The sequence below is a fragment of the Streptomyces sp. NPDC041940 genome (assembly GCF_055589465.1).
In genome coordinates, this window is record NZ_JBVJBP010000005.1 from 57,672 (window position 1) to 115,342 (window position 57,671).

Here is a 57,671-nt window from a genome sequence, read left to right on the forward strand (position 1 = left end):
GCTGCACGAACGCCTCCACGATCCCGCTCAGTGCCGTCACGCCCGTCACGTCGAGTCCGAGATGGGCCAGCACCACCCGGCGGATGGCCTTGGCGTCGGGCTTGGGCATGGTGAACCGGATACACCGGCGCAGAAACGCGGCGGGGAAGTCACGATCGCCATTGCTGGTCATGACAATGAAGGGGAATTCCGTGCACTGTACCCGGCCCCGGACCACTCGATGAGTGTCCTCGCCGCCCCAGATGCGGACCTCGACATCCTTGCGCTTGTAACGGGCGAGTTCGGGAATCTCGAACTCACCGCGTTCCAGTACCTGGAGCAGGTCACTGGGCAGGTCGAGATCGCTCTTGTCCAGCTCGTCAATCAGCAGCGCCCGCGGTCGTACGGAGGGCAGGAGCGCGGTTCCGAGCGGCCCGAGCTGAAGAAAGGGAGCGATGTCGTCCGCCGAGCCGCTGCCTTGCGACAGTTGCTGCTCGTGGATGCGGCCGAGAACGTCGTACCGGTACAGCGCGTCGCCCAGTTCGCTGCGAGAAGTGATATGCCAGCGCAGGACGGGCCCCAACCCCAACTCTTCTGTGACGGATTCGATGACGGTCGACTTGCCGGAGCCGGGAGTTCCCGTGATGAGCAGCGGCCGACGGAGGGAGAGCGCCGCGTTCACCGCCCCCGCGAGCCCCTCGGGCGGTTCGAAGGGGACACTCGCGGACCGGCGGGGGAACTGGCGCCAGGGTGGCGGAGCGTCCAGCGCGACCTCGCGCCGAATGCCGTCGCCCCTGTAGTAGGAACCCCACGTCATTGCGTACCCCCTGGTGGATTGTGTGAACGCACTCCGCGACCCGTGCAGAACCGCAGCCATTCGTCGTCGTCCCAGATCGAGCGGAGATCGGCGAGGGGATCGCTCTGGTCCCCTTTCCACCGTTCCCTGTAGGCGACCAGAAAGGCGGCAGGGAGGTCGTCCCAGCGGGCCTCCACCTGCGTACAGTGTTCGGCTCGTCCGTCCGGGCCCGCCGGCCAGATGAGGATCGGCGTGAACGCGAGCAGGAGGTCCATCAGTTCCGGATCCTCCCGTGGGCGCCTCATCAGGCCGATCGGCGTGGTCAGCCGACCGTCCCGCAGGTCGCCCATCAAACGGTCCCTCTGCCGTGTCCGGTGTTCGAGCAGCCAGGTCGTCGCGTAGTCCGTGTCCTGCGCGGCGACGGCCGACAGACGTGATTGAGCGAGTTTGTTGATCCACCTCATTCCGGCCGGCGGGTCTAGTCGGACGCTCCAGCGTGGATGCACCTCGTACTGCTCGCCCAGGCGCGTGCCGTTGAGCACTTCCTCGGGGGCCCAACGCAGCATGATGGTGCTCGGCACGGCGACGTCGATGTGCCGCAGGTCCAGCCCCAACTCAACGGCCTCGGACTCGGCCCATTCGACCGCCTCCAAGAGCTTCGCCTCGGCGCCGTCCTGGCTCGGCGCGCACTCGGCGAAGACGGCGCGCAGATGGACGTCGCCGTCGAGCAACAGCCAGGCGCTCAGGGTCTCCGGCCAGTCGCCCGCCGGCGAGTCCAGTCTCACCACCAGCCTCAGCCGGCGCTGTCTACTGGTCTCCCGTGTGGCGAGGACCACGTCGTTGTATGGGAGCAACGCGCCGACCTCCACCGCCCATGCGCGCATCTCGGCGGCGTCCAAGTCGTACGCGGCGTCGGTGGCCAGCGCGACCATGAATCGTGCCATCGCCGGTCGACAAGACCCCTCCTTCATGGGGTGGTTGAGGGCCACGAACTCGACAGCGTCCCTCTCATCCGCCAAAGGGCCACGCCAGTGCGCACCGATGGCCTTCAGTGCACGTCGCAGTGCTGGCGTGCTGAGCTGCCTGGGCATGAAGGACCGCAGAAAGGCGACGGTGCGTTCCGCGACGATCAGGCTGTCCAGCACTCGTTCCACGCGGATTCGCCGGGGTGTCACTGGCAGCGCCGCGACCTCTCGTTGCAGGTCGCGCAGCACGCTCGTCGTCCACTCCGCAGGCAGTTGCCTCTCGGGTAACAGGGTGAGCAGACCGGCTGTCAAGTCGCTGGTCCCGCGAGGGCCGACCGCGGCCGTAGAGCCGTGAGCCGCCTGCCGGTTCCGGGCAATCCACAAGCCAGCGGCCTTGGAGTCACCGTCGTAGGACAACGTGACGACCCTGCGGGTGGCGTCCGCGACACGCAGGTGTCGTCTGAGGACGCCCAGTCCGATGTGCGTCTCACCGGTCGCGACGCCGGTCGTCAGCAGTCGGGTGAGCGCCTTGGAGAGGTCGAGGTCGTAGGCGTTCTGCTGCACGGGGGAGGCCATCAGGAGATGGAGGCTGGTCCGCCCGCCGCGGGCACCCGTGGTGAGGGCCTCGACCGAGGGCAGGGCGGCGGCTGCATTGCAGGTGTCCACAATGCCCACGACGCCCCGCACCCCCAGGTGGTCGACCGCCTGCCCCAGCAAGTCTTTGATGTTGACGGCGGAGGATGCCCGGCCGTCGACGGACTTCCATCCCAGGAGGTACAGGGTGGGGTGTTCGCCGGAGACCATTCCGTGGCCGAGGAAGGCCATGACCAGCGTGGCGCCTCTGTGTGCGGCGTGACCGACCGCCGTCCGCGCCGCGGCCCAGATCTCGTCCGCTCCGAGACGGCCCGAGAGCAGCGACCGGCCGTCCGGCAGGCCAGGGGAACAGGCGCCGATTCCGGGGTCGGTGAGCACCGCGACGAGGGAGCGCGCGATGGTGTCCAGATCCTCCAGGTCGGGCATCGCTTCGCACTGTGTGGCGATCACCAGCACGTGCCTGCGGTCCTCCTCCGTCATGAGGCCGCAGCAGCGGCTTGCAGCGCCTCGATCACCGGGCCGGCGACCTCGCCCTGCGCCAGGTACTTGGTGGCCGAGTGCACCCACAGGCCGTCGGAGTCGACACGGGTGCCGTGCGGCTGTACACCCGCGGTGTTGGCCATGATGTCCGCGTCACCCAGCGGGCGTGCGCAGATCACGTCGTCGCGGTCCCAGAAGTCGAGCCACGACGCGACGCCCGGTGGAGTGCAGCAGGGCCGGGGCCGCAGGTGCGGCCACACCACTGCGCGCATCGCCAGCGGTGAGCCCAGGGTCACCAGCAACGGCACTGTGGAGGTGAACTCGTGCAGGACCTCGTACGCCACCACGGAGCCGAGGGAGTGGGCCACGACGACCGAGGGCCCGGCGCCCACGAAGTCGGCCACGACGCTGCGGACGAGCAGGTCGAGGCTGTCCCGGCCCCGCGCCAAGTAGCGGGCCACCTGCCCGACGTCACGTATCAGGAGCTTGCCCCCGGCCCACTGCCCGCTCCGGCGCCACGGGCCCGCATCGAGGAGACTGGTGCCGGCGTTTACGCAGGCGCGCACGACATTGCCCACCCCCTGTGCCGCGGTGCCGTCGGGATGCAGGTCGGCCAAGGCCTGACGGAGATCCGCCTGCTCCTGGTGGTCCGAGGCCAGAGCCAGCCGCCTCTCCAGGACTTCCGACATGAGGCCGGATAAGATCGCGGCTTCCAGGTCAGAGAACTGGGCGTCGGCGCCGCCCTGAGCTCCTGGAGAGTGGAACAGGTCGCCATAGTAGGCGAAGGAGACCTCGGCCAGCTTGCCGTTCTCGAGATCCTCGGCCGCTCGGGAATGTCCCGCAGCCCGCGCCCCTCGCGCCAGCGCCTCGATCCATCGATCCTGTTCCAACGCGACACGCCGTGGGCCGCCGATCCCGTGAACGAAGACGAGCCGTAACGCCACGAGACCTCCATGGGTGACGACAGAAGATGCCCTGGTGAGGGGCGAGCGTAGCCGAGTTCAAGTACCGCCATCGTCCGAATCGGGCATCTGGTGTGACCGGTTCGGCACCGGCACGATTCCGCCCCTCGGCAGCCTGGCACGATGGCATCAGGGATTCCGCACAGAGCCTCCGAGCCCTGCTCTGCTGGGATCACAATCCCGAGCCACCAGGAGGCCCCACCGTTGTGTCCCAACTGCCGAGAGATCGCGAACAGGACTCTATGGGCGCGACGCTGACAGGTCCTCGCACCGATGCCCCACCCGGGTTGCGCCCGGCGGCCGATATCACGCTGCCGGTGCGGCGGGGGTTCACCCTGGCCGGACGACATCGATGAGGAGGCCATCGGACTCACCCCGACCTGACACTTGGGTCCTCTTCGCTGACGAGGCGGGCGGCCTCACCGGCGCGCCTAGCCCTGCGGGGGGCCTGGTGGGAACCTGGCCGCAGTCTCGGTCCTCCAGTCACGGGGTGTGGGCGGCGATGCCGCGTCCGCTGGACACGTACTGACTTCCTGGACTGCGAGCCAGGTGAGGGTGGCCCGACGTGTCGCACTGAGGCTGACGGCATGCTCTGGTATGCAAAGCGACCAGTGACGGCTCACGGGTCAACCGCGCCCTCAGCCAGTTCAGCGGGTCGTCAACGAACGCGCCGTCCTGCGGTACCGAGAGATCCACACGTGCCCCGATGGCGGCCGGGGTCGCCCATGCCGCTCAGCCAGCTGCACAAGATCCAGCCCTTCGACCACCCCGGCGACAAGCTGCTCGTCCTCCGCCTCGTTCCAGCCCCGGCCGCGCCGTGACTCGGGCGCTTGTTTTGGCACGTCTCTCCCTCACCGCTCGGACCGCCGCTCGGACAGAATCCACGCAAGGCAGGTTCACACACCGGCTGCCGCGCATCCCAAGTGATCAACTCTGCCCCCGCCCGCTCCCGTCTTGTCCACAGCGGACCCACCCACTACAAGGACGCCGGCGTCGAGCCCGTCGGCGAGAATCGACTTAGGGCTTGCTGGGAAACAACTTGCGTGTTCTGGCTCTTGACACCCCAGCGAAGCCAGGGTGTTCGAGAGCAAGTTGTCTTCCAGCAAGCCCTTACAGGTCGTTTCACAATTGAGGTCCGTGAGGCACGAGATGCTGGGACGCTCAGGTTCGTCCGTAGGATCACTCCATGCCTGCTGACGAACGCGTAGCCCGGTCCACGTTCTCCGGTCGTATCCAGCCGATATCAGCTCCTCAGCCGATGCCGGAGCTGCCTCAGCGAATCTGGTCAGATGACGACTGGAAGCGGATCCAGCTCGGCTACGCGTCGCGGGACATGGATGAAAAGTGGGACGTCTTCACAGAGGGCGAGGTCGTTTTCCTGCACCGAAGCTGGACAGGTAACGGAACCTTCGCAGCGACCTTCGCGCCCGTTGACGGCGGTGGATGGCGGATCGACAGTGCCGTAGTCGAACGTGACGCCGAACGCTATCGAGGAACGGACGATGCCTACGACTGCGTCATGCTTGAGTTGGTGATCAGCGCCATCGTGCTTGGTGAGTCGGCGACAGACCTCCGTACGAAGTTGGTCGAGTTGACGCGTCGGAAGCCGGGTTCCGATGCTCCGGCCAGGCTGATTCAGCACAGCGCCCTGGGGCTGCGCTCGGACTCCTAGCCGATCACTACGGGACCGCTGGATAGACGTCGGATGCAGATCAGGCTGCAGGCCAGTTCGAGCAAGCCCTGGTGGAGATCGGCGCGTCGTTCGTAGCGGGTGCGGAGCCGCCTGAACTGGTGCAGCCAGGCGACGGTACGCTCGACCACCCAGCGCACCTTGCCCAGCCCGGAGCCGTGGGCGACGCCGCGTCGAGCGATCAGGGGCTTGATACCGCGCTCCCAGAGCAGGCGGCGGTACTTGTCGAAGTCGTAGCCCCGGTCGGCTTCGTGCATCCCCAGGAACAGCAGATGTGGACGGATTCGGGAGGCGGTTGGTGATCTTTCGTCGCCTGGATGTCGACGAGTGATGACGGCACCCACTGTGGTGGACGCTGGCTCACGTCCCTGACAGGAGCCCGGCTCCCTGAGGGGGCACTGCTGGCGAAACGGACGTGACAGCCGATGCCTGCTGCGGAAGACTCGCGTCGTGCGTGATGGTGTAGATGCTTCTTCTGGCCTGGTGTTGCGAAGATGGAAGACCGAGGATGCCTGGGCGGTGATGACCGCGTTCGCGGATCCGCTCATGCGTGGACAGTCCATCGAGCCGGTTGATTCTGACCAGGCTGCCGAGCGGTGGATAACGGCTCGTGGTGACCAATGGGCTGCCGATTCTGCCTATTCCTTCGCCGTCGTCGATGGCGGTGGCCTCGTTCTCGGCCAGGTATGTGTCGGCTCGGTGGATCGGCGTCATGCCGTTGGATGGGTGTCCTACTGGACGACGGCAACGGCTCGTGGCCAGGGCATAGCTTCCCGTGCCTGCCGCGCTGTGGCCCGCTGGGCTTTCGACGATGCGGAACTCTTCCGGCTGGAGCTTGGGCACCGGGTGAACAATCCCGCCTCATGCGGTGTGGCTCGTGCTGCCGGCTTCGCGGTGGAAGGACAGCAACGACAGAAGCTCGAATACGACGGTGTCCGCTTCGACGTCGAACTCCATGCCCGTCTGGCAACGGATACGGAGCCCGTGTCGTTGTGAGAGGGCGGTGCGGGACGGCCCGCTGCCCGTGAGAGTCAACGGGCCGTCGGATGAGCGCCTGTATCAGCTGACCTTGGCGGGTTCTTCAACTCGGGCTCGGATGCTGGCGAGGCGATAGGAGTCCGTCCCGGTCTCGATGATGGTGCCGTTGAAGGTCAGGCGGTCGACGATGGCCACGCAGAGACGTGGGTCTGTGAACGTCTTGGTCCAGCCTCCGAACGACTCGTTGGAGGCGGTGGCGACGCTGTTCTTCTCCTCGCGCTCGGTCAGAACCTGGACCAGCAGTTCGGCGCCGTGGCGGTCGAGTTCCATGTAACCGAGTTCGTCGATGCAGAGAAGGTCAACGCGGCGGCCTCGGTGCCCAGCGCGATGAGCATTTGGGACTTGCCGGTGCCGGAGTCGCCGATCAAGCAGAGCGGCTGACTCTTCTTGATCCACTCGCAGCTGGCCAGGGTGTGGATGGTGGCCGGGTCGATGTTGGGGTTGGCGTCGAAGTCGAAGGCCCGCAGCGACTTCTCCCGCGGGAAGCCCGCCGCCTTGATCCGCCGCTCCGAGCGGCGGCGGGCCCGGTCGTCACACTCGGCCATCAGCAGCTCGGCGAGGAAGCCACGGTAGGTCATCTGGTCCTTCATCGCCCGGTCGCGATCTCGTTGAACTCGTTGCGGATCGACGGCAGCCTCAGCACGCGGCAGGCGGTGTCGATGGCGGCGTGGGCTGCCTGCTCGGTCAAGCCGCGCTGGCGGGGCAGGGTCACTGTGCTTCTCCCTCTCGGTGGTCACCGCCGCTGGCGCGACGACGTCGGAGCAACTGGCCATAGGGGGTCACCGAGGGCAGTGCAGGGACGTCACGTTCGCCGACGGCTTGCCGGACAACGGTCGGCCTGACGGGGCGGGTTCGGTCTCGGCCTGGGCAGCCTTGCGTGCCTCTAGCGCGACCGCGTCAGCGGTCATCGCCCCGGCCCGCAGGGCCGCGGCCAGGCCGGCGACGATGTGTTCGTGCGGCAGGTGCCGGCCCAGCAGGACCTCGATCAGGGCCCGGGTGCCGTCTCGCTCACCGTGGACCTTCTGGGACCTCGCGGCCTGAGCCCACCACGCATCGTGGACCGGGGTGAACCTGCCCGCCGAGCGGGCCTGTTCGAGGGCGGTCGAGCCGGGAAACGCGCCGGGCTTGCGGACCAGGACCTCCAGGTAATGGTCCAGGTCCAGGCGGACGGCCCCCTTGGCAATCAGGCGTTCGTGCCGGGCCACTTCCACGTTCTGCCGGATCGGCACCGAGTAGCGGTTGGTGCGGACCGGGATCTGGCCGTAGCGGTCGACCCGCAGGGTGAACAGCCGGCCCGTCTCGAACGGCTCCTCGGGCAGGGGCATCAGCAGCGGCCGCTCGAGCGCGAAGCACTCGGCGACGGTCTTGGACCGGGCACCGATGCGGCGTGCGTCGTCCTGCCGGTCCCACTGCTCGACCATCCCGTTCAGCTCGGCGAGCGAGGAGACCTCCGGGACGGGAACGAAGTGGTTGCGGCGGAAGTAGCCGATCTGCCCCGCGACACCACCCTTCTCGTGGGCGCCCTCGATGCCCGGCCGACAGTAGAAGCTCTCGACGCCGTAGTGCGACTTGAAGGCGATCCACCGGTCGGCCTCCACCCGCGCCCGGCTCAGCCCGAGCACCCGGGCGACGGCGGCCTTGAGGTTGTCGTAGCGCACCTTGCTCCGCGAGACACCTCTAATATGCGGGTCTCGATGTCAAGCCCACTGGTCACGCTGAGGACCAGGGCAGGTACCCCGTCTCACGCAATCTCCCTCCTTCCGATCTCGCGCGCTTCGCGAGTCTGCAGCCCGATTCGAGCGGTTGGGCGACTCGGACGAGCTTCCGGCACAATCAGAGGTTGTGGCCAACCACCCTGATCCGATCGTTCTGTATCCCGACGTCGCTGCCCGAGGCAGCCTCGGCGCCGCGTTGCAAGCAGTAGCGGGAGAGGGCGGTTTCTCCCTCCCTGTCACGTCCTCGGCTTCCAGCCCGTTGAGCCACGCCACCGTCGCGAGCTCGCAGCCGCATCGCGAGGCTCTGCTCGTCACCTCGTGGGCGGCCAAACGGCGCTGGTCGATCCGCGGTGAGGAGTCGTTCCAAGGCATGGCAATCATCGACGGTGACACCGATAGTCTGGAGCAGATCGCCAGGGCCGCGCAGGCGTGGGACCACAGGGTCACTCTGAGCGACATCCGAAAGGCTGCTCCGTTCGTGCACCTGACCGGCCGCTTCGAGGTGCCCGATCACGATCCGGTGCGGCTGACCGAATCGGAGTGGCAGCATCTCCGCACCGAGGCAAGGGAATTGGAGCGACCTGGGGACGCCTATCACGCGCTGGTCGAGGCGGCATATGCCGAGCCGGCACTACGGGGTCTCTATCCGTTTACCAGCCACTGGACGCTGCGATTCTCGACGACAACGCGCCCGCACTTGACCATCTTCGGGCCGTGTCTGCTCGCGCATGACGTCGACCAGTACACGGTCAGCACGAAGTTCACGGGTGCGGATGCCCTCGCCCAAACCACCACGGCGCGGGAGGCAGTGGCGGTTGCCGTGCGTCATCTTCCTTACAGCCCTGGCCCTGTCACGTCCGGAGCGGTCCGCGCCGACAGTCGGTGAGAGATCGGCCATCAGCTATGTGATCAGTTTCTGCCCTGGTCACATAGCTGATGTCCTGGCCTCATCACCGGAACGCGTATCCGCCCGGGGTGGCGACGGCGCCGCTCGGGAGCAGACGGCAGAAGCGGAGCTACCCGCTTCCACAGGTCGTCAGGGACAAGATCAGCACGCACCCGAGACATCCTGACGACCAAGATCGTCGAGCACAAGACACGCAACCCATTCTGAAACGATCAGTTAGTAGTCAGAGGCGAAGTCCACCGTGCAAGCGGCTTCTTGGCCGGTGCTACGGACGATCGACCGCACTTTGATCTCCGTCTCGCCGAGTTCAGACGCACATCGACCTGGCGGTCTTCCAAGTGGAGGTCCATCACGTAGGGCAGGTCGACCTTGATGGTTCCGGCCCGCCGGCACCCGCCGGACACGGCCTAGCGGATCGCCAAAGTTGGACTGTCTGCTGCCCAGGATCTTCCGGCGGGGCTGATGGTCGCCCTCACACAAAGCCCGCCAGTGCAGCCTCCCGTGCGGCGTGCACACCCTGACATCTGTCAGGGATGCGACGTCACTGGGGCGGTCTACGGTTTGAGGTGCTGACTCGGCGACAGCTCTGGGCTGTTTCTGCCGCACGTCGTCCGTTCCACAACGATTGAGGGGGCATGCATGACGCGTACGCCGATCCGGAGAAGGGTCGCAGCGGTAGCCGCAACCGCGTTGTTGGCGCTCGGTACGGGAGCACTGTCGGCGTCGCCGGCCTCGGCGGCCCCCGCTGGCTGTCCGTCCGGCGCCGCGTGCATCTACGGGGGACCCAACAGCAGCGGTGGCGTGACCAACCAGTACTGGTCCCGAGGGGTTCACAAGCTCTACAACCAGGTTGGCGTCCACACCGTGTTCAACAACCAGACGGACGACTGGAAGTTCCTGCTGTGCCGGGGCTCGAACGGCGAAGACTGCGACTGGACCTTCTATGAAGGTTCCTGGACGGACGTCGACCTCACCCCGTTCAACTCCGTCATCGTCACCCCGTAAGGTGTCGCGGCAGTCCCGGGAGAGAGCAGCACTCCCGGGACTCACGTGTGTTCACGCGCCGAAAGCCCACCTCGCCCGCTCGTGCTCCGCCGGACACGGCCTCGTGGCGCTATAGCTCGCTCCACTCGCGGAGCGCGGCGATGAGCGCCGTCCCGTCCGCACGTGCTGGGCCGAGGCCCATCCGGATCCGGGTGCTCTGCCGCATCATGAAGGCTCGCTGGTCGTCGGGGAGGTGGTCCAGCACCGTGCGCCGAGGGCTGCGGCGGTTCCGCTGAGGCAGCCGGCCGAGCACGGGCGTCCCGTGCCGGGCCAGTTCGGCGTCGACCATGTCGTCGAAGGAGTCTGAGCTGTTTTCTTCGGGTCGCCCTTCGAGCATCAGGCCGGTCATGGGTACGTCGGCGTAGGGAAGCCTCCACAGCCGGCTGTGCAACCAGGCCACTGCGGACTCGGCAGTGGCCGCGCTCGGGGTCAAGACCCCCTCGCTGTACAAGCACGTCACCGGCCAGACCGACCTCGCCCACCGGATCGCCATCCTGGCCATGAACCAGTGCGCCGACGCGATCCGCGACGCCATCCAGGGCCGGTCCGGCACCGAAGCCCTGGTCCGCGGCGCACAGGCGATGCGAACGTTCGTCAAGGACCACCACGGCCGATACGCCGCAGCCAACGCCGCCCGCCCGACCGGACCCGACGACCCCCTCATCGACGCCCTCAACCGGGTGGTCGACTCCTGGGCGGCCATGCTGCACGGCTACCGGATCGACCCCGACCAGCAGATCCACGCGCTGCGGATGCTGCGCACCGTCCTGCACGGATACGCATCCCTGGAAGCAGCCGGCGGGTTCCAGTTCGCCACCGACATCGACGACAGCTTCACCTGGATGATCGACTTCATCGACCGCGGCCTGCGGGAGACCACGGCCGCCAGCACCAGTAGCGCCCCCTCCCACAGGGCCGCGCCGGGCGTGACGCTCTGAGCGCCGTGGACCGCGCTCCACGCCAGTCCCCGGCCCCACCGAGCACCGGTAGACCAACCGCTCGCCCCCCGCCCTTCCCTCCCGCACGAGCCAGAAGTGGAAACCACCATGAAGCCGGTCCTCACCGCCGTGATTGACATCGACGCCACCCCGCAAGCGGTGTGGGACGTCCTCACCGACTTCACCGCCTAATCAATGACGGCCGGTGTGCTCGACCTCCACCCCGAGACCTGCCCCGACCCTGACCGAAGAAGGGAGCGGCAAACCACTCCTCCTCCTGCACGACGGCATGGCCCCGTCAGCATGGGTCGCCGCGGAGATCGCCGTCCGCGACCGCGGCGGCCACCCCCGCCGGCATGAGTGCCCCCCTTCCGAAAACGAGAAGCCATCGAGCACCCCGGTCGGGATCTCGTAGCCTCAACCTCGAGGAGCTGTGGTCAGGCTGTTTGCGTCTGCCAGTTGCTGCAATGGTCCAGCCCAGTGCCCTTCTCACGGCACACCCTCCAGGTCAGCTGATAGCCTTCCTTGAAGTCCTTGTTCTTGTAACGGCCTTCACCGCTCCCCAAATTCATCGTGATCTGGCCTCCCCTCACGAGCGTGCCACTCGAGTTCTTGAGCCGCCAATCAACGAGAGCGCCGTGCCCGTCTGTCCTATTGTCTGCGACGTAGAACCAGTCGCCGTGCTCGCCATACGCTCCACCCACGTCGTCGGTGGTGCGCCATGTCCACGGCCCGTTGGAGGATGAGTTGGACGCAGTGGCGTGGTCATACTCCCACGTGATGGCGGACGCCTGAGAGGAAAGGAGGGCCAAGGACCCCACCGTGGCCGCCATAACCGTGACTATGCGCTTCTTGAGCATGTAGACCTCCCTTACATAAGAGCGCCCTGGCGTCGTTCCAATTGACCAGCGCGCGTTCCAATTTGCTTGGAGCAGATGGATTTCCGGTTCATGGCGCGCTCCCAAGGCAGGTTCCGCACCTCAGCGTGCGAGCGCGCTGCACATGCGGGTGCGGAACCGCCTACTTCGAACTCGACCGCAGTCAGGCGGAGCCCGCACCCACTGACCCCAGCACTGTCGTGGCGGCCGAAGCGCAGCTTGTCGCCGAGGCTGGCGAGTGCCCCGGCGAGGTCCTGGTCTTCGCGCAAGGCGGCTACCTGTCGTGGCTGGAAGTGTGTTCATGGAGCGACGACGTCAAGGTGTCCCTGGCCGCCGCGCGCCGTTGGCTGCAGACACCCGCTTGATCTCGAACGGCTAGAGTCCAGCGGTCGCCGCGACACCCCCGACATCACGAGTTCAAGTTCAGCAGCCGCTCCAGCAGGCCAGGGAACTCCGGCGATGCGGTCTCGGGGTGCTCCCATAGTTGGTCAAGATGCGTCGGCAGGCACGATCTTCCACTCGCATCACGAGGGCGTAGAGAACTTCATGAATCTTGGAAGCTCGTGCCTGCACTGCTTTCCCGGGCAGAGCCGAGACGGCACCACGAACCGGACGTCAGACGACTGGGCCGAAGCCCAGCCTCAGCATGGGGGGTGTTTTCCGGGAACAAGTACACCCGCGGCAGTGTCCGTAACTCCCAAGAGCGCGGCCATATAGAGCGCGAGAGCGCCAGCCGCCGCAGAAGGTTTCGTCCTTATTCCCGTCCCCCTTTGTCGGGTCAGGCGGCCCAGCGTCCGTTTGAGGTAGCGGAAGAGCGGAAGTCGAACCAGAAGCGGACGCCGTTGGGAATGTCGAATTCCAGAATGGTCCAATTCCCGCGGGAGGCGTACCTGTACGTGCTTGCGCAAGTCCCAGTGCTCCCCCAGCACACCCGAACGTAGCGGTTAGTCTTGGGCTTGATGCTGATGTTCGCACAGCTGCTCGTGGTCTTGAGGTACCGGCCCTCGGGGTAGGCGCCGTCGCCACTCGGCTTCGAGTAAGCGCGCGAATCCCCGTAGCAATCCTGGGCCGTCTCAGGTGCCGCATTCGCAACAGAGGCCCCGCCCGTGAGTCCGGCCATCGCCAGCAGGAGCACACTGTGAGCCACAATGAGGCTTTTAACGCTCTTTCGCATTCCCTCTCCGATCTGCGTGTAACCGATTTAGCAGAGCGAGAACTGTTGCGAATCGCACCTCTCGCTCAACGGCGTACGCATTTCAAGGTAGGTGGCCCCATCGCGGATGTCGTTAGCACCGAGTGACCACCTGCTTGGCACTGCGTCTACTCCACGACGCGCTGGACCTGGTGCCGGTACTCCCCGGGCGGGAGCCCGTATGCCGTGCGGAAAGCACGGGTGAAGTCAGATGCGCGTGAGAAGTCACAGTAGGAGCCGATGTCGTGGATAGGCATGGCGCGCATCGCAGGGTCGGCGAGCGTACGTGCGTGGGGTCAGTTGCGGGTCGTGCAAGTGTTGCTGGACGAAGGCGCGGATACACAGGACGAGCGCCTGTCGGCGGGTTTCCGGTGGCAGCGAGCTGTCCGAATCGAGGGCATGGGCGATGAGTGCGGACAGCAGGTCGACGGCGGATTTTCGAGCTTCCCAGCGCGTGCTGGACCTCGGTGCCGTATCGGTGTGGCCAACCACTTTCCAGCCGGCCTTGGCGATTGACGTCATTCGATTCGGGCTCAGACATCTCGATCCACAGCCCGAGGGCCTCGCTCGTTGCGCTTCACGACAGCCCCTATGAGCGGGGTGGTGGCTGTGGCTGTTTGACCAGGTGGAAGACCTCTCGGGACGCGTAGCGTTTGAGGCAACGGATGATTTCGCGACGGGTCTTGCCCTCCTTGATCCGTCGCTCGTAGTAGTCCTGAGTGCGCGAGTCGACCCGCAGGCGGGTGAACACGATGCGATGGAGCACGGCGTTGGCCTGCCGGTCGCCGCCGCGGTTGAGACGACGGACCTGCCGACGTCCCGAGGAGCGCTCGACAGGGCTGACCCCGCACAAAGCGGCGAAGGACGCTTCACTGGCCAGCCGTTCCGGGTTGTCCCCCATCGTGATCAGCAACGTGACCGCCGTGTCCGGGCCCCCCGGACCGTCAGCTGCTGCACCATGCGGCGGCCGGTCTTTCCGGTGGCGCCGGTCACCAGAATCGTCTCGTCGCTCATGCCCTCCAGCCAACCCGTCAAGCACGCGCCCCGGCCATTCCAGGATCCGCAACTCTATTAACAGTAAGGGCAGTTCTTTAGCAGCGGATTGGTAAATCCGCAGCATCGTCAGCAATGACTACGAGCAGTAACGGTCGGTTGTGCGGCACTTCCGTCAGCTTGCGGGTCGCCGGTTCGACACGATGGGTTCGGCGGTGGCAGCGAGCAGGGCGGTGTCGTCGTCGACCCGGTCGGGGGTGTTCAGCAGCTCCAGGGCCCGTTCGATGATCCGCTGGGGGTCGGTGCGGGCGGCGACGGGGAGCGCGCCGCAGGTCTGGCACAGGGACGCCAGGCAGTCGTCCAGGGACAGCGCCCGGCTTTCCACCAGGCCGTCGGTGTACAGCAGCAGGCTGGTGCCGGGCGGGAACGCCACCTCGCGGTCGACTGGGGTGCTGCCCAGTCCCAGCGGCAGCGCCGGGGGCAGCTCCAGGTAGGCGGTCTCGGCGGCTACCAGCAGGGGCGGCAGGTGCCCGCCGGCGGCGTAGCGCAGGCTGTGGCGGTGCGGGTCGTAGACCGCGTACAGGCAGGTGGCGAAGCGTTCGGCGGCGAGCGACTGCAGGTAGGCGTCCAGCCTGGCCAGCACCTGGGCCGGGCCGGCGCCCTCCATCGCGAGGCTGTGCAGGGCGGAGCGCAGTTGGCCCATCACGATGGCGGCTTCCACGTCGTGGCCCATGACGTCGCCGATGGCCAGCCCCACGGCACCGTCGGGCAGTGCGAGCACGTCGTACCAGTCGCCGCCGACCTCAGCGCCGCGGTTGCTGGCCCGGTAGTGGGTGGCCAGGCGCACACCGGGCACCTCGGGCAGGCGGTGGGGCAGCAGGGCGCGCTGCAGGGTCAGGGCGAGGCGGCGCTCGTTGTGGTACCGGGTGGCGTTGTCGTAGGCCAGGGCCAGGCGGTGGGCGAGGTTCTCCAGATACTTGTGTTCGACCGCGGAGTAGTCGGTGTGCCGGACCAGTACCAGGGCCCCCAGTGTCTGGTCGTGGGCGTGCAGCGGCAGGGCCAGCACGGCGGCGGGCGGCGGGTGCGGGCCGGCTGGGGCTGGGGCGGTGCCGTTGATCGCGTGGGTGGCGGCGCTGGCCAGGGCCTCGCGGGCAAGAAGGGGTGCGCCGGCGATGTATGCCGGGGGCGACTGGGCCGGGGCGGGTGCCGCTGCGATGAGGTGGATGCTGATCTGGTCGGCGAAGTCGGGCAGCAGGATCTGTCCGGCGGTCTGCAGTATGTGGTCCGGGTCGAGGGTGGCGGACAGCCGCAGGCCCGCGTCGGCCAGGGTGGCCAGCACGGCCAGCTGGTCGCGGGTCTCGGTCAGGACCTGTTCACGCAGCCAGGACAGCTCCAACCCGGTGCGGACGCGCGCCAGCAGCTGGCGCGCGGAGAAGGGTTTGGCCAGGTAGTCGTCGGCGCCGGCCTGCCGGCCCTGCACGGATTCCTCCTCGCCGGCGCGGGCGGTGAGCAGGACGATCGGCAAACGGGCGGTGCGTGGGTCGGCGCGCAGCGCCCGGACCAGCTCGAAGCCGTCCATGTGGGGCATCATTACGTCGCTGAGCACCAGCTCCACCGGCTGCGCCAGGGCCGTCTCCAGGGCCGCCCGGCCGTCGGCGGCGAGCAGCACGTCGTAGTCGGGGTCCAGGAGCTGGGTGAGATAGGCGCGCATGTCGGCGTTGTCGTCGACGACCAGCAGGCGGGCCCGGCGGGGGCGGTCGGTTTCGTGCGGGCCAGGGCCGTCGGTCGCGGGGGCGGGGGCGGGGGCGGGGGCGGGCGGGGCATCGTGGGTCGCTGGGGCGGGCGGAGTGTGTGCCGAGGGGCTCGGCGCGGCGAGAACGGGCTCAGCCGCCAGCCAGCCCAGTGCCTCGTCCGCATAGGGCGCAGCGCGGCCGGACCGGCCGCCTCCGCCTTCCCTGAGGGTCTCCCCGGGGAATCCGACGCTGTCCGCGGCCGGGTTCGAGCGGGGCCGGTGGGCGGCGGCGAAGGGGAGGTCCACGGTGACGGTGGTTCCCTGGCCGGGCCGGCTGTCCACGCCGACGGTGCCGCCATGCGCTTCCACCAGGTCCTTCACCAGCACCAGGCCGAGGCCGCTGCCCTCGTGGGAGCGGGAGCGGGCTCCGCGGACTCGGTGGAAGCGCTCGAACAGGCGCGGCAGCTCGTCCGCCGGGATGCCGGTGCCGGTGTCGGTCACGGTCAGCCGGGCCCGGTCGCCGGCCGCGGCCACCTGCACTCGGGCGCCGCCGGTGAAGGTGAACTTCAGGGCGTTGCTGAGCAGGTTGAGGATGATCTTTTCCCACATCTCCCGGTCCAGGGACACCGGCTTGGGCAGCGGCGGGCAGTCCACCTCCAGCGTCAGCCCGGCCGCCTCGAAAGCGGAGCGGAACACCCCGGCCAGCTCGGCCGTGGCACGGGCGAGGTCGACCGGCTCAAGGGCCGGGCGTATCTGCCCGGCCTCGGCCCTGGCGACGTCCAGGAGGGTGTTGACCTGCTTCAGCAGGCGCAGAGCGCCGCGCTCGGCCAGCTCCAGCTGCTCGCGCCGCTCGGGCCGGTCCTCGTCGGCCAGGGTCTGCTGGAGCGGGCCCAGGAGCAGGGTGAGCGGGGTGCGCAACTCGTGGCTGACGTTGGCGAAGAAGGTGGTCTTGGCCCGGTCCAGCTCGGCCAGCGCCTCCGCCCGCCGTCGCTGTTCGTCGTGGGCGAGCGCGGCCGTCAGCGCCCCGGCCACGGCGGCGGCGAGCACTTCCAAGAAGTCCCGGTATGTCCCGGCCGGAGGGAAGCAGGGGTTGACGCCCACCACCAGGGCGCCTCCCACCTGGCCCGCACAGTCCAGCGGCAGAGCCAGCACCTGCTCGACCGGGAGCCGGGAGGCCGCGGCGTGCCGCCCGGCCGTGTTGCCTCCGGTGAACGCGGCAGCAGGCAGCGTGGCAGGGGCACCGTCGGCGACCACCTGCGCCAGCCGGGCTGCGACCTGCGACCCGGCGGCGGCACTCTGCGAGACGGCCTCGGGCGCCTGCTGGAGCCCGGCGGAGGCAGCCGGCCGCAGCACCCCCGGCTCGGAGGCCAGGTACAGGCCGAGGAACGGGATCTCCTCAGGATAGGAGCCCAGCACCTCCGCGACGACGCGGGCGACCTCACCCGGCGTGGGCAGCCCGGCGGTGCGGGCGCCGGCCTCGCTCAACAGGCGCAGCCGACGCTCGCCCAGTACCCGGCCGGTGGTCTCGGTGAGGATCTGCAGCACGCCGCCGGCGGTGCCGTCGTCCAGCAGCACGGGCTGGAAAGAGGAGTCGAAGTAGCACTGCTCCGGAAAGCCGTGGCGCTCCATGATGAGCGGCTCATCGGAGATCAGCATGGACTTGCGGGTGTCGATCACATAGTGGAAGTGGGAGCTCACCGGGGCCCAGACCTCAGGGAACACCTCCTTGTACGGCTTGCCGAGCGCCCAGGGATGCTTGGCGCCGGGAATGAGTGCGGCGCCCAGGTTGTACAGCGTGGCGAACTCGGGGCCCCAGTACAGAGCCATGCCGTGCTCAGAGGTGAGCATGAGGCGCAGGGTGTCCACCAGGGGCCCCGGCCAGGACTCGGGGGGCCCGAGCGGCGTCGCCGCCCACTCGATCCCGGCCAGAAGCTCGCCGAACGCACCGGCCTCGGCGAACATCCGGGCCGCCGCGGTGCGCGGGTCCTCGGGCCGGGTCATGAAGAAATCGCCCTCCTGGCGCCTACGTGATCCGCCCGCGCCCCCAAGGCTGCCGGACGCTACTCGCTGCGGACCTTCGGGCAGAACGGACGCCGGATCCGACGCTTCTGGCTATCCTCCCGCCAGAACTACAAGGCTAATTAACCCAAACTGCTATTTACTCAGAAGTGTAAGCTTTTAAGCACCTACCGACGGAAGTGATCATCAGCTCGCAGTCCTGACGTCGGCAGCCCCATGACGCTGAGTGAGCTGTCAGGGGCGGTCGATCGCGGTCTGGGATGATCGCGCGGTGAGTGATGCGAGGCTGCTGGCCGCTGAGGCTGTTGAGTCACATGTCCGGGTGTTCTTCGAGGGGCACTCCGTGGAGGTGGTCGACTACGACCTCGGGCCGGAACGGCGACAGGTGGCCCCCGACCTGCGCATCCTCGTTGTGGGGCCCGGTCCCCGCAGCGACAGCTGGGCCTATGTGACCGCCGGGTGCTGGGCCGCGATGGAGAAGGACGGTCATGGACTCGAGTTCGTCATGACTGCCCATGTCCGCGACCAGCGGTTCATCGAACTCATGGCGATGATCGCCTACTACCACTGCGGAGGACATCAGCTCGACCTGGAGCACAGCATGCAGATCGGTGAACCATGGGTGCCGGGTTCAACCTGCGATCACCTACTGATCAGCCTGCCCTATCTCCACGGACCCGACCTTGAACACTGTGCCGTTCCCGGGGGTCACGCCCGCATCGTGTGGACGCTGCCCGTGACGACAGCCGAGATCGAGTTCCGCAGGCGTCACGGCCACGAGGCGTTGGCGCAGCTCTACGACGAGGCAGAAATCATCCCCACCGATCCCTTCAGGGCGTCGGTCGCCTGAGTTTCCGGCCTCCGGCGGTCACCGTTTGTGGTCTCCCAGGCGTATCGGCTCCAGGTTCCGCCGGCCTCGGTGACGAGGCGCGTGGCGGTCTTGTCGTGGTAGCCGAGGGCTTTCGCGATGACCGGGGCCGGCGCTTGGAGGACGAGTTGGCGGATCGCGGAGGCTCTGCCGCGCTGGGGTGGGAGGAGGTCCTTCCCGGCCGCAGAGCAGCCTCGATGGGTGGCGTCCGGGACGCGTCGCAGGGAGCGGGTGCGGAAGTGGGAGGAGACGCAGGTGTAGATCGCGGTGGTGGAGGCGTAGTCGTGGCCGACCTGCTGCTGGACGAACAGCGGGTCGTGGCCGTCCTCGATCAGGTGGCTGATGTGGGACCTGCGCAGCGAGTGGAACTCCAGCGCGGGGTCCAGGCCGACGGCGTCCCGGTAAGCGGCGAAACGGGAGTCCAAGCGTTGGACCCCGATCCGTGCGCCTCGCTCGGAGGGCCAGAGGGCCCGGATGGTCGAACGCCGCATCCCGGGCCGCACCTCGGTGATCCGTTCCTCGATCGTGCCGGGTGTCCAGGTCCAGACGGTCAGCACGCTGCGGCGCTTGGGCGGCGAGCCCTTCTTGGCCTTGGCGTGGCGGACCAACAGGGTGCCGTACTCGCCGAACTCCCGGCCGTCCGGATTGCGGCCGAAGTCGGTGAGGTCCAGCATCCGGGTTTCGTTTCGGCGCAGGCCGTAGGCGTACGCGGTCTTGAACAAGGCGGCATCCCGGAATGCCGGCAGCCAGCCCTTGCGGCCCTTGCCGCGAACGCGAAGGACTTCCTCGTCAGCATGGTCGAAGAACGCTTCCAGCTCGGGCCTGGCGAAGCCCCGGCGTTCTGGCTCACCCTCGGCTTCATCGGCGTGCGCAGCGGCATTCCAGTCGTAGACCACCTGGGCTGGGTGGGTCCCGAAGAGCCGCAGGTACTCGTCGCCCCAGCCGTAGGCGGGGTTGGTCAGGAAGTCGCAGAACTGCCTTACCGAGCCCTGGTAGTTGCGCAGGGTGGAGCGGACACAGCCGTGCACGGCCCGCAGAACGGCCGCCGATATGACTGACCGCCGCAAGGACCCCAACGCCCCCGCCCCGGCGGTGATCTCCGAAACGGTGCTGTCGGCGGGTGGCGGAACTCGCGGCGCTGCTGGTCGTCCCGGAGGGTGCCCGGTGCGGCGACCGGGTCCGGCTCCTTGCGGTTCCTGTTCACCGATCGGTGTCGGGGGTGCAGCCAGATAACTGACTACCCATTAGTATCTGACGGGTCATCAGCTCCAAAGAGCGCGGCGTGCGCCGAATCCGCTCGTCCCGATCGCACACCCCCTCGATCGCACAGAGGAGCCTCCCCCCATGACGCACACCGTTATCGGCGTCAGCCCGTTGGGTGCACCGGACCCCCGCCTCGTCGCCGCCGTCTGCCGGGCCGGTGGGTCCGGTGTCCTCGACCTCGGCCCGGGCGCGCGCGCCGCCCGCGAGGCCCTGACCCTCTTGCGGCAGTGGGCGCCCGGCCGCCACGGCGTGCGGGTCCCCGCCGACTGTGCACTGCGCCCCGAAGAGCTGTGGGCCCCGGCGCCCGCCGGAGCGCGGCGCACCGCGGACCCGGCCGCCGCCGGACCGTGCACCGTGCTCCTCGCCCCCGACGCGCCCTGGACCGTCGCCGAGGTCCGGGCCGCCGCCCGCACCGCCGCCGCGGACCCCGCCGTACTCGCCGAGGTCCGCGGCACCGGCGAGGCCGTCCGGGCCGTGGCCGACGGTGTCACCGGGCTCGTCGTGCGCGGCGAGGAGTCCGGCGGCCCCTGCGGCGAACACTCCACCTTCGTGCTGCTCCAGCGCGTACTCGGCGCCGTACCGGTCGACCTGCCGGTGTGGGCCTGCGGGGGCATCGGGCCGCACACCGCGGCCGCCGCCGTGCTCGCGGGCGCCCGCGGAGTCGTACTGGACATCCAGCTCGCACTGCTCGACGAGGCCGGTACGGCCCCCGCGGCCGCCGGTCTGCTGCGCGCCGCCGACGGCACCGAGACCGTCGTCGTCGACGGCTGCCGGGTGCTCGACCGGAGCCGCCCCGGCCTCCCGGCCGCCCTGCGCGACCGGCCCCTGCCGCTGGGCCAGGATGCCTTTCTCGCCGCCCGGTTCGCCGAGCGGTACGGCACCGTGGACCGCGCCCTCGCCGCCGTCACGGAGGGCATCGACGCCGCCGTGGCGGACGACGGCGCCGTGCTGCGCGGCGGCTCGCCGATGTGCCGGGCGCTCGGCACCGCACTGCCGGTCGTCCAGGGCCCGATGACCCGGGTCAGCGACCAGGCGCGGTTCGCGGCGGCCGTCGCGGACGGCGGCGGACTGCCGGTCGTCGCGCTCGCCCTGGCCGGGCCCGAGCAGACCCGCACCCTGCTCGAGCAGACCAAGTCCGCGCTCGGCGACCGCTCCTGGGGCGTCGGCATCCTCGGCTTCGTTCCGGAAGAGACACGCACCGCCCAACTGGAGGCCATCCGTGAGCTGCGCCCCAGCCACGCCGTCATCGCGGGCGGCCGTCCCTCCCAGGCGGCCGCTCTGGAGGCCGAGGGCATCCGTACCTTTCTGCACGTGCCGTCGCCCGGGCTGCTCGGCCAGTTCTTGGCGGCCGGCGCCCGGCGCTTCGTCTTCGAGGGCGCCGAGTGCGGCGGGCACATCGGGCCGCGCAACAGTTTCCCGCTCTGGGAGGCGCAACTGGCCGTCCTGGAGGACTTCCTCGACGCGGCGGCCGACGACGGTCACGCCGATGGCGGTGACGCCGCCGACCCACAGGACGTACAGGTGCTGTTCGCGGGCGGCATCCACGACGAGCGCTCCGCCGCCATGGTCGCCGCGCTCGCCGCCCCGCTCACCACCCGCGGTGCCGTAGTCGGCGTTCTGATGGGCACCGGCTACCTCTTCACCGAGGAGGCCGTCGAATGCGGCGCCATCCGGCCGCTGTTCCAGCGCGCGGCCTTGGACGCCAGGTCGACCACGCTCCTGCACACCGCGCCCGGCCACGCCACCCGCTGCCTGCCCAGCGCGTTCAGCGACACGTACCAGGAGGTCAAGGACGAGCTGCGGACTCAGGGGATACCCGAGCGGCAGGTCTGGCAGGAGCTGGAGCGGCTCAACGTCGGCCGCCTGCGCATCGCCAGCAAGGGCGTCGAGCGGGTCGGCGACGAGCTGCTCGACGTCGACGAGGAGCGCCAGCGCGAAGCGGGCATGTTCATGGCCGGCGAGGTCGCCGTGCTCCGCTCCGCCGTCACCACCGTCGCCGCCCTGCACCACGCGGTCACCGACGGGGCAGCCGACTTCTACGGGCGCCGCACCGCCGAACTCGCCGCTGCCGCCCGCGACGCGGGCGGCACGGTACCCGCGCGGAACCCGGCCCCCGCTCCCGAACCGCTCGACATCGCCGTCGTCGGCATGGCCGGCATGTTCCCCGGCGCCGCCGACCTGCCCGCCTACTGGGCCCAGGTGCTCGCCGGCGCCGACGCGATCACCGAGGTCCCGGACACCCGCTGGGATCCCGCGCTGCACTTCGGCGCGGACGCCGAGGCGGACGACGTGTCCGCGTCCAAGTGGGGCGGATTCCTGCCTCCGATCCCCTTCGACCCGCTGGCCTACGGAATCCCGCCCGCCTCCCTGGCCGCCATCGAACCCGTCCAGCTCCTCGCACTGGAGGCGGCCAGGCGGGCGCTCGCCGACGCCGGGCTCGACCGCCGGGCCTTCCCGCGCGAGCGCACCTGCGTCGTCTTCGGTGCCGAGGCGGGCAGCGACATCTCCGGCGCCGCGACGCTGCGCAGCGTCCTGCCCTCGTACGTCGGCCGCCTGCCCGAGGACCTGGAGGAGCAGCTCCCGAAGCTCACCGAGGACTCCTTCCCCGGCATGCTCGCCAACGTCATCGCCGGCCGGATCGCCAACCGGCTCGACCTCGGCGGCGCCAACTACACCGTCGACGCCGCCTGCGCCTCCTCCCTGGCCGCCGTCGACGCCGCCTGCAAGGAACTGGCCTGCGGTGCCGCCGACGTGGCCCTGTGCGGCGGCGCCGACCTGCACAACGGCATCAACGACTACCTGCTCTTCTCCTCCGCGCACGCGCTGTCGCCCACCGGCCGCTGCCGCACGTTCGACGCGGCCGCCGACGGCATCGCACTCGGCGAGGGCGTCGCCTGTCTCGTACTCAAGCGCCGCGCCGACGCCGAGCGGGACGGCGACCGGATCTACGCCGTCATCGAGGGCGTCGGCAGCGCCAGCGACGGCCGCTCCCTCGGCCTGACCGCGCCCCGCCCCGAGGGCCAGCGCGCCGCCCTGGAACGCGCCTACGCGCAAGCTCGCGTCTCGCCCGCCGAGGTCGGCCTGATCGAGGCCCACGGCACCGGGACCGTCGTCGGCGACCGCACCGAACTCAGCACGCTCACCCGGCTGTTCGAGGAGGCCGGGGCCGCGCCCGGCGGCTGCGTCGTGGGCTCCGTCAAGTCCCAGATCGGGCACACCAAGTGCGCCGCCGGTCTCGCCGGACTGATCAAGACCGCACTCGCCCTGCATACCGGGGTGCGCCCGCCCACCCTGCATATCGACGTGCCCAACCCCGTCTGGACCGGCCCCGACAGTCCATTCGTCTTCCACAGCGAGGCCCGGCCCTGGGCCGAGCCCGCCGCCCGCCGCGTCGCCGGGGTGAGCGCCTTCGGATTCGGCGGCACCAACTTCCATGTGGTGCTGCGGGCCCACGCCGACGCCGGAGCGCCGCCGCGCCAGAGCCACGACGTCTGGCCCGCCGAGCTGTTCGTCTTCCGCACCCGCGCAGCGGCCGAGGAACTCGCCGGCCTCGCGGCGAGCGGTCACTGGCGGCTGCGGGACCTGGCGCGTACCGCCGCACAGCGCGCGGAGACCGGCCCGGGCCCGCTCCTCGGTGCCGTGGTCGCCGAGTCCGTCACCGAACTCCCGCACCTGATACGGGACCTACTCGACGGCACGCCCGGGAGAAGCGGAGTGTTCCCGGCCACAGGCGCCCCCGCCGGGGCGACCGACGGCGACGGCGACGGTGGCAAGGTGGCGTTCCTCTTCCCCGGCCAGGGCAGCCAGCGCCCCGGCATGTTCGCCGAGCTGTTCACCGCCTTCCCCGAACTCGGCCGCCACCTGTACCACGCCCCGGCCGCCGCCCTCTTCCCGCCCGCCGCCTTCGACGCCGCCGAACGCGCCGCACAGGTCGCCCGGCTCACCGACACCCGCCACGCCCAGCCCGCGCTCGGGGCGGTCGGCCTCGCCGCGTACGACACCCTCACCGCGGTCGGTGTCCGCCCCGACATGGCCGCAGGGCACTCCTACGGCGAACTCGTCGCGCTCTGCGCCGCGGGCGCCCTCGACCCCGACAAGCTCGGTGACCTCAGCAGGGAGCGGGCCGAGGCGACCCTCGCCGCGATCGGCGCACAGGGGTCCGATCCCGGCACCATGGCCGCCGCCGTGGCCTCCGCCGAGCAGGTGACCCGGGTGCTCGCCGGGGCAGGTCTGGCCGAGCGGGTCGTCGTCGCCAACCACAACGCGCCCGCGCAGAGCGTGCTCTCGGGCCCGAGGGACGCCGTCGCCGAAGCCGTCGACGCGCTCACCGCCGCCGGGTTCTCCGTCCGCCCGCTGCCCGTCGCCTGCGCCTTCCACAGCCCGCTGGTCGCCGGGGCCGTGTCCCGCTTCGCCGAGATCCTGACGGCGTACGCCGTGCGCGGCCCCGAGTTCCCGGTCTGGGCCAATCTCACCGGCACCCGCTATGCCGGGGACCCCGCCCGGGTACGGGCCGGCCTCGCCGAGCAGATCGCCGCCCCCGTCCGTTTCGCCGACCAGATCGATGCGATGTACGACGCCGGGGCGCGGATCTTCGTCGAGTGCGGGCCCGGCACGGTGCTCACCGGTCTGGTCGGTCAGATCCTCGGCGACCGGCCGCACGTCGCCGTCCCGTTCGAGCCCCGCCCCGACGCGGGCCTGCGCGGCCACCTCGAGGCCCTGGCCCGGCTCGCCGCGGCCGGTGTCCCGGTGGCGCCCGCACGGCTCTTCAGCGGACGCGACACGGCACTCGCCGACCCGGCCGCCGTGCCGGAGCGGCCCGGCTGGACGGTCGACGGCCACCTCGTACGCACGGCGGACGGCCGGCCGGTGCCGGGAGCGCTGCGCCCGGCCCGGCGCATCTCGGGCATCCCGCGGGCCAGAGAGCGGACCAGTGAGGCGACGACGATGGGCGAACGGGAAGAACTGCTCCGGGAGTTCCTGCGCAACAGCCGGGAGATGCTGGCCGCACAACGGGACGTGCTCCTCGGCTACTTCGGGGCTCCGCCCGCGCCGCAGGCGGCTCCGCCGACCCCCGAGCCCCTTCCGGCCCCGGCTCCGGCCGCTCTCGCTGCGGCTCCGGCCCCCGCTCCCGCTCCGGTGGGGGTGGATGTGCTGGCCGAGGTGCTGGCGGTGATCGCGGAACGTACGGGATATCCGGTGGAGATGGTGGGGGCGGAGTCGGATCTGGAGGCGGATCTGAGTGTGGATTCGATCAAGCGGACGGAGATCGCCGGGGAGCTGGGACGGCGGCTGCTGGGCTCGGGTGCGGATCTGCGGTCGTTGCCGGACGCGGACCTGGAGGAGCTGACCCGGGAGCGCACCGCCGCCGGGATCGCCGACTGGCTGCGGGCCCGCGCGAAGGCGCTCGCCGATCCGGACCCGGCACCCGCCCTCGCCACCTCGGCCCCCGTAGCCGGGGAGTCCCCCGGCCCGCTCACCGGCCAGGCTCCCCGCCGCTATCTGCTGCGGCCCGCCCCGCTCGACCCGCCGCCCGTGCCCGGCGCCGAAGGCGCGGCACAGCTGCGCGGGAAGCGGTTCCTGATCGTCGCGGACGACACGCCACTCGCACGGGCACTTGTCACCCGGCTCACCACACTCGGCGCGCTCGCCGCCCGTGGCGGCCCGGACACCGCACAGCTCGCCAGGCACACCGGCCCGGTCGACGGAGTGCTGCACCTGGGCGCTCTCGCGGGTACGGAACAGCAACTGCTGCCCGCCAAGCTCACCGTGCTCCAGGAACTGCTGCTGCGCGGCCCGCGCCGGCTGCTCTGCCCCCGCCTCCCCGACGACACCAGCGGCCTCGACGGCTTCGTGCGCACCGCGGCCCGCGAATACCCCGCCACCGTGGTCCGCACCGTGGAGCTCGACCCCGACGAGCCCGCCACCGAGCAGGCCGAGGCACTCGTCGGGGAACTGCTGGCGCCCGACCGGGAGCCCGTCGTGCTGCGCACCTGCGGCGTCCGCCGCGCCCCGGTACCGTACGAGAGCCCTCTGGGCCCGCCCGTCTCCTCCGGCGCCGGGGCCGCCTCCTCGGGCGCCGCCGCTGCCGCGGCACTCGGGCTCGGCCCGGAGTCGGTCGTCGTCCTCGCGGGCGGCGCACGCGGCATCACAGCCCGGTTCACCCTCGCCCTTGCCGCCGCCGCACGCTGCCGGGTCGAACTGCTCGGGCGTACGCCGCTCGACGACGGCACGGGCGGGCACCACGAGCTGGCCCACGCCACCGACCTGCCCGCGCTGCGTGCAGCGCTCGCCGCCCGGGGCGGTCTGAGCACCGCCGAGATCGACCGCGAAGCCGGCCGCGTCCTGGCCCGCCGCGAGATCGCCGCGACCCTGGCCGAGGTACACGACGCGGGCGGCCGGGCCAGATACCGGGCACTCGACCTGCGGGACGCGGAGGCCGTGCAGCAGGCGGTCAAGGAGACATACGCGACGTACGGCCGGATCGACGGGGTCGTACACGCCGCCGGAGTGATCGAGGACCGGCTGCTCGCCGAGAAGGACCCCGTCTCCTTCGAACGGGTCTACGGCACCAAGGTGGACGGCGCCCGCGCACTGCTCTCGGCTCTCCGGCGACTTCCCCAACTGCCCGCTTTCACCGTCATGTTCGGCTCCGTCTCCGCGGTGTACGGCAACCGCGGCCAGGCCGACTACGCCGCCGCCAACGACGCACTCGCCCGCCTCGGCCGCCTCTGGCGCGCCGACACCGGCAGCCGTACCGTCACCGTGCACTGGGGCCCGTGGGCGCCGGCCGGGGCGCACGGCGGCATGGTCGGCCCTGAGCTGGGCCGGGAGTACGCGCGCCGCGGCATCGAGCTGATCGACCCGGAGGAGGGCGTGCTCGCACTGCTGCGGGAGCTGGCCTGGGGCGAGCCGGAGACCGACGAGGTCGTCCTGACGGCGTCGGGTCGGTGAACCCCACGATGCGACCGACCGCCCCGCGGCACCGGCAGCCCGTCGCCATCGTCGGCATGGCGGTGACCCTGCCCGGCGCCTGTGACCTGGCCGCGTACTGGCACAACCTCGTCACCGGCGCTGACGCCATCTCCGACGTGCCCAAGGCCCGCTGGGACGCGGACACCTACTACGACCCGGACGGACGGCGCGGCCTCGATGGCGTCTACTGCCGCCGCGGCGGCTTCGTCGACGGGCTCGACGCGCTCGCCGCCTTCGACCCGACCGCCTTCGGACTCATGCCGGACTCCGTGCCCGGCACCGAACCCGACCAGCTGATCGCACTGCGCACCGCCGCGGCCGCGCTCGCCGACGCGGGGGAGGCCGCACTGCCCGAAGACCGCTCCCGGGTCGGTGTCGTGCTCGGCCGCGGCGGATATCTGAGCGACGGACTCGCCCGACTCGACCAGCGGATGCGCACCTCAGCCCAACTGGTGCGCACCCTGCACGAGTTACTGCCCGAGCTGGACGGCGAGCGGCTCGACGCGGTACGGATGGCGTTCACGGCCGCGCTCGGCGGGGAGCAGAGCCCCGAGTCGGTGATCGGCCTCGTGCCCAACTTCGCGGCGTCCCGGGTCGCCAACCGGCTCGATCTGCGTGGCCCCGCCTACACCGTGGACGCGGCCTGCGCCTCCTCGCTCGTCGCACTCGACCAGGCCGTCGGCACGCTCGCCGCGGGCAGTTGCGACGTGATGCTCGCGGGCGGCGTACACCACTGCCACGACATCACGCTCTGGTCCGTCTTCAGCCGGCTGCGGGCGCTGTCGCCGTCCCAGCGGATCCGCCCGTTCCACCGGGACGCGGACGGCGTGCTGATGGGCGAGGGCACCGGCGTGGTCGTACTCAAACGGCTCGCGGACGCGCGGCGCGACGGCGACCGGATCTACGCCGTGGTCCGCGGCGTCGGCGTGGCCGGCGACGGCCGGGCCGGCTCCCTGGTCAACCCGGACCCCGGCGGCCAGGCCCGCGCCGTCCGGCTCGCCTGGGCGGCGGCGGGGCTCGACCCGGCGGCACCGGGGTCGCTCGGCCTCCTGGAGGCGCACGGCACCGGAACCCCCGGCGGCGACCGGGCCGAACTGGCCGCGCTGGCCGAGGTGTTCGGGCCGCCGGACCCGGACGCCGGGCCCGACGCCGTGATCGGCTCCGTGAAGTCGATGATCGGCCACACGATGCCGGCGGCGGGTGTGGCGGGCCTCGTCAAGGCGGCCCTGGCGGTGCACCACGGCATGCTCCTGCCGACCCTGCACTGCGACGACCCGCACCCGGCGCTCCGCGTCACCCGCTTCGCTCCGGCCCAGCAGGCCCGGACCTGGGACGGGGACGTCCGGCGTGCGGCGGTCAGCGCCTTCGGCTTCGGCGGGATCAACGCCCACGTCGTCCTGGAGTCGGTACCGGAGCCCGTGCCTGCCCCCGCATGGGCGCCTGCCCCGGCGTCGGCTCCCGCACCGGCATCGGCCCCGGCCGTCGCGCCTGCGGCCCCGGCACCCGGCGGCCCGGGCGCGGGGCCTGCGGCCTGCGCGGACCGTGCCGAAGTGGCCGAGCCGCCCCGGCTGTTGCGGCTCGCCGCCGCGACCCCGCAGGACCTCGCCGAACTGCTCGACGCCGACGACACCGCGCTGCGCGCGGCCGCCGCGGAGGGCGGAGCGAGAGGAGCCGGGGGCGCCCGCGTCGCCGTCCTGGACCCCACCGGCCGCCGCCTCGCCCTGGCCCGCAAGGCCGTCGCCCGCGCCCGGACCTGGGGCGGCCGGAGCGACGTCTGGTGCGCGCCGCGGCCGGTGCTCGGCACGGGCGGCGGGAAGATCGCCTTCCTCTGCCCAGGGCTGGAGGCCGAGTTCGAGCCGCGGGCCGAGGACGTCGCCCGCCACTTCGGCCTGCCGGCGCCGCACTGGCCGGACGCCCGCGTGGGCGATGTCGCACGGCACGGCGCGGCCGTCGTCGGCCTCGGCCGGCTGCTCGCCGGAGCGCTCGCCCGGATCGGCGTCCGGCCGGACGCGCTGGCCGGGCACAGTGTGGGGGAATGGACGGCGATGGCGGTCGGCGGGATGTACGCGGACGCCGAGGTCGACGCCTTCCTGCGGGACTTCGACCCGGCCACGCTGCGCGTCCCAGGGCTCGCCTTCGCCGCGTTCGGCACCGGTGCGGACCAGGTGGATCCCGAGCTCGCGGCGTACCCGGACGTCGTCGTCTCGCACGACAACGCGCCCCACCAGACCGTCGTCTGCGGGCCTCACGACCAGGTCGAGGGGCTCACCGGGCGGCTGCGCGGCGCGGGAGTGCTCGGTCGGCTGCTGCCCTTCGAGTCCGGCTTCCACACGCCGATGCTCGCCCCGTACCTCACCTCCATCGAGAAGGCCGCGCGCGGCTTCACGCTGCACCCGCCCCGGGTGGCCGTCTGGTCCGCCACGACCGCCGCGCCCTTCCCGGCCGACGAGGCCGCGGCGCGCGCGCTCTTCCTGCGCCACCTGCTCGAACCGGTCCGCTTCCGGCAGCTCACCACGGCCCTGTACGACGCCGGGTTCCGGGCCTTCGTACAGCTGGGCCAGGGCCAGCTGCCGGCTCTCGTGGACGACACCCTCACCAGCCGCGCGTGCCTGACGCTCAGCGCCAACACGCCCCGGCACAGCGGGCTTTCGCAGCTGTACCGGGTGGCGGCCGGACTCTGGTCGCACGGTGCCGAGCCGGACTTCGCGGCGCTGCGGGCGGGGGCCGCGCCTCGGTCGACGGCGGCACCTGCCCGTACGGCGGAGACCGACCCTACGGCGCAGACCGTCCGTACGGCCACGGAGAGCCCGCGAGCCGTCCCCGCCCCCGTCACCGTCCCCCTCACCCTCGGCTCCGGGCTCGTGTCGCTCGAGGCCGCCACCCGGGACCGGCTCCGCAGCACCCTGCGCGCGGCAACAGCACCCGGGATGGACCGGCTCGCGGCCGTGGCCGCGCGGAGCCCCGTGGCGGCCGAACTGCGCTCGCTGCTCGGCGAGACGGCGGACACGGCAGCGGAACTGGCGGAACTGTTCGCCGCGGCAGCGGCCCCGCGCCGCACCGCGCCCGCGGCGCCGCCCCCCGAGCCCTCGGCGACCGGGGCGGTGCCGCCGCCTGCCGCCACACCCCGCGCCACCACCCTGCGCATCTCACTCGACACCATGCCGTACCTCGCCGACCACTGCTTCTTCAGGCAGCCCGCGCACTGGCCCGAGATCGCCGACCGCTGGCCCGTGGTGCCCGCCACCACCCTGGTACAGCACATGATCGACGCCGTGCCCGGCCCAGGAAGGGCCGTGGCCGTGCACGACGCCCGGTTCCTGCAGTGGACCGTCGCCGCCCCGCCCACCGAGGCCACGGTCACGGCCCGGCCCGAGGGAGAGGGTCGGTTCGCCGTGGAGTTCGGGCGCTTCGCCCGCGCCACGGTCGAGACCGCCCACGGGCACGGCACCGCGCCCCGCCCACAGCCGTGGCGGACGGACGCCCCGGAGAGCTGTCCGACTGTGTCCGCGCGGCAGATGTACGACGACCGCTGGATGTTCCACGGGCCGCGGTTCCGCGGTGTCACCGAGATCGGCGCGCTCGGCGAGCGGCACGTCCGCGGTGTCCTGACCACCCCGTCCGCGCCCGGCGCGCTCCTCGACAACGTCGGTCAGCTGCTCGGCTACTGGCTGATGGCCACGCACCCCGACCGCACCATCGTCTTCCCGACGGGCGTCGAGGAGATCCGTTTCCACGGCCCGCCCCCGCAACAGGGCACCGCACTCGACTGCCACATCAGGGTCACCACCGTGACGGACACCGCCCTGGTGGCTGACGCGCAGCTCGCCCGCGACGGCGAGGTCTGGGCCGAGATCCGCGGCTGGCGGGACCGGCGCTTCGACTCGCCGCCCGAGGTCGATCCGGTCAAACGCTGGCCCGAGCACAACACTCTGTCGGAAACCCAGGAGGGCGGCTGGCAGCTGGTCTTCGAACGCTGGCCCGACCCCGCATCCCTCGAGATCTACATGCGCAGCCAGCTCGCGGGCCCTGAGCGCGAGCAGTACGCAGGACGCCCCCCGCGCGGCCGGCGCCAGTGGCTGCTCGGCCGGATCGCCGCCAAGGACGCCGTACGCCGCCACCTGTGGGCGCACGGCACGGGCCCCGTCTTCCCCGCCGAGATACGGGTCGCCAACGACCCTGGCGGCAGACCGCGCCCCGAGGGCGTACACGGCAGAGAACTCCCGCCTCTGGAACTGTCGCTGGCGCACTGCCGGGAGGCCGCCGTCGCACTCGTCCGCCCCGCCGCCGACAGCCCTGGCACCGGCACCGGCATCGACATCGAGGAGATCGTCGAGCGCCCCGAAACGGCCTACGACGCCATCCTCGCCCCGGACGAGCGGGCGCTCTTCACCGGGCTCGGCGGCGGCCCCGGCCCGCTGACCCGCTTCTGGGCCGCCAAGGAGGCCGCGGCCAAGGCCGAGGGCACCGGACTGGGCGGCCGGCCGCGGGACTTCACGGCGGTCGAGGTCGAAGACGGCGCCCGTGCCCTCACGGTCCGGGCGCCCTCCGGCCGGCTGCGGCGCGTCCGGCTCGCCGATGTGACCAACCCGCCGGGGTTGCCCACCCGTACCTACACCGTCGCTTGGACCGAGGAGAGCCCGTCATGACCAGCCCCGCCACCACCGGCCCCGCGTATGCCGCCGTCCTCGCCGAGATCACCGACGCGCTGCACACGGTCCTCGACGACCTCGAACTGGACGACACCCCGATCACCTCCGACACCCGCTTCGTGGAGGATCTCGACCTGGAGTCCATCGACCTGGTCACGCTCACCGCCGAGCTGGGCGGACGCTACGGCGACCGGGTCGACTTCCCCGCCTGGTTCGCCTCGCTCGAACTCTCCGACATCATCGGACTGACCGTCGGACAACTCGTCCAGTACATCGCGGGGTGCCTGCGGTGACCACGATCGAGGCGGGCGGGATCCGGCTGAACGTGGAGCGGCTGAGCGGCGCACCCAGCCCGGCACCGGGCCCGCCCCAGACGGTCGTCCTCGTGCACGGAATCGCCACCGACAACCTGACCAGCTACTACTTCACCATCGCGCCCGCGCTCGCCGCAGCCGGACACGATGTCGTGATGTACGACCAGCGTGGCCACGGCCGCAGCTCCCGCCCGCCGCGCGGCTACGGCGTCGAGGACTTCAGCGGCGACCTGGACGCGCTGCTCGACGCCCTCGCCCTGGAAGGGCCCGTCCACCTGATCGGCAACTCCTTCGGCGGCACCGTCGCCCTCGCCTACGCATTGCGCCGCCCCGAGCGGGTCGCCGGCATCCTGATGCTCGAGTCCGAGCCGCCGACCGCCGCCTGGGCCAAGAAGATGAGCGGCATCCTGGCCGGCTCAGCCCACCAACTCCACGACGAGCGCACCCTGCCGTGGATCGAGGAGACCTACGGCCGCCACGAGGCCCGCCTGGTGCGCTGGGCCACCCGGCTGCTGCACGGCACCTCCATCGCCGAGGACATCGCATCCTGCCCCGTCCCCGCCGAGGAGTCCTGGCAGAGCCTGCACGTGCCGGTCTGCGCGGTGTACGGCGCCACCTCCGACCTGGCCGACACGGCGCCCTGGCTGGAATCGCTGCTGCCCCGCTGCCGCACCCTGACGGTGCCCGGGCACGGGCACTCCGTGCTCGTCGGCACCCCCGAGACGGTCGTCCCGCTGCTGCTCGACTGGCTACGGGACGGCCACCGGGAGCTGGTCGCGCCGTGAGCCGCTTTCTGTTCGTCGTGCCGCCCCTGGTCGGGCACGTCAACCCAGCGGTCAGCGTGGCCGCCGAGCTGACCAGATGCGGGCACCGGGCCGCCTGGGCCGGACTGCCCGGGTTCGTCGGGGAACTGGCCGGGCCCGACGCCGAGGTGTACCCGTGCGACGTGCCCACGCTCCCGGAACGTCCGGCTGCCCTGCGCGGTGCCGCAGCCTTGCGCTTCCTGTGGGAGGAGTTCCTCGTGCCGCTCGCCGGGGCGATGGCGCCCGGTGTGCGCCGCGCGGTCGAGGGGTTCCGGCCCGATGTCGTCGTCGCCGACCAGCAGACCCTCGCCGGTGCCCTCGTCGCCGAGCGCCTCGGGGTGCCGTACGCCACCGCGTCGACCACCCCGGCGGAGTTCAGCGACGCCGTGGACGGCATGCCGAAGGTGGCTCAGTGGACCGCCGGGCTCGTCGCGGAGCTGCGCGCCCGCCTCGGCGACCCGGGGCGCACCCACGATCCGCGCTTCTCCCCCGACCTGGTGCTCTCCTTCACCACCCCCGAACTCGCGGGCCCGGGCCCTCAGCTGCCCCAGCTGCGGTACGTCGGTCCGGCGTTCACCCGGCGCCCGGCCGCCGACTTCCCCTGGGAGTGGCTCGACGAGCGCCGGGCCACCGTCCTGGTCTCACTCGGCACTGCCAACACCGGCCTGGGGGCGCGTTTCCTCGCCGAGTGCGCGGCCGCCGCGCGGGAGCGCGGGCGGCGGCTGCAGGCGGTACTCGCCGACCCCGGGGGGGTACTCGACCAAGAGTCCGACGCCGACCTCCTGGTGCTGCCCCGGATCCCCCAACTGCCGCTCCTGCGCCGGGCGTCCGCGATGGTCAGCCACGCCGGGCAGAACACCGTCGCCGAGTGCCTGTGGCACGGCGTACCGCTGGTGGTCGCGCCCATCCGGGACGACCAGCCACTGATCGCCGGCCAGGTCACCGGCGTCGGCGCCGGAGTGCGGGTGCGCTTCGGGCGCGCCGACCGCCGACGGATCGGTGCCGCCCTCGACGCCGTACTCGACGGGCCCGCCTACCGCGCGGCGGCCCGTCGCGTCGGGGACTCCTTCCGTGCGGCGGGCGGGGCGGCTGCTGCGGCGGCGTACCTGGAGAAGTTCGCGGCACAGAAGCCACGGGAGCCGCAGGAGTCACGGGAGCGGTGAGCGACCGACCGGCAGGGCGACCGCCGTGCCGAAGAGTGGAACGAGAGGAGACCACGGACATGGCCACCACGAACCAGCCCCCTGACATCCCCGACACACCCGCCCCACCGCCCCCTGCTTCCGACGCCGAACGCGTCGCCCGCCTGCGCCCCGCGTACCAGGCAGAGCTGGCCGACGGCATCGCCCGGTTCTTCGAGCCGCGCCGCACCGACTGCCCCTGGTGCGGCGCGCGGCAACTGCGTCGCCGCCTGCGCACCAAGGACCACCTGCAGCGAAAGCCCGGCACCTTCACCCTGGACCAGTGCCGCGACTGCGGACACACGTTCCAGAACCCGCAGCTCAGCGCGGCCGGACTGGACTTCTACTACCGGGACTTCTACGACGGCCTGTACGCCGAGAAGATCGGCGGCGCCCTGGACAGCGACGCCGCGAGGGAACGCAACCGCGACCGGGCCGTGGCCATGCGGCGGCACGCCCGGCCGAAGCGCTGGCTGGACGTCGGCACGGCGGGCGGTGACTTCTGCCTGGCCGCCAAGGAAGCACTGCCCGGCACCACCTTCGACGGGCTCGACATCGGCGCCCATGTGCTCGGGGCGCAGCAGTCGGGGCGCATCGAGCGGGCCTACCAGGGCTTTCTGCCCGACCTCGCGGACGAACTCGCCGGCCAGTACGACGCGGTGAGCATGTTCCACTGCCTGGAGCACACCACGGACCCGAAGGCCCAACTGGCCGCGGTTCACACCGTGCTCCGCCCCGGCGGCCACCTGATCATCGAGGTACCCAACCCGGAGTCGCCCTTCGGCCGCCTCTTCGGCCGGTACTGGCTGCCGTGGTTCCAGCCTCAGCACCAGCACTTCGTGACCATGAGGAACCTGCGCCGGGCCCTCACCGAGCTGGGCTTCACGGTGGTGGCGACGGACCGCGAGGAGTCCCATATCCCCGTGGACTTCACCGCGCTCGTAGGGCTGTACGTGCTGCGGCTGCTGCCGTTCCGCGACGAGCCCTGGCTGCCCGAGCCCCGGGGCCGTCTCGGCGCCGCGGTCACCAAGACGGTCTTCTGGGCGGGCATACCGTTCTGCTTCCCGATGTACGCCCTGGACCGGCTCCTCGCCCCGCTGATCCGCCGCAGCCGCTTCTCCAACGCCTTCCGGGTGATCGCCCGCCGCGAGGAGTGACCAGCCCAGCACGAGCTGGGACTGGAGAGGATGAAAGACGCCATGTGGAAGGTGGACCCTTCCCACGGAAGTCCGCTACCGCGACCCCAGGGACACCCCACAGCAGATGCTGAACCTCGTATGCGAACCCGATACGGGTCCGCTGCGACGCATCCGTCTACGAGCCCGGCAAGGTGATCGATGCCGTCCGACAGCTACGCGACGCGGGTGCCGTAACGACGGACCCTCGCGACACCTCCGGCGCCCAGCCCGTCAGCCGAGCAGGGCGCCCTCTGGTGAGCGGTCCCCAAGAGCACATCAGGGAATGCGAGCCAGGAAACGGCACTGATCGGCACGAGCTGCACAGACGGGTCCTGCCGGGGCACCTTGTCCAACTGCACGACGGGCATCTCCGGAGCAGCCCGGCGATGCCCGTCGCATCAGGTCCCCGTCCACGCAGACTCCCCGTCGGTGCACGGCGGCAGAAGCACCTCAGGTGTCACGCCGGTGTCACCAACCCCGTAGACGCTCCCGGATCTCAAGGATTGCGCCCACGCAAACCGCACCGTTTCGTACCACGTGGACGCCAGAAGACGGTTCTGACTACCTGTGCCATGTCGTACCGCAGGACTCGCACGCAACACCACAGATCACGGACCAAGATCCGGACCAGGTGCGGACCAACTCGGCTCAGCAGCAGACGGTTCCACCGTTTTCCGCAGGTCAGAGGTGATGATGAGCGTGTACCACCAGCAGACGAAGAATCTGCTGGGACGTACGCGCACACACCCAGGCGCAGCACTTTGTCCGTGCCCGCAGAGCCGAACGGCAAAGCCGGGTCGGCCTATCAGTCAGGTCGCCTACCGCGCAACGGTCCTGAGCCGATCAGCCCCAAGATGTCCGAGTTCAACGGAGTGTAGTCAGCACCGCACCGTCAAATCACCCTGAAGTACGCGTCCCGGACGGCACTCGTTTCGACCACCATCGATCCCCTGAACCGCCCTTCCACGAGCTGGCATGGTGGCCGCACGCATAGCCAACCCTCGAACTATGTTGCCCCGCCACATGTGCGTCTGACCTGCGGATTCCTACGGTGTGGCGACACGCAAACGTCCCCGTCACACCCCAGGAAGTGGTGCCGATGTCGTCGCCCGCAACCGCTCCACCGGACCCGAACAACCTCAAACGCATCGTCACCGCCAGCCTCATCGGCACCACCATCGAGTGGTACGACTTCTTCCTCTACGGCTCGGCCGCCGCGCTCGTGTTCAACAAGTTGTTCTTCCCGGACTCCGACCCGCTCGTCGGCACGCTGCTGTCGTTTCTGACGTACGCGGTCGGATTCGCCGCCCGGCCCCTCGGCGCGCTGGTGTTCGGGCACTACGGTGACCGGATCGGGCGCAAGAAGCTGCTGGTGCTGAGTCTGCTGTTGATGGGCGGGGCGACCTTCGCGATCGGGCTGTTGCCGACGCACGCCACCATAGGGACGGCCGCACCGGTCCTGCTCACCGTGCTCCGGCTGGTCCAGGGGTTCGCACTCGGCGGTGAGTGGGGCGGTGCCGTGCTGCTGGTGTCGGAGCACGGGGACGCGCGGCGGCGCGGGTTCTGGGCCTCGTGGCCGCAGACCGGCGCGCCGGCGGGGCAGTTGCTCGCGACCGGAGTGCTGTCCCTGCTGACGGCCGTCCTGTCGGACGCCGCGTTCGGCAGCTGGGGCTGGCGGATCCCGTTCCTGCTCTCCGGGGTCCTGGTGATCGTCGGTTTGTGGATTCGTCTCTCTGTCGATGAGTCGCCGGTCTTCAAGCAGGCGTTGGCACAGGCCGAGGCCCGCAAGGCGGACCGGGCCGGGGAGGCGGAGAAGCTGCCGCTCGTCGCTGTGCTGCGGCACCACTGGCGTGACGTCCTGATCGCGATGGGCGCGCGCATGGCGGAGAACATCAGCTACTACGTGATCACCGCGTTCATCCTCGTCTACGCCACCACCTCGGCCGGTGTCTCCAGGCAGACCGCCCTCAACGCGGTGTTGATCGCCTCGGCCGTGCACTTCGCGGTCATCCCGGCGTGGGGCGCGCTCTCCGACCGGATCGGTCGCCGTCCCGTCTATGTGGTGGGTGCCGTGGGGGTCGGGCTGTGGATGTTCCCGTTCTTCTCGCTGATCGACACCGGCGGCTTCGGCAACCTGATCCTCGCCGTCACGGTGGGGCTGGTGCTGCACGGGGCGATGTACGCCCCCCAGGCCGCGTTCTTCTCCGAGATGTTCGCGACGCGCATGCGCTACTCCGGCGCGTCCATGGGCGCGCAGTTCGCCTCGGTCGCGGCGGGCGCGCCCGCGCCGCTGATCGCGACCGCGCTGCTGGCCGACTACGGCAGCTCCACGCCGATCGCCCTGTACGTCATCGCCGCCGCGGTGCTCACGGTCGTCGCGGTGGCGGCGGCCAAGGAGACCCGTCACCGGGACCTGGCCGATGTCGCGCCTGACGCCGACGCGGACCGGACGCCGGCCGCCCCGGCGGCGGACGCCCGGACCATCTGACTTTCCGGGATCCTGTCGGCCCAGCCCCCGTACGTCCGTGCCGGCCACGTACGGGGGTCAGTGCTGTCCGGGCTCCGACAACCGGTGCAGACGCAGGGCGAGTTGGATCTCCAGGGCGCGGGCCGGGGTCTGCCAGTCGTCGCCGAGGAGGCGGCCGACCCGTTCCAGGCGCTGAGCGACGGTGTTCACATGGACGTGGAGCTCGTCCTTGGTGCGGGCGGGGCTCATGCCGCAGGCGAAGTACGCGTCGAGGGTGCGCAGCAGTTCGGTGCCACGTCGCCGGTCGTACGCGACGATCTGGCCGATGGTGCGGTCGACGAAGCCGGGTATGTCCCGGTCGCCCGCCAGGAGCAGTCCCAGGAAGCCGAAGTCCTCGGCGGCGGCACCGTCCCCGGAGCGGCCGAGCAGCCGCAGGGCGTCAAGGCAGCGCCGGGCCTCCGCGTAGGCCGTGGCCACGGCGTCGGTGCGGGTGGCGAGGTCCTCGGCGGGAGCGGAGGCACCGACGGTGACCGGTGTGTGGACCGCTGTGCTCAGCTGCCGGGCGGCGCGGCGAGCCAGGTCGGTGGCGCTGTCGCCGGGGCCGAGGGGCAGCAGCAGGACGGTGCCGCCGTCGCGTGCGGCGGCCAGGCCGTGCCGGGTCGCGGCGAGGTGGGACGCCGCGGCCGCCAGGCGTCTGCGGGCGTCCGCCTCCTGGTCGGCGTCGGCCGCGCCGCCTTCGAGCCGCGCGGCCAGCACCACGTGGACGGCGTCGAGGTCGGCGTGCAGGCGGGCCGCGCGCTCCCGCAGCAGGCGCGGGTCACGGTCGCGCGCGTCCAGCAGGTCGTCCAGCAGTTCGCCGCGTACGCGCTGTTCGGCCTCGGCGGCGGACCGGCGGGCGAGGAGCAGCAGGGAAGTGACCATGGCGGCACGTTCCAGGGTGCGCTGGTCGACGGGGTCGAGCCCCGGGTGGCCCCGCAGCACGAGGGCGCCGAGCAGTTCCCCGCCGGCGGCGACGGCGGCGATCCAGTCGTCCTCGAACCGTACGGCGTGCCCGTCCGCGCGGGACGATTCAAGGGCCTTCGCCGGTGTGGCGGCGGCCTCGGCGAAGACGACCGTGCCGTCGAGGACCTCGGAGACCGCGGCGGCGACGTCGTGCACCCCGCCGCCGCGCAGGACCAGTTCGGCGAGCCGGTCGTGGACGTCGGAGGCCCGCTCGATGACGCCGCTGCGGTCCCGGATGATCTCGTTGGCGAGCTCCAGGTCGGCGAGGGCCGACCGGGTCTCGGCGAGCAGGTTGGCGGTGTCGATGGCGGCCGCGGCGAGGGCGGCGAAGGAACCGAGCAGGGCGATCTGCTCGCGCTCGAAGACCCGGGCCCGGCGGTCCGCGGCGAAGAGCACGCCGATGACGTGGTGCCCGAGCATCAGCGGCACGCCGAGGATGGCCACGAGCCCCTCGTCCCGCACGCCCGCGTCGATGGTGTGGGTGTGCTGGAAGCGGTCGTCCTTGAAGTAGTCGTCAGTGACGTACGGGCGTGCGGTCTGCGCGACCAGGCCGCCGAGTCCCTCCCCCATGCCGAGCCGCAGCTGCTGGAACCGGGCGGCGACCGAGCCCTCGGTGACCCGCATGTGGGTGTCGCCTCTCGCCGGGTCGTTCAGGCTGAGGTAGGCGACGTCCGTGCCCAGCAGCGACCGGGCCCGCTGCACGATCGCCTGGAGTACGGCGTCGAGGTCGCGCAGCCCGGCGAGGTCGTGGGCGGTCTCGAACAGGGCGGACAGCTCGGCCTCGCGCCGGCGCCGTCCCTCCAGCTCCGAGCGCACGCGCAGGGCGAACGGCTTGGCCCGCTGGAGCGCGGCGACCCACTCCGCGGACCGTCCTTCGGCGCGCGCGAGCAGCACCGGCTGCTCGTAGGCGTCGGCGGAGGCGCCCCGGGCCAGCAGCTCGAGGAACGGCGTCTCGACGTCGGCCGGCGGCGCTTCGGCGGCGCCGGCGGAGCGCTCGGCTGACTGCACGTGATCGCTGGACATGCTCACAGGATTCACCATGACCGGCCCGCCCCGTCAGCCCTGTGGACAACCCAGGAACCGACGCAGCCGGGCCAGGAGGTCAGTGGGCGGTCCAGCCGCCGTCGAGCACGAGCGAGGTTCCGGTCACGAAGGACGCCTGCGGGCCGCACAGATACGCCACCGCCTCGGCGACCTCCTCCGGTTCGATGAGCCGTTTCACTGCGCTGTCCTGCAGCAGCACCTCGGACAGGACGCGTTCCTCGGGGATGCCGTGCGCCTGCGCCTGGTCGGCGAGCTGCTTCTCGACCAGTGGAGTGCGCACATAGGCGGGGTTCACACAGTTCGAGGTGACACCGTGGGGTGCGCCTTCGAGGGCGGCGGTCTTGGAGAGCCCCTCCAGGCCGTGTTTGGCGGCCACATAGGCCGACTTGAAGGCCGAGGCGCGCAGCCCGTGGACGGACGACACATTCACGATGCGGCCCCACCCCTGTCCGTACATGTGGGGCAGGGCCCCGCGGATGAGCCGGAACGGGGCCTCCAGCATCACCGTGAGCACCAGGTGGAAGGTGTCGGGCGGGAACTCCTCGATGGGGCGCACCAGCTGGAGCCCGGCGTTGTTGACGAGGACGTCGGTGCCCGCGGCGGCGAGTTCGGCGGCGTCCAGGTCGGTGAGGTCGAGGACGTGCGGTTCCACGGTGCCCGCGAGGTCGTGGCCCTGTTCGGCGAGCGTCTCCAGGCCTGCGGCGTCCCGGTCGACGGCTCTCACCTCGGCCCCGGCGGCCGCGAGCCGCAGCGCGCAGGCGCGGCCGATGCCGCCGGCGGCGCCGGTGACGAGCGCGGTGCGGCCGCCGAGGTCGAGCGAGGAGGCGTGGGGAGCCGGGGAGACACGGGGCGCGGTCATGCGTCGACCTTAGGAAGCGCCCCTGCCCGGCCCCATGTGGTCACGCCCCATAGTTCAGCTGGGGGCAGTGGGGTCGAACCATGTGGGGGCGTCCGACACAGCCTGCTTGATCCGGAGCAGGCCGAACTCGTTCAGCTCGGGCAGGGCGTCGATGTCGAACCAGCCCACGTCCAGCGACTCGTCGTCGTTGACCCGCGCCTCCCCGCCGACGGCCCGGCAGCGGAGGGTGATGTCCATGTACTGGCAGGTGTCGCCGTTCTCGTAGGTGACGGGGTGGAGCGCCTGGACGAGGACGACCCGTTCGGCGACGCAGTGTACGGCCGTCTCCTCGTGGACCTCCCGCACGGCGCAGGCCGCGGGCTCCTCCCCCGGGTCGGGGATGCCGCCGATCACGGACCACTTGCCGGTGTCGGACCGGCGGTTGAGCAGCACTCTGCCCTCGTCGTCGAAGACGATGGCGGTGACTCCGGGGAGCCAGAGCAGCTGATGGCCGGCCGATGCGCGGAGGGTCCGGATGAAGTCAGGAGTAGCCATGGCGACGACCCTAATCGGCCGGTCACGGTGTCCCGCGCGATTCAGGCAGCGTGCGACGGGCGTACGGCTACACGTCACCGGCGCGTCGTCCGCGCAGACCGGCGCCGACGGCCCAGCCCAGACCGCCGGCCGCGACCAGCACGAGGGCGATCTCCGGCAGGATGCCGAGCCGCGTGGCAGGGGTCTGCGAGGACCGCAGCGGCACCTTCTGCACCAGCGAGTCGGCGACGAACATGCCGGTCTTCTGCGTGATCTTCCCGTCCGGCATGATCATCGCGCTGACGCCACTGGTCACCGGCACCGTCACGGTCCTGCTGTGCTCGACCGCGCGGACCCGGGACATGGCGAGCTGCTGGTAGGTCATCTCGCTGCGGTCGAAGGTGGCGTTGTTGCTCGGCACGGAGATCATCTGGGCGCCGTCGGTGACCTCGGAGCGCACGGTCCAGTCGAAGGCGGCCTCGTAGCAGGTGACGAGGCCGACCTTGGCGCCGTCCATGGTGAACACGCCCGGCTCGGTGCCGCGGCTGAAGTCCTGGCGGACCATCGCCGTCCAGTTCTTGTTGATCGCGCCGATGAACGAGCGCAGCGGCAGATATTCGCCGAACGGCTGGATCTGACGCTTGTCGTAGGTGTCGACGGGGCCCTTCGCCGGGTCCCACAGGATCTGCTCGTTGTACAGCTTGCCGTCGCGCTCCACGACGCCGCCGACCGAGATGGGCACACCGATGGCCTTGGCCGCCTTGTCGATCACGGCACGGGCGTCGGGGTTGGCGAAGGGGTCGATGTCGGAGGAGTTCTCCGGCCACAGCACGAAGTCGGGCTGGGCGACCTTGCCGGCCTTGACCTCCGCGGCCAGGCGTTCCGTCTCGCGCGCGTGGTAGTCGAGCACGGCCCGGCGCTGGGAGTTGAAGTCGAGGCCCGCGCGGGGCACGTTGCCCTGGATCGCGGCGACGGTGACGCTGCCGTCCTCGGCCTTGTCGCTGACCAGCGGCCGGGCGGCCACCGCCGCCAGGACCGGGGCGCCCAGGCTCAACATGGCAACCGCTGCCCCCATGTGCCGCACGGCCCCGGTGGCCCGCCTCTCCAGAACGAGACGCACGGCCTCGTACAGTCCGAAGCCGCACAGGACCACGGCGAAGCCGAGCACCGGGGTACCGCCCACCGCCGCGAGCGGCAGGAACACTCCGTCGGCCTGCCCGAACGCGACCTTCCCCCAGGGGAAGCCCTCGAACGGCACGCGCGCGCGTACCGCCTCTCCGGCGATCCACACGGCGGCTGCCCACACCGGCCAGCCGGGCAGCTTCGACACGGCCGCGACGCCCGCACCGACCAGTGCGACGAAGATCGCCTCGATGACGACCAGGGCGAGCCAGGGGCCCGGCCCGACCTCCACTCCGGTCCACACCAGCAGCGGCAGCAGAAAGCCGAGGCCGAAGAGGTAGCCGAGGCCCAGCCCCGCCTTCAAGCTCCTGCCGCGCAGTACCCAGCCGAAGACCGCGAAGGCCGGCAGGGCCAGCCACCAGAGGGTGCGGGGCGGGAAGCTGACGTAGAGGAGCAGGCCGGAGAGCGCGGCTGCGGCGGGCGGAACGAGACGCCGGGCCCAGGTCCGCGCCCCGGGCGCGTTCCGCGGCTCCAACTGGTCCGACTCGCCGACGGAGGTTGCGGTGACGGTCACTCCCGGAGTCTAAGGCGAGTGACCTTGAGGCCGACAGCGCGGTCCCGAGGCGGCGGCACCACGCCGTGCGGACGGCCACGCGCGGCGCCGCCCCGCGTCCGCGGCATCGTTCCTGCTCATTTCGTCACGACACATCCACAAACCGTCCACCAGCGGCTACGGTGTGCCGAAGCCTCAGTCGTGCGGCCCGTGGCGGCCCGTGCGGCCGGGGTCTTCACAGGTCGGGGGCGACGTGGTGCGGGGGGCGGAGCGGGGTGGGTTCACGTGGGCTGACGTCCGCGTCCGGGCTGGACGCGGACGGCGAGAGAAGAATCGTTTCCGATGCGGTGGGCGTCGTGGTGCTGGGGGCTTGCGCCGGCTGGTCCCTGATCACGGCCGCGGTGCACGAGGGCCGGCCCGAGGGCGTGCTCCTCGCGGTGCTGGCCGTGGCGGCGGGGTACGCCGCGGGGCGGATCGGCGGTGCGCTGCTGCCGGTCGGCGCGCCCTGCGCCGCGGCGCTGGCGGGTGTCGCGCTGACCGTGGCCGTTCCGCACCTTGCTCCGGGCCCGGAGATCACCACGCCCCTGGGACACGCCGGGGCCACAGCGGCCGTGCTGACGCTGTCGGCCGGGGCCGCGTGCTGCGCGGCCTGGGCCGCCGCCCCTCCGGCCGCCCGGATCGCCCTGCGCCTGCTGGCCGCCGGGACCGCGGTGCTGGCGGCCGTGCTCGGCTCGACCACCGGCTGCGTCACCTGCGTCGCGGTGCTGTTGTGCTCGCTCGCCGCAGGACGCATCCGTCACCGCGGCGCCGGACTTGCCGCACTGGCCGCGGTCGCCGCCCTGGCGGCCTGCCTGGCCTGGGCGGTCGCCGCGCGTGCGGTACCAGGCGGGCTCGTGGCCGCCCTGGAAGGGCGGCTGACGCCGCACCGCGTACAGCTCTGGGAGGACGCGTGGCACCTGCTGCGCGAGGACGCCGCCCTGGGAGTCGGCCCGGGCCGCTTCGGGGAGCTGAGCACGACGTCCGCCCAGTCACTGCTGTCCGACGGCAAGCCCCACTCGGCGCCCCTGCAGCAGGCGGCCGAGCAGGGCATCGTCGGCGTGGCCCTGCTGGCGGCGGCGTTCGGCTGGGTGCTGTACGCCCTGTGGCGCGGCCCGCGCCCGACGCCGGTGGTGCTCACCGCGGGCGCGACCCTGACGGCGCTCGCCGCCATCGCCGCGATCGGCAACGCGCTGAGCTTCACCGCGGTGTCGGTGGGTGCGGGCCTGCTGGCGGGTACGGCCACGGCACGCCCCTGGGCCGACGAACAGTCGACCCGCGCCACGGACACACACCCGCGTGGCGCCGGACGTACCCCTGCCTGGTGACCGCCCACCCCGGTGATCACGGCCGGCGATCCACAGCGCTCAGTGCGCGGCGGCGCCCGGCTTCGTGGGGCGCAACCGGGCCCTGATCACCTGGACGGCCGCCTCCGCGTCGTCGACGGTGACCGTGAAGGTGTGTCCGTCCCACAGCTCCAGCACGACGCCCTCACCCCGTCGTACGACCACCGCGGTGCCCTTCTCGGGCCGCCATCGGTAGCCCCAGCCGCCCCAGTGCCGGGGCGTGACATGCGGGATGTACGTGGCGCCGGCCACGTGGGACAGCGGGATACGGCGGCGGGGCAGGCCGATGTGGCCGCAGCGCACCTCGAGGTGCTCGTCGTCGACCCGGAGCGCGACGTGCACGAAGGCGAGGGTTCCGAAGAGGACCAGCAGCCCGGCGGCGATGCACCCGACGACGGCCATGACGAGCGGGGCGCCGGACGTCCACGCCGAGTCGACGGCCAGCTCGATGCCCAGCGCCATGCAGGCGGCGCCGACGAGCGCCAGCAGCCACTGGACCCGGTTGGTGGCTCGGCCGGTCCAGACATCGGGGTGCGAGTGGGGGGCGTTCTCGCCGTGGGGGTGGTCCCTCATGCATATGAGGTTACTCAGGTTTCGCTCCGCCGGTACCTCGTGGCGGAGCGTGACTGCGCCGACCGGGCGGGCCCCTCCGGCGCGGGCGACGGCGGTCGGTGGCCGGTGCCGGTCAGGCGGCGGGCGTGACCGCCTGGAGTATCCGCCCTTCTTCGTACGCCAGGGCCGGCGCGGGCAGCGTGCCCTCGCGTCCGCTCAGCAGCACGGTCAGGGTGCCGTGGGGCGGGGCTCCCGGTGCGGGCTGCTCGCCGAGCCGGCGCAGGGCCTGGGCGGCGACGGCGCCCGCTGAGCCGTGCAGCACGAGGGGCGGGCGGCCGGGGCGCTGGACGGCGGCCCGGATGCGCTCGGCGACCAGTTCGTAGTGGGTGCAGCCCAGGACGACGGTCGTCACGTCGTCGGGGGTCAGCGCGGCGGCCGCGGACACGGCGGCGTCGATCGCCGCCTCGTCCGCGTGTTCCACGGCCTCGGCGAGGCCCCAGCAGGGCACCTCGGCGACGGGCACTCCGCCGGCGAAGTCCCGGATCAGGGCCCGCTGGTACGGGCTGCCGGTGGTGGCCGGGGTGGCCCAGATGGCGAGGGGCCCGCCGCCGGCCGCGGCGGGCTTGATCGCCGGGACGGTGCCGACGACCGGGAGCTCCGGTTCGAACCGGGCGCGCAGGGCGGTGAGCGCGTGCACGGTCGCGGTGTTGCAGCCGACGATCAGGGCGTCGGGGCGGCGCGCGGCGGCCGCCTCGGCGACGGTCAGGGCACGCTCGGTCAGGTCCTCCGGGGTCCTCGGTCCCCACGGCATGCCGTCGGGGTCGAGGGAGAGCACGAGATCGGCGTCGGGGCGCAGACGCCGCATCACGGCGGTGGCAGCCAGCAGACCGATTCCGGAGTCCATGAGCGCGATCTTCACCCGATCACGATAGACGATGAGCCTTCCCGGGCAGGTCCGGTGGGGCAGACTGCGCGCGTGAGCGCCGTTGTGTGGACTGCCGCTGGATCACTTCTCGCCTGGCTGTGGCTGCTGCTCTGTCAGGGCTTCTTCTGGCGCACGGATGTGCGACTGCCGCCGCGCCGGGACCCGGACGCGTGGCCGTCCGTGTGCGTCGTCGTCCCGGCCCGCGACGAGGCGGCGGTGCTGCCCGCCGCGCTGCCCTCCCTGCTCCTTCAGGACTATCCGGGGCGGGCGGAGGTCTTCTTCGTCGATGACGGCAGCTCGGACGGCACCGGTGATCTCGCGCGGGAACTGGCGCGCCGGCACGGCGGGCTGCCGCTGACCGTGGGCTCGCCGGGCGAGCCGCCGCCGGGCTGGGCCGGGAAGCTGTGGGCGGTGCGGCACGGCATCGGCCTGGCACGCGCGCGTGATCCCGAGTATCTGCTCCTGACGGACGCCGACATCGCGCACGCGCCGGACAGTCTGCGGGAGCTGGTGGCGGCAGCCCGTGCCGGAGGGTTCGACGTGGTCTCGCAGATGGCCCGGCTGCGGGTGGAGAGCGCCTGGGAACGGCTCGTCGTACCGGCCTTCGTCTACTTCTTCGCGCAGCTCTACCCCTTCCGCCGGATCGGCAAGGAGGGGACACGGACAGCGGCCGCGGCCGGTGGTTGCGTCCTGGTGCGGGCGGAGACCGCCGAGCGGGTGCGGATCCCGGACGCGTTCCGGCACGCCGTCATCGACGACGTGGCCCTCGCGCGGGCCGTCAAGCGCGGTGGCGGGCGCGTCTGGCTGGGGCTCGCCGACCGGGTGGACAGCGTGCGGCCGTATCCGCGGCTGCACGACCTGTGGCGGATGGTGTCGCGCAGCGCGTACGCCCAGTTGCGGCACCACCCCCTGCTGCTGGCCTTGACTGTCGTGGGGCTGGCGCTGGTGTACCTGGTGCCGCCGGTGGCGGTCGTGGCCGGCCTTGCCGCGGGGAGCGCGGCGGCGGCGATCACCGGCGGACTGGCGTGGCTCGTGATGACCGGCACGTACGTCCCGATGCTCCGCCACTACCGGCAGCCGCTGTGGCTCGCTCCCCTGCTGCCGTTCACCGCGTTCCTCTATCTCCTCATGACGTTCGATTCGGCGGTGCAGCACTACCGGGGACGCGGCGCGGCCTGGAAGGGCCGCACCTACGCCCGTCCCGAGGCCGTGCCCGACGAGGGCTGACGGCCGCCGGTGGGCAGGGTGGTCACTTCCTGCCGGGGGTCCAGTTCATGCCCCACCCGTAGGCGTGGTCGACCGTGCGCTGCGGGCTGACCCCACGCTCGGGCACCAGGTAGCGCGCCTCACGCTGGACGACCAGATCGCCGCCGGTGTTGGTGATCAGGGCGAGCGCGCACACGGTGGAGGGGACCGTGCACTCGTCGAGGGAGAACTCGATCGGGGCGCCGTACTGCGGCTGGAGCGTGACGGTGGCGTTCAGGTCGGCGAAGGAGCGTGCGCCTTCGTAGATGGTGACGAAGACGAGGATGCGCCGGAAGGCGTTCTTGTGGTCGAGATTGACGGTGAGGTTCTCACCGGCCGCCAAGGCGCCGGTGCGGTCGTCGCCGTCGAGGTGGAGGTACGGGGGCTGGTGCAGCGCTCCGAAGGCGTTGCCGAGGGCCTGTACGACGCCCTTGCTGCCGTCGGTGAGTTCGAACAGCGCGCACAGGTCGAGGTCGAGGTCGGAGTGCATCGCGGCCGGGCGGCCGAACTTGCTGCTCCACCCCGAGAACTGCTTGCGCACCTCCCAGTTGAGGTTCACGTGCAGGGCCCCGGAGGTGCCGCCCTGCTTGGTGAGCGAGACGGAGGGGGCTGCCTTGGTGAGCGTCACCTTGGTCAGGCGGACCGGCGCCGGTGCGGCCGGAGGCGCTGCGGGCGGGGGCGGGGCCGTCTGCTGCGGTTCGTCCACCGTGATGCCGTACTCGGTGGCCAGCCCTTCGAGCCCGCTGCTGTAGCCCTGCCCGACCGCGCGGAACTTCCAGGCGCCCTGGCGGCGGTAGAACTCACCCAGCACGAAAGCGGTTTCAGTCGTGGCGCCCGGGTTGTCGAAGCGGGCCATCGGAGTGGCACGGCCGGCATCCTGGACCTCGATGTACAGGTCCGGGACCTGTCCGAAGGTGCCGCCGTCGGCGGAGGCGGCGAGGACGACCGTCTCGATCGAGGGCTCCACGCGCGCGAGGTCGACGAGGAGCGCGTCGGTCACCCGGCCGTCGGTGTTCCGCTTGCCCTCGTGACGGATGGCGCCGGATGAGTGCGCGGGCTGGTTGTAAAAGACGAAGTCCGCGTCGGAACGCACCTTCCCGCTTGCCAGCAGCAAAGCGGAGGCGTCCGCGTCGGGCACGCCCGGTCCGGTCCGCCAGCCCAATTCCACCCGCAGTGCCGCGGTAGGCACAGGAGTGTTTGAACCTTTCAGCATTTGCATGTCCGCCCCCATCGCGTATCACCGCGCCAGGCACATCCCGGCCGTCCGTCGAGTTCCGTTCGCACAACCTATTCCTCCCGGCCGCGAACTCCCATGCACCGCCACCGGGAGACCACTGGCCAACCCCTGGTAACCGGCCCGGAACTCGGCCTTTACACGATCAGAACCCTGTTCGGTGCCCTTTTTTGGCGAGTTCGCTCGCATTGGGGATCCCAGGTCACTGACGACGCGGAAAACAACCCTCTTATCGGTCTCCCCAACCAGCACATCGTTGGCTTAACTTATGTGGCATGACCTCCCCCCGCTCCACCTATGGCGGCGGCTACTACTCCGCCTCCTTCCCGGACACCCCGATCTACGACAGGCTCGTCGCCGAGCGGGGCACCCCGCAGATCGCCCCGATCCGGGTCCCCGCGCAATACGACATGCCCGGCAGCAACCTGCCCGCCCTTCCGTCGGCGCTGCCCGCACTGCCGGCAGCCCCCTCCCAGCCCGCCTACGGCTATCCGCAGGCGCAGCAGCCCGCCCCGCTCCAGCAGGCGCCCGCCGCGTACATCCCGCAGCAGGCCTCCGCACCGCGCGGCTATCCCGGCCCTCAGCCGCAGCAGCCGCGCCCGGCGGCGCCCGGCGGGGGCTACGAGGCGATGCGCCCCGCGGCTCCCCGGCCCGCACCGGCTCCCTACCAGGACCCGTACAACAACCAGCAGTACCGCGGTTACTGAGCGCTCCCGGGGGTTGTCGGTGCCGGCTGGCACGATGACCCCATGGGGAACGCGCATCTGCACTCGATCCACCTCCATCCGGTCAAGGCGGTCCGGGGCCTGGCGCCCCGGAAGGCCGTCGTGGAGCCCTGGGGGCTGGCCGGAGACCGGCGCTGGGTGCTGATCGACGACGGGGGAAAGGTCGTCACGCAACGCCAGCAGCCGCGCCTCGTGTCCGCCGCCGCAGAGCTTCTGCCGGACGGCGGCGTCCGGCTGTCCGCGCCCGGCATGGAGCCACTGACGGTGCCCGTTCCCCGGCCCCTCGGCACGGTGCCGGTGCAGATCTTCCGCGACAAGGTCGAGGCGGTCCCGGCCGAGGACGAGGCCGCGCACGCCTGGTGCAGCGACTTTCTCGGCATCGGTGCGCGTCTCGTGTACATGCCCGACCCGGCCACGCGCCGCCCCGTCGACCCTGAGTACGGGCTGCCCGGCGAGACCGTCTCCTTCGCCGACGGCTTCCCGCTGCTGCTCGCGACGACGGCCTCGCTCGACGCTCTCAACACCCTGATCGCGCAAGGCGACCACGCGGACGAGGGCCCGCTGCCCATGAACCGTTTCCGGCCGAACGTGGTCGTGGCGGGCACGGCCGCCTGGGCCGAGGACGCGTGGTCGCGCATCGCCGTCGGGGAGGTGTCCTTCCGGGTCGCGAAGCCCTGCGGCCGGTGCGTGGTGACCACCACCGACCAGGACACGGGCGAGCGCGGCCGCGAGCCCCTGTACAGCCTGGGACAGCACCGGCGCCTCGGCGGCAAGCTGGTCTTCGGACAGAATCTGGTGCCCCTGTCCCGGGGCACGATCCGGGTCGGTGACCCGGTCAGGATCCTCGATCAGCACGGGCAGGAGGTCTCCGACCGGGGCGGGAACCCCGTCGCGGGCCCGGGCGTTGGCCTTGTGTGAGAAATTCATGAGAGACCCGTGAGAGGTGATGTGGCTCTCTCTTCGCCGGGTCCGGGCGTGGAGGGCTCCGCGGGGGGTTATCACGGAGCGGGAAGGGGGTGCAGTCGGTGCGAGCGATCAGTGGGCTCTGGCGCTGGCGGCGCAATCCGCTGTGCCGCGCGACGGATCTGGCCGAGGCCTGGGTGGCGCTGGCCGCCCTGCTGCTGATCCTCCTGGTCGCCCCGGTGGCCGGATCCCTCGTCGGAGGCGCCGCCCAGGACACGCTGCAGCAGTCCGTCCGGACGCAGCACGAGGCACGGCATCTTGTGACGGCCACGGTGGTCCGCAAGCTGGACCGCTCCCCGCTCGACGCCGACCCGGAGACCTCGACGGGCAGAGATCTGCGCAACCGCGTCCTCGCCGACTGGACCGCCCCGGACGGCACCGCGCACCAGGGCCCCGTCCTGGCGGGCCTCAAGGACCCGCGGCAGGGCGACGAGTTCCGGATATGGACCGACCGGCACGGCCGGATGGTGGCCCGCCCGCTCGACTCCGCGACGGCGTCGACGCACGCGGTCCTCGGCGGCATAGGCGCGGCCCTGGCGGCCGGCGGCCTCGTCGAGGGCGGCAGACGGCTGATCGTCTGGCGCATGGTCCGCCGCCGGTACGCCCGTTGGGACCAGGCATGGGACAAGGCGGGCCCGGACTGGGGCAGGACGGGCACCGGCAGCTGAGACGGCCTTCCGACTCTGGTCAACCCACCACCCGCGCGCACGCTACGGTGGTCCGGCCGAGACGATCGGCACAACCCGCGCGCGAGCGAGCCATCAGTACGACCGAGGTGGGGGCACAGCTACACCATGGCACAGGGCACGGTCCAGGTGACGCACACCGGCACGTCGCGGTGGCGGCGCCGCACGGGTGAGTACGCATCGCTCGCCGCTGCTTTGGAGGCCGCGGCCGACGGAGACGTCCTCACCGTCGCCCCCGGCACCTACCGGGAGAACCTCGTCGTGCAGCGCGCGGTGACCCTGCGAGGACCCGAGGGCTCCCCCGGCTCCGTGCGGATCGCGCCCGTGGACGGGGTGCCGCTGACCGTGCGCGCCTCGGCGGTGGTGCAGGACCTGCATGTGGAGGGTCAGGACTCGGCCGCCCCCGCCGTCCTGGTGGAGGAGGGCACACCGGAGCTGCGGGACGTGCGGGTCGTCACGCGCTCGGCGGCGGGGATCGAGGTGCGCGGCAACGCGCGGCCCACGGTCCGGCGCTGCGCGGTCGACAATCCGGCGGGCGTCGGCATCGCCGTACTCGACGGCGCGGGCGGGGTGTTCGAGGAGTGCGAGGTCGTCGCGGCCGGTCAGGCGGGCGTGGCGGTGCGCGGCGGCGCACACCCCCGTCTGGAGCGCTGCCGGGTGCACCACACCTCGGGCTCGGGGCTGTCGGTGACGGGGGAGAACTCGGCGCTGGAGGCGGTGGGCTGCGAGATCTACGAGGTCCGGGGCAGCGGGGTGCAGATCACCGGCCGGGCCACCGCGCACCTCACGGACTGCGATGTGCACCGGACGACGGCCGACGGTGTCACGCTGGACACGGACGCCGTGCTGACGCTCGCCGACTGCCGTATCCACGACATCCCGGAGAACGCGGTCGATCTGCGCTCGCGTTCGGTCCTCACGCTGACGCGCACCACGGTGCGCCAGTTCGGGCGCAACGGCCTGTCGGTGTGGGACCCGGGCACGCGGGTGGACGCCAACCAGTGCGAGATCTTCGACAGCACGGGCGACTACCCGGCGGTGTGGGTGAGCGACGGGGCCACGGCGGTGCTCGACTCGTGCCGGGTGCACGACGTGCCGGACGCGCTGTTCGTCCTCGACCGCGGCTCACGCGCGGACGTCGTCGACAGCGACCTGTCGCAGGTGCGCAACACGGCCGTGTCGGTGAGCGACGGCGCGACCGCCCAGCTCGACGACTGCCGGATCCGGGACGCGGCGACGGGCGCCTGGTTCCGCGACCACGGCAGCGGCGGCACCCTCAGCAACTGCACGCTGGACGGCACCCAGACCGGCGTCATCGTCACCAAGGGCGCCGACCCCACCGTGGAGCGCTGCACCATCGACTCCCCCGCGGAGGCCGGGGTCTATGTCTCGGCCGGTGGCCGCGGCAGCTTCCAGAACTGCCGGGTGACGGGCAGCGGCGGCTACGGCTTCCATGTGATCGACGGCAGCCGTACGACGCTCAGGAAGTGCCGCACGGAGCGGTGCACGCGCGGCGGCTACGAGTTCGCGGACAGCGGCGCGGACGCGGCGTCCGCAACGGGCCCGGTGGTGGAGGACTGCACCAGCGACGAGAGCGCGGGGCTCCGGGCACCCGCGGCGCGGGAGACGGCCGTGCAGACGGTGAGCCACTCCCCCGGTCTGCTGGGCGCCCTCCCGGAGCAGCGCGCCGAACCGGCACCCCCGGCCCCGGCCGTGGAGCCCGAGGAGCCGTCCCGCACCTCCAAGGCGGTCCTCGGTGAACTGGACGCGCTGGTGGGCCTGGAGAGCGTCAAGCGCGAGGTGCGTGCCCTCACCGACATGATCGAGGTCGGCCGGCGCCGGCAACAGGCGGGCCTGAAGGCGGCGTCGGTCAAGCGCCACCTGGTCTTCACCGGTTCCCCCGGCACCGGCAAGACGACGGTCGCGCGGCTGTACGGCGAGATCCTCGCCTCCCTCGGTGTGCTGGAGAAGGGCCACCTGGTCGAGGTGTCCCGGGTGGACCTGGTGGGCGAGCACATCGGCTCGACCGCGATCCGCACGCAGGAGGCCTTCGAGAAGGCGCGCGGCGGTGTGCTGTTCATCGACGAGGCGTACGCGCTGTCCCCCGAGGACGCGGGCCGTGACTTCGGCAAGGAGGCCATCGACACGCTGGTGAAACTGATGGAGGACCACCGGGACGCGGTCGTGGTGATCGTCGCGGGCTACACGGCCGAGATGGAGCGCTTCCTGTCGGTCAACCCGGGTGTGGCGTCCCGCTTCTCGCGGACCATCACCTTCAGCGACTACGGCCCCGAGGACCTGCTGCGGATCGTCGATCAGCAGGCCGAGGAGCATGAGTACCGGCTGGCGCCGGGCGCCGCCGAGGCCCTGGGGAAGTACTTCACGGAGCTCCCCAAGGGCCCGGCGTTCGGCAACGGCCGTACCGCGCGGCAGACGTTCGAGGCGATGGTGGAGCGGCACGCGAGCCGGGTCGCCCAGGTCGCGGAGCCGAGCACGGACGACCTGACGCTGCTCTACGCCGAGGACCTGCCCGAGCTGCTCTGAGGCCTGGCCTACGCGGCGGGCAGCTCGGGCTCGTCACGGGGTGCCGGCAGGCCCGGCCGCAGCCGGGCCAGCAGCTTGCGGCGTTCCTCGGCGAACGCCGGGTCGGCCTGGTAGTCGGAGTGGCCGAGGATCGGTGCGGGCAGCGGCAGCGAGTCCGTACGGCCGTAGGCGAGCGGGTCCTTCAGAGGGCCTTGGTCGACCTGGTGGCCGCGGTCGCCGGGCAGGCGCATCGGGCCGCCGATGGGGTCGGTGAGCCGGTGGAGGTTGCGCCAGCAGTCGACCTCCCGGTGCAGTGAGCTGAGCGCGGCGGGGCCGAAGTGGGCGGGGAACCAGCGGCCGTACAGGCGTTCCAGCGGGGAGCCGTAGGTCAGCAGCGCGACGCGCTTGCGGGCCGACGGGGCGAGCTGCCAGGCCGCCGCGGCGGCGAGCACGCTGCCCTGCGAATGCCCGGAGATGACCAGCCGTCCGCCGGTGGTCTTGGTCCAGGTCGCCATCCGCCAGGTCAGGTCGGGCACGGCGCGTTCTGCGTAGCAGGGCGGGGCGAAGGGGTGGGCGGCGCGCGGCCAGAAGGTGCCGACGTCCCAGAGGATGCCTATGGTGCGGCGGGCCGCCGCGTCCTTGTAGGCGCGCCGGCCCCAGGTGACGAACAGTATGAAGCCGAGGCCGATCAGCCAGGAGCCGAGTGCCTGGGCGGTCTCCGCCACACCGTGGACGACGGGGTAGGTGCCCTGTGCGGCCTCCCCCGGTGTCTCGTCGGTGGTCAGGGCGCCCACCAGCGCGCCGGCGCCGAGCAGCAGGGTGACGCCTGAGGTGACGGCGACGATGCGGGGTCCCCGGTCGGTGAGCGCGGCCATCGCGCGGGTGTAGGCGATACGGCGGGTGCGGGCGCGGTCCTGGGCCTCGTCCGGGTAGTCGCGTGCCACGGCCTCGCGCTCGGCGCGGGCGAGCTGCCAGGCCCGTCGGCCCAGCCAGCCGAAGAGCACCAGGAGCACCACGATCAGGGGCGGGATGACGGACGCCTGCCAGGTCAGCAGGACCGGTGGGCCGTCGATCGAGGTGCCGGTGCCGTCCAGCCAGTCGGACACGCGCTGGGCCACACCGCCGGACATCACCCCGCCCAGGGCGCAGGCCAGCATCGCGACGGCCGGTCCGCCGAGGCCGCGCAGCACGGCCCGCCGGTCGGGGTCGGTGCGGTGCAGGGTGTGGGCGACGACGGCGAGGACGATCACGAGCAGCCCCTGCACCAGGGCGATGCCGCCGAAGGTCATGTCGCCCGGCAGCCGCCCGGCCGACTCCCAGCCGGGGCGTTCCCACCCGGCGTACAGCAGGGCGAGGCCGAGCAGGACGAGCGCGGCGAGCGGCAGGCGTCGTACGAAGCGTTCGTCGAGTTCACGGTCGAGGCGCCTCTCGCTGCGGCCCCGGCGGCACACGACCCACACCACGGCGACCGCGCAGGCCACCAGGGCCGCTTCCAGGAGCAGGCCCAGGATGTCCAGTGCGGCGGGGCCGCCGAGCTCGCGGTCGCGGCGGGCGGCGGCACTGGCGACCGCGGCCGCCACGGTGATCAGTCCGGCGGCGGTGTGCGCGGCGCGCAGCCGGGCCACCAGCCGGCGTCCGTACCAGAACCCGGGCCGGCCCAGCGCGGTCGGGCTGCCGTCCTCGTAGGGCTCGGGGGCGCGGTCGATCGGCTGCTGGGACTCGTAGTCGCTCCAGGTGCGCTTGGACAGGTACCACAGCAGGGCGGTCAGGGCGGTGGGGACGAAGGCCGCGAGGGCGAGCCTGCGGCCGGGGCTGCTCCACCAGCCGCCGTCCGAGACGGTCGGAGAGAGGAAGCCCAGCCAGGAGTGGCGGTCGGCGCACGCGAGGGTGCCCGCGCACTGCCAGGCCGCGAGGTCGAGGGCGACCTCGCAGGCCGCCGCGACGAGCAGCACCGTCAGGGTGAGTCCGGCCAGCCGGACCAGGAGGCCGTAGAGGCGCACCGTGCGTCTTCGGCCGCGGGCGGTGGGGCGCATCCAGTGGGCGAGGTTGACGACCATGAACGGCAGCAGCAACAGCCACAGGGCGCGGGTGCCGTTGCCGGAGGTGAGGTTGCACCAGACGTAGGCCTCGGGCACCGGGCCGTCGCGGCGGCCGGCGTCGGGGCTGGTCTCCGCGTCGACGTCGTCGGCGCGGCGGAAGACGGCCGCGATGTTGTCGCCGGTGATCCGCACCGTCCGCGGATCGTTGAGCATGTCCTGCGGCGTGGTGCCGCCCACGCCGTGGACCAGGAGTTCCAGGGCGGTCCCGGACTCGCCGGGGCGCCGGGCGGGCTGGTCCGGCCCGCCGGTCGAGACCTGTTCCTGCGCATGTTCCACTGATTCGCACTTCCCCCGTGACACGCCGTCGGCTCTGTCCGCGCGGGCACAAGGATCTCCACTTCCGCGGCGCCGTACACCTCCTGTCACGGAATCTCCCCGATCCGTGATGCGGGGGAGCGACGGATGAGCAGGAAGTGACATGTGCGCGACGAGCGGTCGGTGGCGCCGGCGACTGCGCGACATGCGAGGATGAGACGTCCGCGCACCGGAGCCCGGGGAGAATGTCCTAGTGGGGGCGAGTGTGCTGCGCGAGTCGGACGGCATTGAGGCGAAAGGACCGGAGCGTACGTGAGCGAGAATCAGAACCTCCTCGCGGAGCAGCGGCGATCCCTGATCCTCGACGAGGTCCGCCGCCGGGGCGGTGTCCGGGTCAACGAGCTGACCCGCAAGCTCGGCGTGTCGGACATGACGGTCCGCCGCGATCTCGACGCGCTGGCCCGCCAGGGCGTACTGGAGAAGGTGCACGGCGGTGCGGTCCCGGTGGTCGAGGCGAGTACGCACGAACCGGGCTTCGAGGCCAAGTCGGGCCTGGAGCTGACCGCCAAGGAGGACATCGCGCGGGCCGCGGCCAAGCTGGTCGCACCGGGCTCGGCGATCGCCCTGTCCGGCGGGACGACGACCTTCGCGCTCGCTCACGAGTTGCAGGACGTGCCGGATCTGACCGTGGTCACCAACTCGGTTCGGGTGGCGGACGTCTTCCACGCGGCGCAGCGCACCTCGGGCCCGCGGCAGGGCGCTGCCACGGTCGTGCTGACCGGTGGGGTGCGCACTCCCTCCGACTCGCTGGTGGGGCCGGTGGCCGACCAGGCGATCGCGGCGCTCCACTTCGACCTGCTGTTCCTCGGTGTGCACGGCATATCGGTCGAGGCCGGCCTGTCGACGCCGAACCTCGCGGAGGCCGAGACGAACCGGCGGCTCGTGCAGTCGGCCCGGCGGGTGGTGGTGGTCGCCGACCACACCAAGTGGGGCAAGGTGGGCCTGAGTTCGTTCGCCTCGCTGGAGCGGATCGACACGCTCGTGACGGACGCCGGCCTGCCGGACGAGGCGCGCGGGGTGGTCGTGGAGCATCTGCGGCGGCTGGTGGTGGCAGGAGAGCCCGAGGACGGGGCAGACAGCTGACGGGCCGCCAGCTAGGGTGGCCCTTCCGGTCATCGCCCGTTCGGTGCGAGGAGGGCTTCGTCCATGGCTCACCGTCTGCGCCCGGTCGGGCTCGACTTCACCGGGATCGCGCCCGTGCGGCATGTCTTCGCGCAGGTGGTCTCGGCTCCGGTGGAGGCGGTCTACCGTGCGCTGGCGGACGTGCCCGGCTGGGTCGACTGGTTTCCCCAGGTGACGGCCGCCCGCCCGGTCGACGGGGGTGCGGGCCGCGACATCACGCTCAGCGGGGGCGTGCGGTTCCGCGAGTCCGTCATCGCGGCGAAGGAACCCGAGGTGTACGCCTACCGCGTCGACGTCACCAACGTCCCGGGGGTACGCGCGATCGTCGAGGAGTGGCGGCTCACGCCGGCCGGCGACGGCACCCGGGTGCGGTGGACCTTCGCCACCGACGGGACGGCGGCGTACCGGCTCGCCATGAAGCCGATACGGATCGCCCAGGCCCGCGCCTTCCGGGATGCCGTCTCGGCGCTGGACCGGAGACTGACGGCCTGACGCCGCGGGCCCGGTCTCAGCCGGGCCAGACGCCCGTCTCCAGCAGCGAGTCGATCGCGGCGGTGTACGGCGCGATGTCCAGCCCCTGGGCGGCCAGCCAGGTGTCCGAGTAGTACTTGTCGAGATACCGGTCCCCCGGGTCGCACAGCAGGGTCACCACACTCCCCTGCCGGCCCTCGGCCACCATCTCGGCGGCGATCTTCAGCGCGCTCCACAGCCCCGTGCCCGTCGAGCCGCCCGCCTTGCGGCCGATGGCCCGCTCCAGTGCCCGTACGGCGGCGACGCTGGCCGCGTCGGGCACCTTCATCATCCGGTCGATCGCGCCGGGCACGAAGCTCGGTTCCATACGGGGCCGGCCGATGCCCTCGATACGGGAGCCGGAGTCGCACGCGACATGGGAATCACCGGTGGTCCAGCCGTCGAAGAAGCACGAGTTCTCCGGGTCAGCCACGCAGACGCGGGTGTCGTACTGCATGTAGTGGACGTAGCGCGCGAGGGTCGCGGAGGTGCCGCCGGTGCCCGCGGTGGCAACGATCCACGCCGGCTCGGGATACCGCTCCAGGCGCAGCTGGCGGAAGGTGGATTCGGCGATGTTGTTGTTGCCGCGCCAGTCGGTGGCCCGTTCGGCGTAGGTGAACTGGTCCATGTAGTGGCCGCCGGTCTCCGCCGCGAGACGGGCGGACTCCTCGTACATCGTG

The 57,671-nt window shown here is 71.6% G+C and carries 39 protein-coding genes and 4 pseudogenes (2 of these 43 cut by a window edge); 22 read left to right on the forward strand and 21 right to left on the reverse strand.

Annotated elements, in window-relative coordinates; genetic code table 11:
• The 3 genes in view from ACZ6I3_RS11280 to ACZ6I3_RS11290 are tightly spaced (each overlapping or abutting the next) and all read right to left on the reverse strand, a layout consistent with a single transcriptional unit that may run on beyond the window.
• On the reverse strand, positions 1-796 hold the 5' portion of the coding sequence (locus tag ACZ6I3_RS11280; RefSeq protein ID WP_469414074.1) for an AAA family ATPase. 137 nt of this gene lie to the left of the window's left edge; 796 of the gene's 933 nt are visible here — the first part of the coding sequence; the start codon lies at positions 794-796; its stop codon lies off the left edge, out of view.
• Positions 793-2,814 carry a vWA-MoxR associated conflict system protein gene (locus ACZ6I3_RS11285; protein WP_469413729.1) on the reverse strand — a complete coding sequence of 674 codons (2,022 nt, stop codon included), beginning with the start codon at positions 2,812-2,814 and terminating at the stop codon, positions 793-795. The genes ACZ6I3_RS11280 and ACZ6I3_RS11285 overlap by 4 nt, the downstream gene beginning before the upstream one ends.
• Positions 2,811-3,704: an alpha/beta hydrolase gene (locus ACZ6I3_RS11290; RefSeq protein WP_469413731.1), complete on the reverse strand. Its 894-nt coding sequence runs from the start codon at positions 3,702-3,704 to the stop codon at positions 2,811-2,813. The genes ACZ6I3_RS11285 and ACZ6I3_RS11290 overlap by 4 nt, the downstream gene beginning before the upstream one ends.
• 1,330 nt (positions 3,705-5,034) lie before the next feature.
• Between ACZ6I3_RS11290 and ACZ6I3_RS11295 the strand changes: the two genes are divergently transcribed.
• Positions 5,035-5,448, forward strand: a complete 414-nt coding sequence (locus ACZ6I3_RS11295; RefSeq protein WP_469414076.1) for a hypothetical protein — start codon at positions 5,035-5,037, stop codon at positions 5,446-5,448.
• Here the strand turns inward: ACZ6I3_RS11295 and ACZ6I3_RS11300 are convergent.
• Positions 5,445-5,747, reverse strand: a pseudogene (locus tag ACZ6I3_RS11300) (transposase); the annotation flags it as partial. The gene ACZ6I3_RS11295 and the pseudogene ACZ6I3_RS11300 overlap by 4 nt on opposite strands.
• Positions 5,748-5,916: 169 nt before the next feature.
• On the opposite strand from ACZ6I3_RS11300, the gene ACZ6I3_RS11305 reads away from it, so the two are divergent.
• Entirely contained in the window at positions 5,917-6,462 is a 546-nt protein-coding gene (locus ACZ6I3_RS11305; protein ID WP_469413732.1) for a GNAT family N-acetyltransferase, read from the forward strand.
• Between the two features lie 63 nt (positions 6,463-6,525).
• On the opposite strand, the pseudogene ACZ6I3_RS11310 reads toward ACZ6I3_RS11305, so the two are convergent.
• Positions 6,526-7,216, reverse strand: a pseudogene (locus ACZ6I3_RS11310) (ATP-binding protein).
• A 67-nt stretch (positions 7,217-7,283) separates the two neighbouring features.
• Complete coding sequence (locus ACZ6I3_RS11315) at positions 7,284-8,162, reverse strand: transposase (protein ID WP_469413733.1); 879 nt, start codon at positions 8,160-8,162, stop codon at positions 7,284-7,286.
• 184 nt (positions 8,163-8,346) lie between these two features.
• Here ACZ6I3_RS11315 and ACZ6I3_RS11320 point away from each other — a divergent pair, with 184 nt between their 5' ends.
• Together ACZ6I3_RS11320 and ACZ6I3_RS11325 are read left to right on the forward strand one after the other, a co-directional pair.
• On the forward strand, positions 8,347-9,105 hold the full coding sequence (locus tag ACZ6I3_RS11320; RefSeq protein ID WP_469413734.1) for a DUF6193 family natural product biosynthesis protein: 759 nt from the start codon (positions 8,347-8,349) through the stop codon (positions 9,103-9,105).
• A gap of 822 nt (positions 9,106-9,927) precedes the next feature.
• On the forward strand, positions 9,928-10,131 hold the full coding sequence (locus ACZ6I3_RS11325) for a hypothetical protein (protein WP_189594583.1): 204 nt from the start codon (positions 9,928-9,930) through the stop codon (positions 10,129-10,131).
• 109 nt (positions 10,132-10,240) lie between these two features.
• On the opposite strand, the gene ACZ6I3_RS11330 is transcribed toward ACZ6I3_RS11325, so the two are convergent.
• The gene (locus ACZ6I3_RS11330) at positions 10,241-10,570 is read right to left on the reverse strand and encodes a hypothetical protein (RefSeq protein ID WP_469413735.1); all 330 of its coding nucleotides are present in this window, start codon (positions 10,568-10,570) and stop codon (positions 10,241-10,243) included.
• Between the two features lie 13 nt (positions 10,571-10,583).
• Here ACZ6I3_RS11330 and ACZ6I3_RS11335 point away from each other — a divergent pair, with 13 nt between their 5' ends.
• On the forward strand, positions 10,584-11,108 hold the full coding sequence (locus ACZ6I3_RS11335; protein ID WP_469413736.1) for a TetR-like C-terminal domain-containing protein: 525 nt from the start codon (positions 10,584-10,586) through the stop codon (positions 11,106-11,108).
• 437 nt (positions 11,109-11,545) lie between these two features.
• Here ACZ6I3_RS11335 and ACZ6I3_RS11340 read toward each other — a convergent pair whose 3' ends face one another.
• The gene (locus ACZ6I3_RS11340) at positions 11,546-11,968 is read right to left on the reverse strand and encodes a hypothetical protein (RefSeq protein ID WP_469413737.1); all 423 of its coding nucleotides are present in this window, start codon (positions 11,966-11,968) and stop codon (positions 11,546-11,548) included.
• 218 nt (positions 11,969-12,186) lie between these two features.
• Between ACZ6I3_RS11340 and ACZ6I3_RS11345 the strand changes: the two genes are divergently transcribed.
• Complete coding sequence (locus tag ACZ6I3_RS11345; RefSeq protein WP_469413738.1) at positions 12,187-12,351, forward strand: hypothetical protein; 165 nt, start codon at positions 12,187-12,189, stop codon at positions 12,349-12,351.
• A gap of 955 nt (positions 12,352-13,306) precedes the next feature.
• On the opposite strand, the pseudogene ACZ6I3_RS11350 reads toward ACZ6I3_RS11345, so the two are convergent.
• From ACZ6I3_RS11350 to ACZ6I3_RS11360, 3 genes and pseudogenes are all read right to left on the reverse strand, one after another.
• A pseudogene (locus ACZ6I3_RS11350) lies at positions 13,307-13,607 on the reverse strand (helix-turn-helix transcriptional regulator); the annotation flags it as partial.
• Positions 13,608-13,767: 160 nt separating this feature from the next.
• Positions 13,768-14,112: pseudogene (locus ACZ6I3_RS11355) on the reverse strand (transposase); the annotation flags it as partial.
• Between the two features lie 234 nt (positions 14,113-14,346).
• On the reverse strand, positions 14,347-17,904 hold the full coding sequence (locus ACZ6I3_RS11360; RefSeq protein ID WP_469413739.1) for a SpoIIE family protein phosphatase: 3,558 nt from the start codon (positions 17,902-17,904) through the stop codon (positions 14,347-14,349).
• Positions 17,905-18,265: 361 nt separating this feature from the next.
• Here ACZ6I3_RS11360 and ACZ6I3_RS11365 point away from each other — a divergent pair, with 361 nt between their 5' ends.
• Positions 18,266-18,772: a suppressor of fused domain protein gene (locus ACZ6I3_RS11365; RefSeq protein ID WP_469413741.1), complete on the forward strand. Its 507-nt coding sequence runs from the start codon at positions 18,266-18,268 to the stop codon at positions 18,770-18,772.
• Here ACZ6I3_RS11365 and ACZ6I3_RS11370 read toward each other — a convergent pair.
• Positions 18,718-19,857 (reverse strand): tyrosine-type recombinase/integrase, encoded by a 1,140-nt coding sequence (locus ACZ6I3_RS11370; protein WP_469413742.1) that lies wholly within the window; start codon positions 19,855-19,857, stop codon positions 18,718-18,720. The two genes, ACZ6I3_RS11365 and ACZ6I3_RS11370, sit on opposite strands and share 55 nt — an antisense overlap.
• Positions 19,858-20,134: 277 nt before the next feature.
• On the opposite strand from ACZ6I3_RS11370, the gene ACZ6I3_RS11375 reads away from it, so the two are divergent.
• The 7 genes from ACZ6I3_RS11375 (at position 20,135) to ACZ6I3_RS11405 (ending at position 37,638) form a co-directional block, all read left to right on the forward strand.
• Complete coding sequence (locus ACZ6I3_RS11375; protein WP_469413743.1) at positions 20,135-27,004, forward strand: SDR family NAD(P)-dependent oxidoreductase; 6,870 nt, start codon at positions 20,135-20,137, stop codon at positions 27,002-27,004.
• Positions 27,005-27,012: 8 nt separating this feature from the next.
• Positions 27,013-31,671: a beta-ketoacyl synthase N-terminal-like domain-containing protein gene (locus tag ACZ6I3_RS11380; RefSeq protein WP_469413744.1), complete on the forward strand. Its 4,659-nt coding sequence runs from the start codon at positions 27,013-27,015 to the stop codon at positions 31,669-31,671.
• Positions 31,668-31,967, forward strand: a complete 300-nt coding sequence (locus ACZ6I3_RS11385) for an acyl carrier protein (protein WP_055517555.1) — start codon at positions 31,668-31,670, stop codon at positions 31,965-31,967. The genes ACZ6I3_RS11380 and ACZ6I3_RS11385 overlap by 4 nt, the downstream gene beginning before the upstream one ends.
• On the forward strand, positions 31,964-32,773 hold the full coding sequence (locus ACZ6I3_RS11390; protein ID WP_469413746.1) for an alpha/beta fold hydrolase: 810 nt from the start codon (positions 31,964-31,966) through the stop codon (positions 32,771-32,773). Before ACZ6I3_RS11385 ends, ACZ6I3_RS11390 begins: the two co-directional genes overlap by 4 nt.
• A complete protein-coding gene (locus ACZ6I3_RS11395) occupies positions 32,770-33,954 on the forward strand; it encodes a glycosyltransferase (RefSeq protein ID WP_469413747.1) in 1,185 nt (394 codons plus the stop codon). The genes ACZ6I3_RS11390 and ACZ6I3_RS11395 overlap by 4 nt, the downstream gene beginning before the upstream one ends.
• Positions 33,955-34,013: 59 nt before the next feature.
• On the forward strand, positions 34,014-35,129 hold the full coding sequence (locus tag ACZ6I3_RS11400) for a class I SAM-dependent methyltransferase (protein ID WP_469413748.1): 1,116 nt from the start codon (positions 34,014-34,016) through the stop codon (positions 35,127-35,129).
• 1,120 nt (positions 35,130-36,249) lie between these two features.
• Positions 36,250-37,638 carry an MFS transporter gene (locus tag ACZ6I3_RS11405; protein ID WP_469413750.1) on the forward strand — a complete coding sequence of 463 codons (1,389 nt, stop codon included), beginning with the start codon at positions 36,250-36,252 and terminating at the stop codon, positions 37,636-37,638.
• 57 nt (positions 37,639-37,695) lie between these two features.
• Here the strand turns inward: ACZ6I3_RS11405 and ACZ6I3_RS11410 are convergent, their stop codons facing one another.
• The 4 genes from ACZ6I3_RS11410 to lnt form a co-directional block, all read right to left on the reverse strand.
• A complete protein-coding gene (locus ACZ6I3_RS11410; protein WP_469413752.1) occupies positions 37,696-39,642 on the reverse strand; it encodes a helix-turn-helix domain-containing protein in 1,947 nt (648 codons plus the stop codon).
• A gap of 79 nt (positions 39,643-39,721) precedes the next feature.
• A complete protein-coding gene (locus ACZ6I3_RS11415; RefSeq protein ID WP_469413754.1) occupies positions 39,722-40,522 on the reverse strand; it encodes a 3-hydroxybutyrate dehydrogenase in 801 nt (266 codons plus the stop codon).
• Between the two features lie 54 nt (positions 40,523-40,576).
• Complete coding sequence (locus ACZ6I3_RS11420) at positions 40,577-41,056, reverse strand: NUDIX hydrolase (protein WP_189730621.1); 480 nt, start codon at positions 41,054-41,056, stop codon at positions 40,577-40,579.
• Between the two features lie 67 nt (positions 41,057-41,123).
• Positions 41,124-42,731, reverse strand: coding sequence for an apolipoprotein N-acyltransferase (gene lnt / locus ACZ6I3_RS11425; protein ID WP_469413755.1), 1,608 nt, complete (start codon positions 42,729-42,731; stop codon positions 41,124-41,126).
• Between the two features lie 287 nt (positions 42,732-43,018).
• On the opposite strand from lnt, the gene ACZ6I3_RS11430 reads away from it, so the two are divergent.
• Positions 43,019-44,074: an O-antigen ligase family protein gene (locus ACZ6I3_RS11430; RefSeq protein ID WP_469414078.1), complete on the forward strand. Its 1,056-nt coding sequence runs from the start codon at positions 43,019-43,021 to the stop codon at positions 44,072-44,074.
• A gap of 39 nt (positions 44,075-44,113) precedes the next feature.
• On the opposite strand, the gene ACZ6I3_RS11435 is transcribed toward ACZ6I3_RS11430, so the two are convergent.
• Positions 44,114-44,665, reverse strand: coding sequence for a hypothetical protein (locus ACZ6I3_RS11435; protein WP_469413756.1), 552 nt, complete (start codon positions 44,663-44,665; stop codon positions 44,114-44,116).
• 112 nt (positions 44,666-44,777) lie between these two features.
• On the reverse strand, positions 44,778-45,563 hold the full coding sequence (locus ACZ6I3_RS11440) for a glutamate racemase (protein WP_469413758.1): 786 nt from the start codon (positions 45,561-45,563) through the stop codon (positions 44,778-44,780).
• A 39-nt stretch (positions 45,564-45,602) separates the two neighbouring features.
• Here ACZ6I3_RS11440 and ACZ6I3_RS11445 point away from each other — a divergent pair, with 39 nt between their 5' ends.
• A complete protein-coding gene (locus ACZ6I3_RS11445; protein WP_469413759.1) occupies positions 45,603-46,796 on the forward strand; it encodes a glycosyltransferase in 1,194 nt (397 codons plus the stop codon).
• A gap of 22 nt (positions 46,797-46,818) precedes the next feature.
• On the opposite strand, the gene ACZ6I3_RS11450 is transcribed toward ACZ6I3_RS11445, so the two are convergent.
• A complete protein-coding gene (locus ACZ6I3_RS11450; RefSeq protein ID WP_469413761.1) occupies positions 46,819-48,027 on the reverse strand; it encodes a TerD family protein in 1,209 nt (402 codons plus the stop codon).
• Between the two features lie 296 nt (positions 48,028-48,323).
• Here ACZ6I3_RS11450 and ACZ6I3_RS11455 point away from each other — a divergent pair, with 296 nt between their 5' ends.
• The 4 genes from ACZ6I3_RS11455 to ACZ6I3_RS11470 all read left to right on the forward strand — a co-directional run bounded on the left by ACZ6I3_RS11455 (position 48,324) and on the right by ACZ6I3_RS11470 (position 52,966).
• The gene (locus tag ACZ6I3_RS11455; RefSeq protein ID WP_189730607.1) at positions 48,324-48,755 is read left to right on the forward strand and encodes a DUF6643 family protein; all 432 of its coding nucleotides are present in this window, start codon (positions 48,324-48,326) and stop codon (positions 48,753-48,755) included.
• 42 nt (positions 48,756-48,797) lie between these two features.
• Positions 48,798-49,691 (forward strand): MOSC domain-containing protein, encoded by an 894-nt coding sequence (locus tag ACZ6I3_RS11460; RefSeq protein WP_469413763.1) that lies wholly within the window; start codon positions 48,798-48,800, stop codon positions 49,689-49,691.
• Positions 49,692-49,798: 107 nt separating this feature from the next.
• Entirely contained in the window at positions 49,799-50,404 is a 606-nt protein-coding gene (locus ACZ6I3_RS11465; protein WP_468196132.1) for an Rv1733c family protein, read from the forward strand.
• 126 nt (positions 50,405-50,530) lie between these two features.
• Positions 50,531-52,966, forward strand: coding sequence for a right-handed parallel beta-helix repeat-containing protein (locus ACZ6I3_RS11470; protein ID WP_469413764.1), 2,436 nt, complete (start codon positions 50,531-50,533; stop codon positions 52,964-52,966).
• An 8-nt stretch (positions 52,967-52,974) separates the two neighbouring features.
• On the opposite strand, the gene ACZ6I3_RS11475 is transcribed toward ACZ6I3_RS11470, so the two are convergent.
• Complete coding sequence (locus tag ACZ6I3_RS11475) at positions 52,975-55,320, reverse strand: hypothetical protein (RefSeq protein WP_469413766.1); 2,346 nt, start codon at positions 55,318-55,320, stop codon at positions 52,975-52,977.
• Between the two features lie 291 nt (positions 55,321-55,611).
• Between ACZ6I3_RS11475 and ACZ6I3_RS11480 the strand changes: the two genes are divergently transcribed.
• Complete coding sequence (locus tag ACZ6I3_RS11480) at positions 55,612-56,442, forward strand: DeoR/GlpR family DNA-binding transcription regulator (protein WP_469413767.1); 831 nt, start codon at positions 55,612-55,614, stop codon at positions 56,440-56,442.
• A gap of 63 nt (positions 56,443-56,505) precedes the next feature.
• Positions 56,506-56,973: an SRPBCC family protein gene (locus tag ACZ6I3_RS11485; protein ID WP_469413768.1), complete on the forward strand. Its 468-nt coding sequence runs from the start codon at positions 56,506-56,508 to the stop codon at positions 56,971-56,973.
• Positions 56,974-56,989: 16 nt separating this feature from the next.
• Here the strand turns inward: ACZ6I3_RS11485 and ACZ6I3_RS11490 are convergent, their stop codons facing one another.
• Positions 56,990-57,671: the 3' portion of a PLP-dependent cysteine synthase family protein gene (locus ACZ6I3_RS11490; protein ID WP_469413769.1), read on the reverse strand. Its footprint extends 443 nt past the window's final position; 682 of the gene's 1,125 nt are visible here — the last part of the coding sequence; the start codon falls outside the window, past its right edge — the gene reads right to left on this strand; the stop codon is at positions 56,990-56,992.

What these genes read in the sequence shown, in the direction of transcription:
- ACZ6I3_RS11410 (WP_469413752.1), bottom strand. Translation starts at nt 39,642, where the DNA reads ATGTCCAGCGATCACGTGCAGTCAGCCGAGCGCTCCGCCGGCGCCGCC.
- ACZ6I3_RS11455 (WP_189730607.1), top strand. Translation starts at nt 48,324, where the DNA reads ATGACCTCCCCCCGCTCCACCTATGGCGGCGGCTACTACTCCGCCTCC.
- ACZ6I3_RS11415 (WP_469413754.1), bottom strand. Translation starts at nt 40,522, where the DNA reads ATGACCGCGCCCCGTGTCTCCCCGGCTCCCCACGCCTCCTCGCTCGAC.
- ACZ6I3_RS11470 (WP_469413764.1), top strand. Translation starts at nt 50,531, where the DNA reads ATGGCACAGGGCACGGTCCAGGTGACGCACACCGGCACGTCGCGGTGG.
- ACZ6I3_RS11285 (WP_469413729.1), bottom strand. Translation starts at nt 2,814, where the DNA reads ATGACGGAGGAGGACCGCAGGCACGTGCTGGTGATCGCCACACAGTGC.
- ACZ6I3_RS11460 (WP_469413763.1), top strand. Translation starts at nt 48,798, where the DNA reads ATGGGGAACGCGCATCTGCACTCGATCCACCTCCATCCGGTCAAGGCG.
- ACZ6I3_RS11450 (WP_469413761.1), bottom strand. Translation starts at nt 48,027, where the DNA reads ATGCTGAAAGGTTCAAACACTCCTGTGCCTACCGCGGCACTGCGGGTG.
- ACZ6I3_RS11340 (WP_469413737.1), bottom strand. Translation starts at nt 11,968, where the DNA reads ATGCTCAAGAAGCGCATAGTCACGGTTATGGCGGCCACGGTGGGGTCC.
- ACZ6I3_RS11375 (WP_469413743.1), top strand. Translation starts at nt 20,135, where the DNA reads ATGACGCACACCGTTATCGGCGTCAGCCCGTTGGGTGCACCGGACCCC.
- ACZ6I3_RS11405 (WP_469413750.1), top strand. Translation starts at nt 36,250, where the DNA reads ATGTCGTCGCCCGCAACCGCTCCACCGGACCCGAACAACCTCAAACGC.
- ACZ6I3_RS11485 (WP_469413768.1), top strand. Translation starts at nt 56,506, where the DNA reads ATGGCTCACCGTCTGCGCCCGGTCGGGCTCGACTTCACCGGGATCGCG.
- ACZ6I3_RS11380 (WP_469413744.1), top strand. Translation starts at nt 27,013, where the DNA reads ATGCGACCGACCGCCCCGCGGCACCGGCAGCCCGTCGCCATCGTCGGC.
- ACZ6I3_RS11295 (WP_469414076.1), top strand. Translation starts at nt 5,035, where the DNA reads ATGCCGGAGCTGCCTCAGCGAATCTGGTCAGATGACGACTGGAAGCGG.
- ACZ6I3_RS11385 (WP_055517555.1), top strand. Translation starts at nt 31,668, where the DNA reads ATGACCAGCCCCGCCACCACCGGCCCCGCGTATGCCGCCGTCCTCGCC.
- ACZ6I3_RS11420 (WP_189730621.1), bottom strand. Translation starts at nt 41,056, where the DNA reads ATGGCTACTCCTGACTTCATCCGGACCCTCCGCGCATCGGCCGGCCAT.
- ACZ6I3_RS11360 (WP_469413739.1), bottom strand. Translation starts at nt 17,904, where the DNA reads ATGACCCGGCCCGAGGACCCGCGCACCGCGGCGGCCCGGATGTTCGCC.
- ACZ6I3_RS11435 (WP_469413756.1), bottom strand. Translation starts at nt 44,665, where the DNA reads ATGAGGGACCACCCCCACGGCGAGAACGCCCCCCACTCGCACCCCGAT.
- ACZ6I3_RS11400 (WP_469413748.1), top strand. Translation starts at nt 34,014, where the DNA reads ATGGCCACCACGAACCAGCCCCCTGACATCCCCGACACACCCGCCCCA.